Annotated in this window: 56 protein-coding genes (2 of these 56 cut by a window edge); 32 read left to right on the forward strand and 24 right to left on the reverse strand. The window is 55.3% G+C overall.

What is annotated here, in order from left to right; translation table 11 throughout:
- Positions 1-236, forward strand: the 3' end of a protein-coding gene (locus tag HBA55_RS19950; RefSeq protein ID WP_166995071.1) for a flavohemoglobin expression-modulating QEGLA motif protein. It extends 1,840 nt beyond the left edge of the window; 236 of the gene's 2,076 nt are visible here — the last part of the coding sequence; its start codon lies off the left edge, out of view; the stop codon is at positions 234-236.
- Here the strand turns inward: HBA55_RS19950 and HBA55_RS19955 are convergent.
- Genes HBA55_RS19955 through HBA55_RS19965 form a run of 3 tightly spaced genes read right to left on the reverse strand, consistent with a single transcriptional unit; the run spans position 226 to position 4,241 of the window.
- Positions 226-756 carry a response regulator transcription factor gene (locus tag HBA55_RS19955; RefSeq protein WP_166995073.1) on the reverse strand — a complete coding sequence of 177 codons (531 nt, stop codon included), beginning with the start codon at positions 754-756 and terminating at the stop codon, positions 226-228. The genes HBA55_RS19950 and HBA55_RS19955 overlap by 11 nt on opposite strands.
- The gene (locus tag HBA55_RS19960; protein ID WP_166995075.1) at positions 753-2,045 is read right to left on the reverse strand and encodes an ATP-binding protein; all 1,293 of its coding nucleotides are present in this window, start codon (positions 2,043-2,045) and stop codon (positions 753-755) included. The genes HBA55_RS19955 and HBA55_RS19960 overlap by 4 nt, the downstream gene beginning before the upstream one ends.
- Positions 2,046-2,105: 60 nt before the next feature.
- Positions 2,106-4,241 carry a TonB-dependent receptor gene (locus tag HBA55_RS19965; RefSeq protein WP_166995077.1) on the reverse strand — a complete coding sequence of 712 codons (2,136 nt, stop codon included), beginning with the start codon at positions 4,239-4,241 and terminating at the stop codon, positions 2,106-2,108.
- 199 nt (positions 4,242-4,440) lie between these two features.
- On the opposite strand from HBA55_RS19965, the gene HBA55_RS19970 reads away from it, so the two are divergent.
- The 7 genes from HBA55_RS19970 to HBA55_RS20000 all read left to right on the forward strand — a co-directional run bounded on the left by HBA55_RS19970 (position 4,441) and on the right by HBA55_RS20000 (position 10,999).
- Positions 4,441-5,802, forward strand: coding sequence for an MATE family efflux transporter (locus HBA55_RS19970; protein WP_338109429.1), 1,362 nt, complete (start codon positions 4,441-4,443; stop codon positions 5,800-5,802).
- 100 nt (positions 5,803-5,902) lie between these two features.
- Positions 5,903-7,480 (forward strand): peptide chain release factor 3, encoded by a 1,578-nt coding sequence (locus tag HBA55_RS19975; protein ID WP_166995079.1) that lies wholly within the window; start codon positions 5,903-5,905, stop codon positions 7,478-7,480.
- Positions 7,481-7,561: 81 nt separating this feature from the next.
- Positions 7,562-7,978 carry a VOC family protein gene (locus HBA55_RS19980; protein WP_166995080.1) on the forward strand — a complete coding sequence of 139 codons (417 nt, stop codon included), beginning with the start codon at positions 7,562-7,564 and terminating at the stop codon, positions 7,976-7,978.
- 43 nt (positions 7,979-8,021) lie between these two features.
- Positions 8,022-8,783, forward strand: coding sequence for a TSUP family transporter (locus HBA55_RS19985; RefSeq protein ID WP_240946183.1), 762 nt, complete (start codon positions 8,022-8,024; stop codon positions 8,781-8,783).
- Positions 8,780-9,124, forward strand: coding sequence for a hypothetical protein (locus HBA55_RS19990; protein WP_166995081.1), 345 nt, complete (start codon positions 8,780-8,782; stop codon positions 9,122-9,124). Before HBA55_RS19985 ends, HBA55_RS19990 begins: the two co-directional genes overlap by 4 nt.
- 85 nt (positions 9,125-9,209) lie before the next feature.
- The gene (locus HBA55_RS19995) at positions 9,210-10,289 is read left to right on the forward strand and encodes an AI-2E family transporter (protein ID WP_166995082.1); all 1,080 of its coding nucleotides are present in this window, start codon (positions 9,210-9,212) and stop codon (positions 10,287-10,289) included.
- Between the two features lie 38 nt (positions 10,290-10,327).
- Positions 10,328-10,999 carry a class I SAM-dependent methyltransferase gene (locus HBA55_RS20000; protein ID WP_240946184.1) on the forward strand — a complete coding sequence of 224 codons (672 nt, stop codon included), beginning with the start codon at positions 10,328-10,330 and terminating at the stop codon, positions 10,997-10,999.
- On the opposite strand, the gene sthA is transcribed toward HBA55_RS20000, so the two are convergent.
- On the reverse strand, positions 10,996-12,399 hold the full coding sequence (gene sthA / locus HBA55_RS20005) for a Si-specific NAD(P)(+) transhydrogenase (protein WP_166995083.1): 1,404 nt from the start codon (positions 12,397-12,399) through the stop codon (positions 10,996-10,998). The genes HBA55_RS20000 and sthA overlap by 4 nt on opposite strands.
- The gene (locus HBA55_RS20010; RefSeq protein WP_166995085.1) at positions 12,396-13,268 is read right to left on the reverse strand and encodes an HDOD domain-containing protein; all 873 of its coding nucleotides are present in this window, start codon (positions 13,266-13,268) and stop codon (positions 12,396-12,398) included. Before HBA55_RS20010 ends, sthA begins: the two co-directional genes overlap by 4 nt.
- Before the next feature lie 203 nt (positions 13,269-13,471).
- Between HBA55_RS20010 and HBA55_RS20015 the strand changes: the two genes are divergently transcribed.
- Positions 13,472-14,668 (forward strand): response regulator, encoded by a 1,197-nt coding sequence (locus HBA55_RS20015; RefSeq protein ID WP_166995087.1) that lies wholly within the window; start codon positions 13,472-13,474, stop codon positions 14,666-14,668.
- 289 nt (positions 14,669-14,957) lie between these two features.
- Positions 14,958-15,518: a hypothetical protein gene (locus HBA55_RS20020; protein WP_166995089.1), complete on the forward strand. Its 561-nt coding sequence runs from the start codon at positions 14,958-14,960 to the stop codon at positions 15,516-15,518.
- Positions 15,519-15,627: 109 nt separating this feature from the next.
- On the opposite strand, the gene HBA55_RS20025 is transcribed toward HBA55_RS20020, so the two are convergent.
- On the reverse strand, positions 15,628-16,230 hold the full coding sequence (locus tag HBA55_RS20025) for a peroxiredoxin (protein WP_166995091.1): 603 nt from the start codon (positions 16,228-16,230) through the stop codon (positions 15,628-15,630).
- Between the two features lie 442 nt (positions 16,231-16,672).
- Between HBA55_RS20025 and HBA55_RS20030 the strand changes: the two genes are divergently transcribed.
- Entirely contained in the window at positions 16,673-16,882 is a 210-nt protein-coding gene (locus HBA55_RS20030; protein ID WP_166995551.1) for a bacterioferritin-associated ferredoxin, read from the forward strand.
- Between the two features lie 223 nt (positions 16,883-17,105).
- Positions 17,106-18,380, forward strand: coding sequence for an aspartate aminotransferase type Ic (locus HBA55_RS20035; protein WP_166995093.1), 1,275 nt, complete (start codon positions 17,106-17,108; stop codon positions 18,378-18,380).
- Between the two features lie 26 nt (positions 18,381-18,406).
- Here the strand turns inward: HBA55_RS20035 and HBA55_RS20040 are convergent, their stop codons facing one another.
- Complete coding sequence (locus HBA55_RS20040; protein ID WP_166995095.1) at positions 18,407-18,832, reverse strand: hypothetical protein; 426 nt, start codon at positions 18,830-18,832, stop codon at positions 18,407-18,409.
- Between the two features lie 208 nt (positions 18,833-19,040).
- On the opposite strand from HBA55_RS20040, the gene HBA55_RS20045 reads away from it, so the two are divergent.
- Together HBA55_RS20045 and HBA55_RS38050 are read left to right on the forward strand one after the other, a co-directional pair.
- Entirely contained in the window at positions 19,041-19,748 is a 708-nt protein-coding gene (locus HBA55_RS20045; protein ID WP_166995097.1) for a response regulator, read from the forward strand.
- Between the two features lies 1 nt (position 19,749).
- Positions 19,750-21,198, forward strand: coding sequence for an ATP-binding protein (locus HBA55_RS38050; protein WP_166995099.1), 1,449 nt, complete (start codon positions 19,750-19,752; stop codon positions 21,196-21,198).
- 92 nt (positions 21,199-21,290) lie between these two features.
- Here HBA55_RS38050 and HBA55_RS20055 read toward each other — a convergent pair whose 3' ends face one another.
- On the reverse strand, positions 21,291-21,677 hold the full coding sequence (locus HBA55_RS20055; protein ID WP_166995100.1) for a desulfoferrodoxin family protein: 387 nt from the start codon (positions 21,675-21,677) through the stop codon (positions 21,291-21,293).
- Positions 21,678-21,984: 307 nt separating this feature from the next.
- On the opposite strand from HBA55_RS20055, the gene HBA55_RS20060 reads away from it, so the two are divergent.
- Both HBA55_RS20060 and HBA55_RS20065 read left to right on the forward strand, forming a co-directional pair.
- Complete coding sequence (locus HBA55_RS20060) at positions 21,985-22,632, forward strand: urate hydroxylase PuuD (RefSeq protein ID WP_338109430.1); 648 nt, start codon at positions 21,985-21,987, stop codon at positions 22,630-22,632.
- A 149-nt stretch (positions 22,633-22,781) separates the two neighbouring features.
- A complete protein-coding gene (locus tag HBA55_RS20065; RefSeq protein WP_166995102.1) occupies positions 22,782-23,567 on the forward strand; it encodes a coiled-coil domain-containing protein in 786 nt (261 codons plus the stop codon).
- 43 nt (positions 23,568-23,610) lie between these two features.
- On the opposite strand, the gene HBA55_RS20070 is transcribed toward HBA55_RS20065, so the two are convergent.
- Positions 23,611-23,919, reverse strand: a complete 309-nt coding sequence (locus tag HBA55_RS20070; RefSeq protein ID WP_166995104.1) for a Lar family restriction alleviation protein — start codon at positions 23,917-23,919, stop codon at positions 23,611-23,613.
- A 505-nt stretch (positions 23,920-24,424) separates the two neighbouring features.
- Between HBA55_RS20070 and HBA55_RS20075 the strand changes: the two genes are divergently transcribed.
- From HBA55_RS20075 to HBA55_RS20085, 3 genes are all read left to right on the forward strand, one after another.
- Entirely contained in the window at positions 24,425-25,942 is a 1,518-nt protein-coding gene (locus tag HBA55_RS20075; RefSeq protein ID WP_166995106.1) for a fumarate hydratase, read from the forward strand.
- A gap of 94 nt (positions 25,943-26,036) precedes the next feature.
- Positions 26,037-26,771 (forward strand): SDR family oxidoreductase, encoded by a 735-nt coding sequence (locus tag HBA55_RS20080; RefSeq protein ID WP_166995107.1) that lies wholly within the window; start codon positions 26,037-26,039, stop codon positions 26,769-26,771.
- A 40-nt stretch (positions 26,772-26,811) separates the two neighbouring features.
- Positions 26,812-27,153: a 4a-hydroxytetrahydrobiopterin dehydratase gene (locus tag HBA55_RS20085; RefSeq protein ID WP_166995109.1), complete on the forward strand. Its 342-nt coding sequence runs from the start codon at positions 26,812-26,814 to the stop codon at positions 27,151-27,153.
- Positions 27,154-27,174: 21 nt separating this feature from the next.
- Here the strand turns inward: HBA55_RS20085 and HBA55_RS20090 are convergent, their stop codons facing one another.
- The 7 genes from HBA55_RS20090 to metG form a co-directional block, all read right to left on the reverse strand.
- Entirely contained in the window at positions 27,175-27,888 is a 714-nt protein-coding gene (locus HBA55_RS20090; RefSeq protein WP_166995111.1) for an electron transport complex subunit E, read from the reverse strand.
- Positions 27,885-28,520 (reverse strand): electron transport complex subunit RsxG, encoded by a 636-nt coding sequence (rsxG, locus tag HBA55_RS20095; RefSeq protein WP_166995555.1) that lies wholly within the window; start codon positions 28,518-28,520, stop codon positions 27,885-27,887. Before rsxG ends, HBA55_RS20090 begins: the two co-directional genes overlap by 4 nt.
- A 12-nt stretch (positions 28,521-28,532) precedes the next feature.
- Entirely contained in the window at positions 28,533-29,591 is a 1,059-nt protein-coding gene (rsxD, locus tag HBA55_RS20100) for an electron transport complex subunit RsxD (RefSeq protein WP_166995113.1), read from the reverse strand.
- Positions 29,591-32,182, reverse strand: coding sequence for an electron transport complex subunit RsxC (rsxC, locus tag HBA55_RS20105; protein WP_166995115.1), 2,592 nt, complete (start codon positions 32,180-32,182; stop codon positions 29,591-29,593). The genes rsxD and rsxC overlap by 1 nt, the downstream gene beginning before the upstream one ends.
- Positions 32,179-32,847, reverse strand: a complete 669-nt coding sequence (gene rsxB / locus HBA55_RS20110; protein WP_166995117.1) for an electron transport complex subunit RsxB — start codon at positions 32,845-32,847, stop codon at positions 32,179-32,181. Before rsxB ends, rsxC begins: the two co-directional genes overlap by 4 nt.
- A 3-nt stretch (positions 32,848-32,850) precedes the next feature.
- A complete protein-coding gene (rsxA, locus tag HBA55_RS20115; protein WP_166995119.1) occupies positions 32,851-33,426 on the reverse strand; it encodes an electron transport complex subunit RsxA in 576 nt (191 codons plus the stop codon).
- Positions 33,427-33,534: 108 nt separating this feature from the next.
- Positions 33,535-35,580: a methionine--tRNA ligase gene (gene metG / locus HBA55_RS20120; protein WP_166995121.1), complete on the reverse strand. Its 2,046-nt coding sequence runs from the start codon at positions 35,578-35,580 to the stop codon at positions 33,535-33,537.
- A gap of 228 nt (positions 35,581-35,808) precedes the next feature.
- Between metG and apbC the strand changes: the two genes are divergently transcribed.
- On the forward strand, positions 35,809-36,906 hold the full coding sequence (gene apbC, locus HBA55_RS20125) for an iron-sulfur cluster carrier protein ApbC (RefSeq protein WP_166995123.1): 1,098 nt from the start codon (positions 35,809-35,811) through the stop codon (positions 36,904-36,906).
- An 8-nt stretch (positions 36,907-36,914) separates the two neighbouring features.
- Here apbC and HBA55_RS20130 read toward each other — a convergent pair whose 3' ends face one another.
- The gene (locus tag HBA55_RS20130; RefSeq protein ID WP_166995125.1) at positions 36,915-38,615 is read right to left on the reverse strand and encodes a methyl-accepting chemotaxis protein; all 1,701 of its coding nucleotides are present in this window, start codon (positions 38,613-38,615) and stop codon (positions 36,915-36,917) included.
- Positions 38,616-38,806: 191 nt separating this feature from the next.
- Between HBA55_RS20130 and dcd the strand changes: the two genes are divergently transcribed.
- Positions 38,807-39,376 carry a dCTP deaminase gene (gene dcd, locus HBA55_RS20135; protein ID WP_166995127.1) on the forward strand — a complete coding sequence of 190 codons (570 nt, stop codon included), beginning with the start codon at positions 38,807-38,809 and terminating at the stop codon, positions 39,374-39,376.
- 60 nt (positions 39,377-39,436) lie between these two features.
- A complete protein-coding gene (locus HBA55_RS20140; RefSeq protein WP_338109431.1) occupies positions 39,437-40,633 on the forward strand; it encodes a BaiN/RdsA family NAD(P)/FAD-dependent oxidoreductase in 1,197 nt (398 codons plus the stop codon).
- A 480-nt stretch (positions 40,634-41,113) separates the two neighbouring features.
- Here HBA55_RS20140 and HBA55_RS20145 read toward each other — a convergent pair whose 3' ends face one another.
- Positions 41,114-41,572, reverse strand: a complete 459-nt coding sequence (locus HBA55_RS20145; RefSeq protein WP_166995129.1) for a methyltransferase family protein — start codon at positions 41,570-41,572, stop codon at positions 41,114-41,116.
- A 162-nt stretch (positions 41,573-41,734) separates the two neighbouring features.
- On the opposite strand from HBA55_RS20145, the gene HBA55_RS20150 reads away from it, so the two are divergent.
- On the forward strand, positions 41,735-42,817 hold the full coding sequence (locus tag HBA55_RS20150; protein WP_166995131.1) for an SMP-30/gluconolactonase/LRE family protein: 1,083 nt from the start codon (positions 41,735-41,737) through the stop codon (positions 42,815-42,817).
- An 18-nt stretch (positions 42,818-42,835) separates the two neighbouring features.
- Here HBA55_RS20150 and soxR read toward each other — a convergent pair whose 3' ends face one another.
- A complete protein-coding gene (gene soxR, locus HBA55_RS20155; protein WP_166995133.1) occupies positions 42,836-43,282 on the reverse strand; it encodes a redox-sensitive transcriptional activator SoxR in 447 nt (148 codons plus the stop codon).
- A gap of 111 nt (positions 43,283-43,393) precedes the next feature.
- Between soxR and HBA55_RS20160 the strand changes: the two genes are divergently transcribed.
- From HBA55_RS20160 to HBA55_RS20185, 6 genes are all read left to right on the forward strand, one after another.
- Positions 43,394-43,813: a VOC family protein gene (locus HBA55_RS20160; protein ID WP_166995135.1), complete on the forward strand. Its 420-nt coding sequence runs from the start codon at positions 43,394-43,396 to the stop codon at positions 43,811-43,813.
- A 138-nt stretch (positions 43,814-43,951) separates the two neighbouring features.
- Positions 43,952-45,625, forward strand: coding sequence for a DUF342 domain-containing protein (locus HBA55_RS20165; protein ID WP_166995137.1), 1,674 nt, complete (start codon positions 43,952-43,954; stop codon positions 45,623-45,625).
- A 27-nt stretch (positions 45,626-45,652) separates the two neighbouring features.
- Positions 45,653-46,090 (forward strand): CBS domain-containing protein, encoded by a 438-nt coding sequence (locus HBA55_RS20170; protein WP_166995139.1) that lies wholly within the window; start codon positions 45,653-45,655, stop codon positions 46,088-46,090.
- Positions 46,091-46,184: 94 nt separating this feature from the next.
- The gene (gene ppnN / locus HBA55_RS20175; protein WP_338109432.1) at positions 46,185-47,591 is read left to right on the forward strand and encodes a nucleotide 5'-monophosphate nucleosidase PpnN; all 1,407 of its coding nucleotides are present in this window, start codon (positions 46,185-46,187) and stop codon (positions 47,589-47,591) included.
- A 72-nt stretch (positions 47,592-47,663) separates the two neighbouring features.
- Positions 47,664-48,581 carry an SPFH domain-containing protein gene (locus tag HBA55_RS20180; RefSeq protein ID WP_166995143.1) on the forward strand — a complete coding sequence of 306 codons (918 nt, stop codon included), beginning with the start codon at positions 47,664-47,666 and terminating at the stop codon, positions 48,579-48,581.
- A 4-nt stretch (positions 48,582-48,585) separates the two neighbouring features.
- Positions 48,586-49,032 carry an NfeD family protein gene (locus tag HBA55_RS20185; RefSeq protein WP_166995145.1) on the forward strand — a complete coding sequence of 149 codons (447 nt, stop codon included), beginning with the start codon at positions 48,586-48,588 and terminating at the stop codon, positions 49,030-49,032.
- Here HBA55_RS20185 and lhgO read toward each other — a convergent pair.
- The gene (lhgO, locus tag HBA55_RS20190) at positions 49,029-50,243 is read right to left on the reverse strand and encodes an L-2-hydroxyglutarate oxidase (RefSeq protein ID WP_166995147.1); all 1,215 of its coding nucleotides are present in this window, start codon (positions 50,241-50,243) and stop codon (positions 49,029-49,031) included. The genes HBA55_RS20185 and lhgO overlap by 4 nt on opposite strands.
- Before the next feature lie 24 nt (positions 50,244-50,267).
- On the reverse strand, positions 50,268-51,722 hold the full coding sequence (locus HBA55_RS20195; protein ID WP_166995149.1) for an aminotransferase-like domain-containing protein: 1,455 nt from the start codon (positions 51,720-51,722) through the stop codon (positions 50,268-50,270).
- 147 nt (positions 51,723-51,869) lie between these two features.
- Here HBA55_RS20195 and ccoG point away from each other — a divergent pair, with 147 nt between their 5' ends.
- Positions 51,870-53,360, forward strand: a complete 1,491-nt coding sequence (gene ccoG / locus HBA55_RS20200; RefSeq protein WP_166995151.1) for a cytochrome c oxidase accessory protein CcoG — start codon at positions 51,870-51,872, stop codon at positions 53,358-53,360.
- Here ccoG and HBA55_RS20205 read toward each other — a convergent pair.
- Genes HBA55_RS20205 through pyrC form a run of 3 tightly spaced genes read right to left on the reverse strand, consistent with a single transcriptional unit; the run spans position 53,313 to position 55,525 of the window.
- The gene (locus HBA55_RS20205; RefSeq protein WP_166995155.1) at positions 53,313-53,771 is read right to left on the reverse strand and encodes a thioesterase family protein; all 459 of its coding nucleotides are present in this window, start codon (positions 53,769-53,771) and stop codon (positions 53,313-53,315) included. The two genes, ccoG and HBA55_RS20205, sit on opposite strands and share 48 nt — an antisense overlap.
- 29 nt (positions 53,772-53,800) lie before the next feature.
- Complete coding sequence (gene rnt, locus HBA55_RS20210) at positions 53,801-54,457, reverse strand: ribonuclease T (protein WP_206019899.1); 657 nt, start codon at positions 54,455-54,457, stop codon at positions 53,801-53,803.
- A gap of 33 nt (positions 54,458-54,490) precedes the next feature.
- A complete protein-coding gene (gene pyrC / locus HBA55_RS20215; protein ID WP_166995158.1) occupies positions 54,491-55,525 on the reverse strand; it encodes a dihydroorotase in 1,035 nt (344 codons plus the stop codon).
- 238 nt (positions 55,526-55,763) lie between these two features.
- On the opposite strand from pyrC, the gene HBA55_RS20220 reads away from it, so the two are divergent.
- Both HBA55_RS20220 and HBA55_RS20225 read left to right on the forward strand, forming a co-directional pair.
- Positions 55,764-56,603: a flagellar protein MotY gene (locus HBA55_RS20220; protein ID WP_166995160.1), complete on the forward strand. Its 840-nt coding sequence runs from the start codon at positions 55,764-55,766 to the stop codon at positions 56,601-56,603.
- A 286-nt stretch (positions 56,604-56,889) separates the two neighbouring features.
- A protein-coding gene (locus HBA55_RS20225) for an argininosuccinate synthase (protein WP_166995163.1) crosses the window boundary here: on the forward strand, positions 56,890-56,961 show its start. It continues 1,152 nt past the right edge of the window; only the first 72 of its 1,224 coding nucleotides appear in the window; the start codon lies at positions 56,890-56,892; the stop codon falls past the right edge of the window.

A 56,961-nucleotide genomic window follows, 5' to 3' on the forward strand; every position in this document is an offset into this window, starting at 1 on the left:
TGGGTAAAACGGGTTTCGATTATTTGCCGACCATCAGTGAAATGATCGACCGCGGTATTCTCAAGCCACCTGAGTTTCTACCGCAGGGCCTGACTGAACCCAGCCCCGTCAGTGAGATTCTCGAATATCTGATGGGTGGTATTGAATCCGCAGCAAATAAATTCGACGTCAATGCACGCGAGCCCCTTGCTGTCATTCGACAGCAGTCGGAAGGGGTGATCCAGGCTATTGCTTGACGGGCCGCTTTTGCAGTTTTCGCTGCAGTGTCCGACGATGCATGCCCAGCGCTCTGGCCGTTGCGGAAATATTGCCGTCGTTTTCAGCCAACACACGCTGAATGTGTTCCCATTCCAGTCGGTTGACGGAGGGGGGCGTCGACTGGATTTCCGCTTCGACATCGCCCTCCTGGCGGTCAAACGCCTGCAGAATCTCGTCGGCATCCGCCGGTTTACACAGATAGTTGGTGGCGCCCAGTTTTATGGCTTCCACGGCGGTATTGATGCTGGAGTACCCGGTTAACATCACTATGTTCATCAGCGGTTGATGCTGTTTGAGTTTTGGAATCAGGGCAAGGCCGGATTCTTGTGCCAACTTTAAGTCCAATACGCAACGGTCAATAGAATGTGTTTTGCAATGTTGCAACGCGGTGTCGGAATCCTGTGCCTGTAACACCTCATAACCTCTGCGGCTGAACGCTCTTGCCAGCACCTGAGTGAGTGCCGGGTCGTCATCGACAATCAACAAGGTCTGGTTCATGAGGTCTCCTTAGGACTGTTCAAGGGCAGGTGCAGGGTGGTTTGCACACCTCCCTGCGGATGGTTTTGCATGTCCAGTTTTCCACCATGGCGATCCAGTGCAGCGCGGGTGAGGAATAAGCCCAATCCTCGCCCCTGGCCTTTGTTGCTGACAAACGCTTGCCCCAAGTCCTTTAACCTGTCCGGTTCAATCCCCGGGCCATGGTCCCGAATCGAAAACACCAGATTTTCGCTTGAGCAGTGTGCGTGAACAACAATGCCCTTTGGATTGGCGTCGGCGGCATTGTTAAGCAGATTGCTCAGTGACTGCGACAGGGTTGGATGAAAGTGTGATCGGCACTGCTGCGTAGTTTCTTCGAGGGTAATCTTCGCCTCGACTTCAGGGCGAAGCAATAACCATTCATCAATCACCTGCTGACAAAAATCAAATGCCGTTTCGAGCGGTAAAATGCCATCCTTGAGTTGTGCCGCACGACCGGTCAGACGTTTGAGACTATCTGCGCAGTGCGAAACCTGATTTTGCAACAGCTGCAAGTCTTCCGAAAGGGCGGGAACCTCTCGGTAGTCGCTTTCCATTTCTTTGAGCAGGGCTTTGATGGTAGTCAGTGGTGTACCCAGCTCATGTGCTGTTCCCGCTGCCAGTGATGCTACCGCCAGCAGCTGTTCATCCCTCAATCGGTCTTCCCGCAATTGCGCCAGATCGGCGTCCCTTTGCCTCAGGCTGGCAGCCATCTTGATGACAAAGAATGTAATCAACAATGCGCTGAGCAGGAAATTAAACCACATGCCCACTGTGTGGAAACTCAGGGCATCATTGATGGCCTGACCGCCATGGTGATGGCTGGGTGCGATATCCGGCAGCGGAATACGATAGAAAAACAGGCTGGTGTATAGAAGCAGCGAGGCGATCAGCAACGGCCAGGTCAGGCGCCAGCTTAGCGTCGCCGCAGCAATACAGAGCGGAACCAGATAGTAGGATACGAACGGATTGTCGGCGCCACCACCGAAAAACAGCAGCAGGCTGACACCAATAATATCGATCAGCAGTTGCGTGAAGAACGCGTATTCGGAAACCTTGGGGAAAAAACGCAGCTGCACCAAGGTGGCGATGTTGATCAGGGTCAGCCCCGAGATCACCCAGAGCATGGCGTGATAGGCCAGCGGCAAGGCCAGTTGCCAATAGCAAAATGCCAGGGTGGCGCACACCACCAACAGAAACAGCCCCCGCACCATCAACAGACGGTGCAGGTTAGACCGGGGTGGCGAGGTGGCCAGTGAAAAGCTGCTCATAGCCCAATTAGAACAGTATTGTTACGCCAGTGCCAACTCTCGGCAGTGTTCCGGTGCCTATTACCAGTGATAAGTCAGGCCGAGATTGACGCTGCGACCCGTGCCGTACATTCGCTCACCGACAGCCACGTCTTCGTTGCCCATGACGCGATTGTAGCCGGCGAGGTGATCCTGATAGCTTTTGTCTGCAAGGTTGTCGACGCCGGCGCGCAGTTGCAGCGACTCATTGACGTCGTAGCGTAATCGCAGGTGCACCAATCCATAGCCACCGGTTTCGGCTTCGCTGTTATAGGTGGAGACTTTATCCTGCTCTCCATAGAGTTCGTTGATCAATTGCACCCGCCACTGGTCCTGATGGTAGTTGAGAGACAGGCGGTGGTTGAGAGGGGCGATGCGGTAGAGGTCGTCACTGACATCCGCGCGTTTTCCTCGCACATAGCTCAGTTGACCCGATACGGACCACTGATCAGAAATATTCACACCATAGCTAAGTTCACCACCATAGAGTTCTGCATCCACATTGTTGTATTGCAGAGGTGGATTACCGCCCCCCATCATATTGGCAAACATACCGACAGCATTGTCGATCATCATATTGCCGCTGGCGGCGTAGGGGGTTCCCTGAATGTAGTCCTCGACATCGCGATAAAAAACCTGCAGGGAGGCGTAGCCGCTGTCCGTTCGCAGGTCGATACCCAGGTTGATTTCATCGGCGGTTTCGCTGTCGAGATCGAGATTGCCGATGTAGGTGTGGCCGTCAGCCAAGCCACCGGTCGCTTGCATCGGTAACCACAGATAACGCTCTTGATACGAGGGCGCTCTCTGTTTGCTGGAGAGGCTGGCGTTTAAACTGAGCTGGGGGTCAATTCGGTAGCCGAGTTTGAATACGAGGTCGCGGTTATTATAGGTTTCGCTGCGATCGGCACCATTGAATGCCGTTGCCAGCATGCCGGCCATATTGGTCATCATGGTCATGTTCATCATGCCCATCTGGCCCATACCCATAAACGCACTGACTTCAGCGGCGTCCATTTCAACCCGGTTGATACGCGCACCTAGCTCCCAGGACCAATGGCCCGACTGCTGTTGCCACTCGGCAAACAGGCCATCGATATTGCGCTCAGCGTCATTAAAGTTCTCGATTCTGAACATGGCCATCATGGGGTTGTAGACATCCGCATCGTGGCGGCTCTCTGAGCGGTCCAAACCAAACCGCAGTTCACCGTTTTCCAGCGGCAGGCTCAGTTGCAGGCGGTGCGCGGTCTGTTGACCGCTGGCCAGGGTTTCCCTCGGACCCATCATGGGTTGCGGCCTTTGGCCGAAGTTGTCCATGGCGTGAAAGACGTGGGAATAGCTGCTGCTCCAATGCAGCTTCAGATCGCCCAGACGCGTACTCACGTTAAAGCTGGCCAGATCACTGTCGATGGCACTGATGTCCATCGGCAGCGCCGGGGTGCCGGCTTCTGCGGTATTGTTCTTACCGACTCTGAAGTTGGCCTGGGTATCGCCGCGGGCATAACCGTAGAATACATCATGGCGACGACGTTCGTAGGCGGTGGCATTCAGGTCGCCGTCACCAAACTCACTGTTGTCGGCATGATCGAAGCTGGTGCTGATACCCAGCTTATGGTTCTGATTGGCGCCGGTAACCTGCAGACTGGAGTGGGAACCTTCGTTATGGCTGGTGTAGTTGGTGTGCAGGCGGGCGTTCAGCTCAAGATCGCTGCCTTCACCGAATTCGCCCCGACTGCTGCCGGCCTCGATATGCCCGCCGTAGGTCTCCTGACCCTTACTGACGGAAGCTGGGCCGCGATTGACGGCAAGCTTTTGCAGCAGGCTCGCCGGAATATAGGACAGGGGGCTGTCCATGGCGTTGGGGCCACCGGTAACCACGCTGGCGCCGTCGATACTCAGGTTGATGCGGTCTCCGCTGAGGCCGCGATATTGGACCAGTGCTGTGAGGCCGCCATTGCGGTTGGCGGCGGCTCCGGGGAGGGTCTTGAGTGCCTCCGCAGAATCGGCAGCATCCACATCAGTACCCTTTGCAGCGTGGCTGACCGACAACGGCCACTGGGCCTCTTCGACGGATACCTCCGGCAAATCGCCCGCCCATAACGGGGCGGTGGAGACGGCACCGGCCAGGGCAATGGCGACGGGCAGGGGATGAGGCCGGAGGCGGTTACAGCGGCGTGACATAAGGGGCTCCAGGTTATGGCAATATTGGGTATTCAATCGGGGTCTATGATAGGCAGTTGCGTCGCCTGGTGGCATGCGACACGTTGTCGCAGTGATAGATGAGATCGATGAGATTGACCGGGAAATTGCCGGGATCGGCGATTTCGGTGCACCTGATCCTGTGTTCTAATAGCCCTCCTGTTTTCTGCGCGGATTGATTGTGAAGCAAGCGGTTTCCTTTACCGAAGGCCCGGTGGGGCGTCAGTTGTACAAAATGTCGATTCCCATGGTATGGGGGCTATTGGCCACCATGTCGTTTAACGCCGTCGACACCTTTTTTGTGGCTCAGCTCGGAGCCGATCAACTGGCCGCAATGAGTTTCACCTTCCCCGTGGTGATGGTGGTGACCAGCATGGCGATCGGCCTGGGTGCCGGCACTTCATCGGTGATGGCCCGATTGCTGGGGCAGGGGCAGACAGATGAGGCACGGCAGATGGCGGGTGATACTCTGCTGTTGGGAACACTGCTGTCTGTGATCGTCATGCTGATCGGCTGGCTCACGGTGGAGCCCCTGTTCCTGCTGCTGGGGGCGGAACCCGAGCTGCTGCCGCTGATCGCGGACTACATGAATATCTGGTACCTCAATACCCCATTCGTGCTGGTTCCGATGGTGATGTCGGCGATGATGCGGGCAACCGGCAATAGCGGTGTGGCGGGTATTCTGATGATGGCGGCGGCAATATTTAACGCGGTGCTGGACCCGCTGTTGATTTTCGGTTGGGGCCCGATTCCCAGAATGGAAATCGCCGGGGCCGCCTGGGCCACTGTCCTTACCCGCTTTGCCATGGCGGTGGCGTCCCTTTACTTTGTCGCCTGGCGCCTGAATCTGATGAGCGGGCCTCACAAAGCCTGGGAGGGTCTCAAACGCTCCTGGCAGGGAGTTTTGCATATCGGCCTGCCGGCTATGGGCACCAATATGATTATCCCCTTTGCCAGTGGCATCACCGTGGCCCTGGTAGCCAGCCATGGGGTGGACGCGGTGGCCGGCTTTGGCGTGGCCATGCGGATTGAACCCGTGGTTTTGATTGCCTTCTATTCGTTGTCCGGAGTGGTCGGGCCCTTCTTGGGTCAAAACATGGCGGAGCCCTATCGCCATCGCCAGCAAGAGGCACTGAGAGTGATCCTGCGTTTCTGTCTGGCGTTTGGGCTGGCCATGGCGGTGCTGTTGTGGCTGGTCGGAGGCACCGTCAGTCGCTGGTTCAGTGATTCCGCGGAGGTGGTCGCTGTGGCGGTTGCCTACCTGGCAATCGCCCCCATCAGCTATGGGCTCTATGGGCTGGTAATGTCCATCAATGCCAGTTTTAACGGTCTCGGCAAGCCGTTTCCCGCGATGGCTATCTCCGTGTTGCGGGTGCTGATCCTATACCTGCCGCTGGCGTTGGCGGCGCAGGCGCTGTGGGGATTAACCGGGCTGTTTGTGGCTACTGCCTTGGCCAATGCCATTGCCGGTGTCATTGGATATTTCTGGTTGAAGCGCCAGCTGCACCAGAGCGCTTTGCAACCTGCCCAGGCTTCGGGTTAAAGACGCATCCAAAGCTAAAATACCGGGACTGGCCGGGGGATTATCGCTATAATCCGCGCCCTTTGAAGCCCTTATTCGACGCACTGTTTTTTGATGCCCTATGAGTATTCCCGAGTCTGATCTGGCCAAGCGCCGGACGTTTGCGATTATTTCCCACCCCGATGCCGGTAAGACCACCATTACCGAAAAATTACTGCTGTTCGGGAATGCCATTCAACACGCGGGTACCGTTAAGGGCAAAAAGGGCCCTCACGCCAAATCCGACTGGATGACCATGGAGCAGGAGCGGGGCATCTCAGTAACCTCCTCGGTGATGCAGTTTCCCTACCGCGAGCGCGTCGTCAATCTGCTCGATACCCCGGGGCACGAGGACTTCTCCGAAGATACCTACCGCACTCTGACGGCCGTGGATTCGGTACTGATGGTGATTGACGGCGCCAAGGGTGTGGAAGATCGAACCATCAAGCTGATGGAAGTGTGTCGCCTGCGTGATACGCCGATATTGTCGTTCGTTAACAAGATGGACCGGGATATCCGTGATCCGATTGAAGTTATGGACGAGATCGAAGAGGTCCTCAAGATCTCTGCGGCTCCGATTAACTGGCCCCTGGGCATGGGTAAGGAGTTTAAGGGGGTTTACAACCTCTACACGGATACCATTCATGTCTTCCAGCAGGGCATGGGCCACACCATCAACGATGACCTGCGTATCCAGGGCATCGACAGCGATGAGGCCAGTGAATTGATGGGTGCCTACGCCGATGATATTCGCGAGGAAATTGAGCTGGTGCGTGGTGCCACCCATGAATTTGATGTGGAAGAGTACCTGGCAGGCCGTATGACTCCCGTGTTCTTCGGTACCGCCCTGGGCAATTTTGGCGTCCGGGAAATGCTCGATGGCTTTGTGGAATGGGCTCCGGCACCTCTGGGGCGCCAGGCGGCCACCCGCGCTGTTGAGGCCGAAGAGGCGAAATTCAGTGGTTTTGTGTTTAAGATCCAAGCCAATATGGATCCCAAACATCGCGACCGTATTGCCTTTATGCGCGTCTGCTCGGGCAAATACACCAAAGGCATGAAGATGCGCCATGTGCGTATCGGCAAGGATGTGAAAATCGCCGATGCTGTGACCTTCCTGGCGGGGGACCGCAGTCATGTGGAAGAGGCGATGGCCGGCGATATTATCGGTCTGCACAACCACGGCACCATTCAGATTGGCGATACCTTCACCGAAGGCGAGGGCCTGAAGTTCACCGGCATTCCTCACTTCGCGCCAGAGCTGTTCCGCAAAATCCGACTTAAGGACCCCCTAAAGACCAAACAGCTGCAGAAGGGCTTGCAGCAGCTGTCTGAGGAGGGCTCCACCCAGGTGTTTTTCCCGATCCACTCCAACGACATTATTGTCGGCGCGGTTGGGGTGCTGCAGTTCGAGGTGGTGGCCTACCGCCTCAAGGACGAATACAAGGTGGAGGCGATCTACGAGCCGGTCAGTGTCAATACTGCCCGCTGGGTAGAAACCGAGGACGAGAAAAAGCTGGAAGAGCTCAAGCGCAAGGCGGGCGAAAATCTGGCGATTGACGGCGGTGGCCACCTGACTTACCTGGCGCCGACACGCGTCAATTTGTCCCTGGCTGAAGAACGTTATCCGGAAATTGAGTTCCATTCCACCCGCGAACACTAAGCGCTGATCAATCCGCGCAAGCAACCATGCCGGGCGCCTATACTTGCAGTAGAGATTCTGCTTTTGTATGGGAGGTCCGCCATGATTCCACGCCTGACTCACCTTGCTCTGCACGTCGAAGATGTTGAAGCCTGCATCGACTTTTACCGGGATTTCTGCCAAATGCGTGTGTGTCATCGCCGTGAAAGCGGCTCGCAGACGATAGTGTGGATGTCTGAACCCGGGCAAGAACAGAGCTTTGTGTTTGTGATGATGGATAAGGGGCATCGGCTTGAGCTGCCGGAACGGGATTACCGGCACTTCGGCTTTGCGGTGGAAAGCCGCGAGCAGGTAGATCTTCTGGCACAAAAGGCCGAGCGTGAGGGCTGCCTGTTGTGGCCTCCCCGTGAAGAAGCCTTTCCTGTGGGTTACTATTGTGGCGTTATGGACCCGGCGGGTAATCAGGTGGAATTCAGCTATGGCCAGCCTCTGGGGCCAGGCGCGCCGAGTCTGGAATAATGCGGAACAGATGTCCGTGGGGCCGGTTGATTAAGGAGTTGCTTTGCCGCTGTTGGATATTTCTCCCTGGTTGTTTCTCGTTCTCACCCTGGCGGCGTTCGTTGCAGGCTTTATCAGTGCCATCGCCGGCTCTGGTGGGCTGATTATTCTGCCGGTGTTGCTGGGTGCCGGAATACCTCCACTTCATGCGCTTGCCACCAATAAATTTCAGAGTGTTTTCGGAACCTTGTCGTCGGCACTTAACTTCCTGCGCAAAGGGCATATCGATCTTGGAAACATGAAGGCTTCACTGTGTTATGCCTTTATCGGGGCCTGCTTCGGAACTCTGGCGGTGCAACAAATGGATCCCGAATGGTTGCGACGTTTGCTGCCTCCACTGCTGATTGCGCTGGCACTGTACGTGGCGTTTTCACCAAGAATGTCTGATATCGATAGTGAGCCCCGCTGGAGTGAGCGTCACTTTGACCCTGTGATTGGCGGTGGAATCGGGTTCTATGGGGGTTTTCTGGGGCCGGCCATGGGGTCGTTCTACGCCGTAGCCTTTTCGTCCCTGCGGGGGTTTAATCTCAGGAAGGCTACGGCGCACACCAAGCCATTGGTGTTGATCACCAACACTACCTCGATGGTGATTTTTATGCTCGGCGGCTACATTATCTGGCCTCTGGCAATTGCCATGGCGGTGGCGCAGTTTGTCGGTGCAAGGTTTGGTTCCCAAATGGTGATCCACCGCGGTGCGGCTTTGATCCAGCCCGTATTGGTGGTGATGATTGTGTTGTTGGCTATCAAATTGATGGTGTTTCCTTGATTCTGTTGCTATCCATCCTGTTTAGCACCTTGCTCTGTCTGGTGGTGGTGGGTGTATTGATCTGGGTGCGTACGCCCCATTACCGCCTGGACGAAGCCCAGGTCGCGAGACTGCTGGAATGGATGCTGTTGGGACAGGCGACGGAAAATGATTGGCGCGTGTTCTGCGACATTCCCATTCGTCATGACGACTTTCTGGAATCCATTCGCATTCGCTGTGTGGAACTCGATGAAAAACACTTTATCGGTGACAGTCACGGCGGACGCTTGTTGTCCGCGGAGGGCCTGGAGCAGTTGACTGAGCTGTTACAGCAAATCAGAACTCGCCAGAGTAATTCTTGAAGGAGACGTAAATCACTTTACTCCTGCCGTTTGCTTTGGAATTATGGCTCGGGAATTCGACTGTCGTTCCACAAAAGGACGTGTTATGACTATTCAGCAATCACCGATCGCCCGTTTTCTGATATTAACGGCCGCCTTTGTCGTAATTGTGGCGGGTATGCGTACGGCCGAATCCCTGCTGGTGCCATTTCTGTTGTCCCTGTTTATTGCGGTGATCTGCTCGCCCCCCCTGTTGTGGTTGAAGCAAAAAGGCGTTCCCTCGGCGCTGTCGCTGACAATCATTATGCTGTCGATTGTCGGCATAGGTCTGGTGATCGGTATGGTGGCGGGGTCATCCATCAACGACTTTCGTGGCGATCTGCCGGAATATCAAAAGCGACTGGAGGTGATAACCCAGCAGCTGCAACAATTCTTGCACGGTTTGGGCATCGAGTTAAACGAAGAGCAGTGGCGCCAGAGCTTTGATCCCGGTGTGGCACTGGCATTGGCGGGCAACACCCTGGCCTCGTTCGGCAATGTCATGGGCAACGCCTTTATGATTCTGTTAACGGTGATTTTTATTCTTGCCGAAGAGGTTCGCTTTGGCGACAAAATGATGTCTGCGCACCCGAACGCAGCCCGCACGGTTACCGCTATGGGGCGCTTTACCCGCAGCGTCAATCAATATATGGCCATTAAGTCGGGCTTGAGTCTGCTGACTGGCTTTCTTGCCATGACGTGGTTGTGGATACTGGGCGTGGACTATCCTGTTCTGTGGGGGATGTTGGCTTTTCTGCTCAACTTCGTGCCCAATCTGGGTTCTATTCTGGCGGCTATTCCCGCGGTGTTATTGGCCTTGATTCAATTGGGGGTGCCTGATGCGGCACTGACGGCTGCCGGATACGTGGTTATTAATGTGATGGTCGGCAATGTGATTGAACCCAGAATGATGGGGCGCGGATTGGACCTGTCGACTCTGGTGGTGTTCTTGTCCCTGGTGTTCTGGGGCTGGGTGTTGGGGCCTGTGGGTATGTTATTGTCGGTGCCTCTGACGATGACAGTCAAAATTGCGCTGGAGAGCTCAAATGAAACCCGCTGGCTCGGTGTTATGCTTGGATCCGGCCGGGATATCAGCACTGAACAGGTTGGAGAACCCGCCGCCCAAAGCGACCCTGAGACGCTATAATGCCGACACGTTATGAGCTTTACGGATAGCAGCAGATTTTGATCAATACCCGCCTGACCGACATCGTTCTGGAGATTCTGCCCACCGCACGTATCGAAACCCTCGATCTGGGTAACGGCACGGATATTCAGCTGTACCTGATGAATGAGGATTACCCCCAGGGCAAGTTGCCTCAGGAGGCCGCGCTGAAACTCATGGAGCAACCCTACTACTGGGCGTTCTGCTGGGCGTCGGGTCTGGTCCTCTCCCGCTATATTCTCGATCATCCCGAACTGGTGCGAGCAAAGCGTGTGGTGGATTTTGGCTGTGGCTCGGGCGTGGTAGCGATTGCCGCTGCCCGCGCAGGTGCCGCCGAGGTGGTGGCCTGTGACATCGATCCGGTGGCGCAGCTGGCGACGCGAGAGAACGCAGCGCTCAACCAGGTAGAACTGACGATCAGTGATGATTTTGACAACATCCAGGGACATGTGGACATCATCATCGTGGCTGACGTTCTCTATGATCGCGAGAATCTGCCCTGGCTGAGGCGTTTTGTGGAGCGCGCCGACGATGTGCTGATTGCGGATTCCCGGGTCAAGAATTTTGATTTCCCGCCTTACCAGCAAATTGACCGGCGTGAAGGTTGTACAATGCCCGACCTGGATGAATCCGCTGAATTTCGCGATGTTCGTATCTATCGTGCCAATCCCGGTGCCAAGATTCCTGTCTAATAGGCGTTGGGGTTTTCGGAGCGCTGGCCAATAATCGCCAGTGCCGCTACTCGATAGGCTTCTGCAAGAGTGGGAAAGTTAAAGACGCTTTCCACAAAGATGTCGACATCCGCGTTGGACAGCATGCCCATCTGGCCAATGTGAATCAGTTCCGTGGCACCTTCCCCGGCGATCATGACACCCAGAATGCGACGACCTTCGCCATCGCAAATTATCTTCAGCATTCCTTCTTCGACGCCGGAGATATGGCCCCGGGCAATCTCGCGAAAGTCCGCTTTGCCGACCAGCACGCTACCATATTCCTGGCGCGCCTGTTCTTCCGTCAGGCCGACCGCTGAGAGTTCGGGAATACCGTAGATACCAGAGGGGATCATCTGGCTCATCTCACCGATGTTGAGCCCCAGTGCATTACAGCTGGCGCGACGTCCCTGCTCCATGGAGGCTGAGGCCAGTGACGGGGGGCCGATAACATCGCCGGCGGCATAGATATTGTCGACTTCGGTGCGAAGTTCGGCATCGACACTGATCAGGCCGTGGTCATTCAGACTCAGTCCGGCGTTTTCTATCGCCAGGCTTTTAATGTTGGCGATGCGTCCGGCCGCGCAGAGCATTTTTTCGCTCTTGACCACACTGCCGTCTTCGCACTCGGTCACCACTTGAGACAGTCCATCCCAATACACCTTGTTGACCTGGGTGCTGCCCATCCAGGTGCCGCCCATTTCCTCAAAGGCATGGGTAAAGGTATCGGTAAGATCGCTGTCCAGAAATCCCAATGGGCGAGGGTACTTGTCAATCATGGTGACCTTGACCCCCAGTGCCTGGAAGATGGAGGCGTATTCGCTGGCAATGACACCGCCTCCCAGAACCGTCAGGCTCTTGGGCAGGTAGAGCATGGACAGGATCGAATCGCTGTCGAGAATATGCTCGTGATCGATGGGAATATTGTCCGGCGTACGGGGGAACGAGCCGGTGGCAATAATCACGTGCTGACATTCGATCTGCAACGGCTCTCCCCGGACCTGATCCACCTGTAAATGGGTGCGATCAACAAAGCGCGCGCGACCGTGAATCAAATCGATGCCATTGCGCTGCATTTGTTGTTGCATGTAGGTGTCGTGGGCTTTCAGTACCAGATCCAGACGATCAATCAGCGTGGCCAGCTCCGTCTCTTCCGCCAGCTGGAAGTTGGCCAGGGCGGCGTTATGGCGCATATTGCGCACTCTCAAGGCGTTCTCGCGCAGGGTTTTGGAGGGAATGGTGCCACGGTGCACACAGGCGCCGCCCAGGAGCTTGTCGCGTTCGATCAGGGCGACACGCTGCCCAGCCTTGGCCGATTGCACGGCCGCTTTCTGTCCCGCCGGGCCGCTACCGATTACCACCACATCAAATTGGCTGTTCATGATTCTGACATGGTCTCCATCGTGCTATAGACATCGTCCCTTTTGTCCAACAGATCCTGCACTTCATCCTGATAGAGATTCAGGTCGGCCAGAACTTCCAGCGCCAGCAGTGAATCTTTCGGTGTTGTCTCGGGGTCGAGCATATGGTGAGCAAAGCAGGCTGCTGCGTGAACCACCTGTGTCTGTTCCACCGCGTGGGGCGCATTCTGGTAGTCGTGAAAATACTTGAGGGCCTCACAAATGATCAGTGGCATTTCCCAGGCCTTGAGAACGCAAAGGCCAACACTGAGATTCAGCAATTCTTCGAGGGTAATCGCATCGTCTTGTGTCAGTTGAAGCTGTTGTTTTTCTGCCTCGTCACAACTGGCCTGCAAGGTCACCGGGCGGCCAATGGAATGCAGCAGGCCACACAAGAAGGTAGCTTCCACATTAATCCGGCACTGGCGGGCGATTTCTTTCGCCCAGAGCCCGGTGGCGAGTGCGTGCTTCCAGGTGTCGGCTATGCGTTGTTCGTAGCCGGGTGCTTTGAACATTTTGGTGTTGATGGAGGCCGCCACGGCAATGTCGCCAATCAGGTTCATGCCGAGGCGCGTAATCGCCTGCTGCAGAGATACCAGAGTGGCATTGGGGCTATAGGCCGCCGAGTTGGCGATGCGCATGACGTGGGCTGCCAACGAGGGGTCGCTCTGGATCAGCTGTGCCAGATCCACCGCGTCGGACTCAGTGTCCTGGCTTAGGGCAATCACTTTGCTGGCAACTTCAGGTAGTAGAGGGACCTCCAGATTTCCACTCTTTCTCTGATCGATAACGGCTCTGGCGATGGCTTTGCCGTCCTCGGACAGATCGGCGGGGGTGGCGGTGACAGGCATAATATTATTGTCTCTTTAGATGCAGTCTCACTTTGCAGCATACAAAGGAACTCTTCCGCCCGCCACCGTTCGTCGCCTCTAAGTTGCAAATATAACCCTTATGTACTAATGGTTAATCTATGCTCCCCGAATGTTACAAACCCGAGGGGGCGTCGGTGGCCTGGCTGCTGTTACCTGAGAGTTAACCTAGGGAGGGGAAGGGTTTGAACGCACCTAAAATCCTGCTGCTGAGCCTGTGCGACCAGACACCGGCTCTGGATTTAATCACCAAACGCTTTGAAGTCACCTGCGTCGCCAGCCTCGCCGATGCGCTGGTCCTGGCGGGCGAGCTGGAGTATAAGTTGCTGTTGTGCGACCTTACCTCCCGCATCCCACCGGATTTCAGCTGCCTGCAACAGCTCAACGACTTTTCCAGGGAACAGGAAAACTTTCCGCCGGTTGTGGTGCTGTCCTCTTCCCGCGAACTGCGGGATTCTCTGCAAGCCTTCGAATTGGGGGTGGCCGATTATATCGGCCCTGAGATATCCATGGAGGAGGTCTGCGCCCGGCTCAATCGCACCATTTACCATCAGATTGCCAGTGAGCAGCTCAAAGACCGCTTGCAAGAGGCCAATGCCACCGCCTATAGCGTGATGAGCGACAACAGCGATCTGGGCTCCAATATCCAGTTCTTGCTGGGTGTGAACCGCTGTGACAATCTGGACCAGCTGGGCCAGATGTTCTTCACCACAGTTGAGCATTATCGCCTGTCCTGCAGTCTGCAGATGCGCAGCCTCTACCAGACCAAAAATATGGAGGCCAACGGTATGGCCAAGGATCTCGAATCTGAGCTCTTGAGCCAAATGAGGGATGCCGGTCGTTACATAGATTTTGGCCGCCGAACCATTGTGAATTATGGCCAGGCTTCGCTGCTGATCCGCAATATGCCGTCACCCAATGACGCCCGCTATGGAGCGATCAAAGATAACACCTTTGCGTTGATTCAGGGAATCGACGCCCGCATCAAAGCGCTGGATGAGCACGCCAAGTTGTTGGAAGAAAAGCAGGCGCTTGAGAAGTTGTCACAGGACGTAAAACTGGTGATGGCGCAGATAGATGATTCTTACCAGGGGGTGATGCGGCATATCGTAGATACCGTGGAGGAAATGGCGGAAAGCATACAGCGGCGTATTCCCACTTTGGCGCTGAGTGAGGAGCAGGAATATTTCTTCGAAGATGTAGCGGCCAATGCAGTCTCCGAAACCAATAAGATCTTTAACCAGGGTTTACACGTGGATGAATGCTTTCAACGTCTGTCAGAAACCATGGACAGAGCACTGGTGAGCCTTTCACACATCGATGAAATCGGCGCGCCACCGGTTGAAGAGACTGATGAAAGTGGCAGCGTAGACCTGTTTTAGAGACAGGCAATTCAAAATAGATCGAGTCTGAACAGGCTCGGTCATGTCGTCTATTTCCCTGTTTTTTGAACTGTGTCCCACTGCGAGTGCATAGAATCGCGCATATCTAGAAAAAATTTGTATTAAGTCCCTTCTTCTTTCGAGGTTACACTGGCAAAGTATGAACCCTTGACAGCTTGGTATGCACATAATGCTCATAGGCTTAGCGGGTACATCCATTACAGGCTTTTTAGCGAATCCGGGCACGGAATCGGCCCGGTAATTGCGAATTAACGAAGGGGAGTGACCATTGGAGGCGGCCAGCGATAACAAGGACTTAATCTGGGATCTCGATAATTTTCATCAGCGCCAGCGCGCTATCGATTTTGTTATGGGGTTTGAGAATCGGCTATGCGTGTATTCAGATTCTGTAGAGCAGCTCTATACCAATTACAACATTTTCTTTCCCAAAGAGGAGGACCGCCGACTGGTGATCCTGCCTAATCCCTACGCTCATCACGATATATTTCACAACCTGCCTGCAGAAGCGGTGACGGCCACCGGATTAAATATCATTCCCGGAGATATGGTTGGTAAAGAGGGGCTATACCTGTTGATCCCCTTCAAGGGAGGCAAAACCCGCTATCGTGCGGTGCCCCTGCAAACCGGACTCAGAGTGATCAACCAAAAAAGGCCGACTGATCAGCCGCTGCTGCCGGTCTTGAAAAAGGGAGATTTGAGAGAGTTGGAGGCGAAAACGCCGTGTCTGCATCTGCACTGCATCCACCTCAAGCGATTGACGCTGATGTCGACGTTAGAGGCGCGTGGAATTCAAAGCGTCATTGTCGAGCGTTTGAAAGACATCAATTGAGGTCTCTCGCTACATCGAGCTCCCTGCCAATAAAAAAGGCCGCAATCTGCGGCCTTTTTCGTGTACCCCATTAGGGGGCGGCTATCTGCCTGAGCAAGTCGCCTAAACCTTACAGGTTGTCAGCATTCTCGCTCAGGTAAGCGGCAACACCGTCAGGAGAGGCGGTCATGCCCTTGTCACCTTCTTTCCAGCCCGCTGGACAGACTTCACCGTGCTCCTGGTGGAACGCCAGGGCGTCAACCATACGCAGCATTTCGTCAACGTTGCGGCCGAGAGGCAGGTCGTTAACCACCTGGTGGCGAACCAGGCCGTCCTCGTCGATCAGGAAGGAGCCACGGAAGGCAACGCCGCCTTCAGACTCGACATCATAAGCCTGGCAAATGGCGTGAGTCATGTCAGCCACCAGGGTGTACTTGACGGGGCCAATGCCCCCTTCGTTTACGGGGGTGTTACGCCAGGCGTTGTGGGAGAAGTGAGAGTCGATGGAAACACCGATCACTTCAACACCGCGCTTGGTGAACTCTTCGATGCGGTGGTCAAATGCCAGCAGCTCGGAAGGACAAACAAATGTGAAGTCCAGAGGATAGAAGAAAACAACCGCTTTTTTGCCTTTGATGGCTTCAGACAGGGTGAAAGTGTCAACGATTTCGCCGGAACCCAGAACCGCCGGAGCAGTGAAGTCCGGAGCAGCCTTACCTACTAATACGCCCATGAATATTCTCCTTGAAAAGCACAGGTTGGCGCCGACGACATGCCGACGCATTTGCAAATGAAACTGACCAATAATGATAGCAGCCAGAGCGAACGCTGCCGGTCTGCAGAAATCCCCATTGCTGTTAAGCGGCCCATTAGACCGGGCGCCGTCCATAAGATCAGGCACAGTCTATGAGGTCGGGGATAGCCAATAGCAGACGGCTATAATACACAGCTGATTTTGCCTGTCCTATTAATTTTTTATATCGCTTTGATTGCGCCTCGATGCCCGTTCGAACCTGATGCGCCGACATTCATATTGGTGGGATTGTGCACGCCTGACCAAAACCTTGATGTAAGTCAAAACGAAATGCGAAACACTCTCAGTTATTATTGACAATAATTCTCGTTTTCAATAGTATGAGCACCATTGACTGACACTATTGAGCCCATTTGCTGCCATGTACGTTTGTTTGTGTAAAGGTATTACCGACAACCAGATCAAAGACGCCGTTTTTGGCGGGGCCTCTTCGCTGCGCGAGGTGCGCAAGCAGCTGGGTGTGATGAGCCAATGTGGCAAATGCGGCATTATGACCAAGCAGATCGTTGAAGAAACACTGGCCACTCCTACCGTGCAAGAGCAGGAAAACCTGTTTTACGCCGTTAACTGACAGATCTCCCTCACTCTACACAACACTTTCCCTTCTTTATTTACAGATTTTCCGGCTGGTTCCCTCCTGGACACGTGTGTCAGAGACTCACTCGCGGTCCCGTATGGCAGGCATCAGGGTGCGATGTCACATTCTCATCGATGAGGTTTATGAGTATAATCCGCGCCGATTTTTGTCTCTGTGCGTCATCAGTGACGCAGCCCAGCCCCCGAGGATTCGAACAGTGCACCTGGATCAAGCTACTCCGGAACAGCTACGCCAATGGGAAGCCGACCTGGCCTCCGAATATCAAGCCCTTAAAGCTCAGGCTCTTAACCTGGACTTGACCCGCGGTAAACCCTCGTCTGAGCAGCTGAGTCTGTCGGATGCGCTCGATGGCCTCCTCAATGGGAGCTATATCAGTGCCGACGGCACGGACGTACGCAACTATGGCGGCCTTGAGGGAATCCAGGAGGCTCGCCAACTGGGTGCCGATATACTCGGTGTCGATGCAGCCAGGGTCCTGGCCGGGGGCAACAGCAGCCTGACCATGATGTTTCAGGCGGTCCTGGTGGGATACCAATTTGGCTACCAAGGCGCCGAGAGCGCCTGGAAAAACCTTAAGGCTCCCAAATTCCTGTGCCCGGTCCCCGGATATGATCGTCACTTTTCCGTCTGTGAGCAATTGGGTATTGAGATGATTACGGTACCCATGACGGCAACCGGCCCAGACATGGATAAGGTTGAAGCCATGATCAAGGCCGATGAGCAGATCATCGGCATGTGGTGTGTGCCCAAATACTCCAACCCGACCGGCGTTGTGTACAGCGATGAAACGGTCGAGCGTATGGCGGGATTGGGCAAAATAGCCAATCCGGCGTTTCGTGTCTTCTGGGACAACGCCTACGCGGTACACGATCTCAAGCAACCTGCGCCACAGTTGGCGAGCATTATGGCTGCCTGTGTTCGGCAGGGCACTGAAGACTCTGTGCTGCAGTTTGCCTCAACGTCCAAAATTACCCATGCGGGTGCGGGTATCGCGTTTATGGCGGGCAGTGAAACAAACCTGGCGGCATTCAAGCAGGTGTTGGGGATTACCACCATTGGCCCTGACAAGGTCAACCAGCTGCGTCATATGAAACTGCTGCCGAATATGGAAAGCCTCAGCGCTCATATGGCGAAACATGCGGCAATAGTTGCACCACGGTTCGCCTGCGTGCTCGAAAATCTTGAGCAGGCTTTTGCCAATACCGACCTCGGTCGCTGGGAGAAACCCCAGGGTGGGTACTTTATCTCCTTTGATACTCAGCCGGGTTGTGCCAATGCGGTGATCCGGATGGCGGCGGAAGCCGGAGTCAAGCTGACCCCGGCCGGCGCCACCTACCCCTACGGCAATGATCCCGCGGATTGCAATATCCGCCTGGCGCCCACAGTGCCCAGTGTTGCCGATGTGGATCGCGCCATGAAAGTCTTCTGTGTGTGCGTCAAGCTGGCGAGCGTCCGAGCTCGCCTGAGTTAAAGCAAAGGGGTTAAAGGGGTTCGCGGCTATTCGTCGCGAGCCTCATGACGCTCCATACGTCGCTGCATGCGTTCATACATTTTCACAGGCAGGCCGTTTTGGGCCAGATCCATCTCTTTGACCAATGAGTTGTCCTGGGTCACGATGGTCACCCGGTAGCCGTCCTGGGTGGAGCTGATATCCCCTACCTGCAGATTTTCGTTGCCCTTCATAATCAGACGCGCCTCGACCAGAGTCCGGATCTGATCGGCACTCAATTGCCGCTCCATCATCTCCCGAGGGTTGCCTCCCATCCAGCCGCGGTGATGTTTCATCATGCCTCCGCGGTGGTGACGGCGTTCGCAATCACCGCCTTCAGCGCTTTCTTCGGCGAAGCTTAAGGGGGCTGCGCTGACACTCAACAGTGCGGCGAGAGCCAGAGCTATCTTGGAGGATGCAATAAGTGGTTTCATCGTTGAATTCCTTCTATTTCCGTAGATTTGGAATGTTGACCGGCCTGCGTTCAACAGGATTTCATTGGACCACGAACAGGTCGCGTAAATATCCCGGCGGTTTGACAATGTGTATCAAGATGTATCGGATACACTTTGATACAGGACGGACCCCGACGAATTTGTATAATTCCGGGAGGTTTTGAGGTCAGGAAGCTCGGAGGGCAGTTTGCAGAAACACATTCTGGTGGTGGATGACCACCGTGAAATTCGGGACCTGCTGGGCGAATATCTGAGCCAGCACGACTACCGGGTGAGTCTGGCGGAAAATGGCGAGCAGCTTCGAAAGATGCTCGCAGAGCAGGCCTTCGACCTGATAGTACTGGACCTGATGATGCCCGGCGAAGACGGGCTCAGTCTCTGTCGCCACATCAAAGCCAATGACGGCCCTCCGGTCATTATGCTGACGGCCATGAGCGAGGATGCCGACTGCGTGGTTGGTCTGGAAATGGGGGCCGACGATTACGTTACCAAACCTTTTGTCCCACGCGTGTTGCTGGCCCGAATCAAGGCGGTTTTGCGCCGGGCCATCGAACAGCCAGCCGAACGCACTGCAGCGAGCGATGATAGGGTCAGTTTCCCCGGTTGGAGTCTGGATGTGCATCAGCGTCAGCTCATCCGAGCTGATGGCGTCCTGGTACCCCTCAGTAACGCTGAGTTCACCCTGTTGCAGGTGTTCCTTCAGCATCCTCAACGGGTGCTCAGTCGTGATCAATTGTTGGGATTGACCAAAGGGCGGGAGGCCGAGCCCTTTGATCGCAGCATTGATAACCAGGTCAGCCGCCTGCGTAAAAAGCTGGAGAGCGATCCTCATAATCCCGTGTTGATCAAAACAGTGTGGGGCGGAGGCTATATGTTCGCTGCAAAGGTGCAGTAGAGTGCCTGGGGACAAGGCGGGGTGGCTGAAGCGTTTCTGGCCTCAGACCATGTTGGCGCAAATGGTGGTGCTGGTGCTGCTGGCATTGGTGTTGGCACAAGGTATCAGTGTCTGGATTCTGGCCAGTGCACACCGCAATGTGCTGGCGGCGACGAACGAGCGTTTCGCCATTCGCCAGTTTGCCTCCATGGTGCATCTGCTGGAGCAGACACCTCCTGAGCTGCATCGCCGGCTGCTGAAAGTCTGGCGTCATCCTGGGCGCCAGTTCGGGTTTATGCAAGAGCCCCCCCTCGACAGCACCGCCCCCGATTCTGCCGCCGAGCAGCGACTGGAGCAGGTGATGGTGCGTGTTTTGGGAGCTCAGTACCAGGGTCGGATACAGGTGGCCGTGGAGCTGCAACCTCGGCGTAAGGAATCCTACAGCGAGTCCCATGATAAGCATGATGAGGAAGAGCATCGATTTCATCGCCCGCGTCATCCTCACCGGGACCCGCGCTGGTGGAAGGAGCGGGGATTCAAACTTAAACGACTGCTGCTGGCGGTGCATCTCGACGACGGGCGCTGGTTCTATTGCCACTACGCCGCGCCTCAGATTATAGGTCTGGCCGCCCGCCAGCCCCTGATTTCCGTCGCCATAGCCAGTGTCTTGGTATTGATGGTGGTGTTCTGGCAGTTGCGTAAAATCACCCGTCCATTGCGGGCCCTGAGGTCGGCCTCGGATGCCATGGGTAGAGGACAGAGTGTGGAATCTGTGGAAGAAACCGGACCATCGGACTTACGCCAGACGATCGCCGCCTTTAATGAAATGAACGAACGGGTTCAGCGATTTGTCAGCGACCGCACTCGGATGTTGGCGGCCCTGTCTCATGATCTGCGCACGCCCATCACCAGCATGCGCCTGCGCCTGGAAATGATGGAGCCGGGAGAGCAGCGGGATAAATTGCTGGCCAGCCTGGACGAAATGCAGCAAATGTCGGAAGCCACCCTCGCTTTCGTGCGTCACGCGGATGACGGCGAAGAAGCTTGTAAAGTCAATTTGGCGGCGCTGCTGTCCAGCCTGTGTGACGATCTTTCTGATTTGGGAATGGCGGTTTCTCTGGCGGATGTCCAGGAACAGGTGGCTGAGGTGAGACCGGTAAGCCTCAAGCGGGCCCTGCGCAACGTGATTGAAAATGCGGTTCACTACGGGCGGGAAGCTTATGTGCGAATGCAGCGCCATGATAAAGATATCGTGATTGAGGTTGAGGATCGTGGGCCAGGTATTCCGGAGGACAGGTTGCAGGACGTGTTTGAGCCCTTTGTCAGACTGGAGGAGTCAAGAAATCGCGACACCGGGGGGATGGGACTGGGGCTCTCGATTGCCCGGCAGATTCTGATTCGTCACGGTGGGGATATCGAACTGCGTAATACCGGCCAGGGATTATTGGTGCGGATGACGATACCGGCCTAGGAGGGGAAGTTAACAAGCAGCCAGGCCATAAATGAGCAGACAATAAAAAACCGCTCGGTGCAGGCACCGGGCGGTTTTTTTGTGCTCTGCGCTTAGGCTACAGCAACGTCGACAGGGATGCTCTGCCAGATACCGTGCTTGGTGCAGTAGGACTGAGCAACCAGCTTGGCGTTCTTCTCCAGAACTACACCAAAGGTCACACGGGTGTTACCTTTCTTGTCCTGACCGCCCTGGGAGCCGGCGAAGAAAGTTGCTTCGGCGACTTTGGTTTCGCGGTTGAACAGGGAAACAGAAGAAATATAGTGATCCATATCGTCCGGGTGCTCGTAATCGGCACCAACCTGAACGGTGACTTCGAAAGTCTGGCCGGCCTTCGCGGATGGCTCACAGTGAATAAAAGGGGAGTGACGGTCGATAAAGTCCTTGCGGGCTTCCTGTTCGACTTCGCTGATATCGGTGTAGGTATTGATCTTTGGCATGATACTTCTCTCGTTACAACAGGCTACATTGGCCCAGGTTAAAAACTGGCGCGCGTAGTTTACCGTCTATCCCTCTAGGGTCAATAAAATTGGAATAACTGAATCTGTGCTTATTAGAAATTGAGATTAAAATCTTGCTCGGCAATCTCGAAAATTGTGTAAATATAGATTGATTTGCGCATTTTTTGACCGGCCGATTGGGGTCAAATTATGAGAGATTCATAGAAGAGCCTTTCGGAGTAGGATATAGTTCAACTGACATAACCATAACTTGATTGATAGCCTTCTTAACAACGAGGATTGCTCAATGGAAACGATGCAGTTTATTAACTTCCTGGCGCGTTGGGGACACCTGCTGTTTGGTATGACCTGGATGGGCCTCCTTTACTACTTCAACTTTATTCAGGGGGGCTATTTCAAGCAGGCCAGCCCTGAAGCCCTCAAAGACGCCAAAGCCAAATTGGCTCCAGAGGCACTGTGGTGGTTCCGTTGGGGAGCCATGTTCACCTTTATTACCGGTGTAATCCTGTTGGTCGGTCTGATGAAACAGGGCCTGATGAATACTTACATTATTTTGGGTGCCACTATGGGGACTCTGATGTTCCTGAACGTCTGGCTGATCATTTGGCCCAATCAGAAGATTGCACTGGGATTGGTCGAGGGTGGCGACGGCCCCACGGCTGCCGGTAAAGCGCTGCTGGCTTCCCGCACCAATACCATGTTCTCCGGTCCTATGGCCTTCTTTATGCTGGCCGGCCCACACTTTGTCAGTGGTGGCGGCTACGGTGCCAAAGTGGACGGTTCCATGGGCTGGATAATCGCGCTATTGATTGTTGCCGCGCTCCAAGTCAACGCCATCATGGGCAAGCAGGGCCCCATGACCACGGTCAAAGGCGTTATCCACTGCAGCATGGGGCTGACCGCTGTGCTGGTGGCACTGCTGGTGTTTCTGTAAGCGAGATTCTCGCCTAAACCCCTGATTTTGTTAAAACTACTAAAAAAGCCGGATTTATCCGGCTTTTTTGTTTTTCGGGATGTCAAATTGCCAGGGGTTTGATATAACCACTCCTCCAGGTCATACCCCCCATTTGCAACGAGGAGCTCATGAGTACTGATCGCAAGGAACCCACCCTGTCCGCCATTCCCCTGGACCGGGAGGAGGATCGCAAAGCAGCGGCGCGTGCCGCCGGGGCTGCATCCAAGCCTGCGGCTCCAGCAGCCCGCCCTGTGACCACCACGGTGGCTCGTCCGTCACCGTTGCTTCCCTTTGCGTTGATGCTGGCTCTCACCGGATTGGGTCTGGCGGGTTTTATTTATTGGCAACTTCAAAAAGCCCAGTTGCAACTGGGGGCGGCTGAAGGTCGTATCGCCCAGTTGGAAAGTCGTCTGACGCTATCTGACGATGAATCCGCACAATCGGTAACCGCGCTGCAGGCACGACTCAAAGAAACCGCTGCTGAATTGAAACTGGCACATGCCGAAATTCGCAAACTCTGGGATACCCGTAACGTTAACCGTAAAGGCATCGCTGACAATAAGAGCAAATTGGCCAAGCTGGAAAAATCCGCAAAGGCCGCTACTACGGCAGCGGCCAATGCCAACGCTCTGGCTCAGTCTCAAAAAGAAACGCTAAACGCATTAGGGGATGATGTTCAGTCGTATGGTGAGCAGATTACACGGGTCTCAGAGATGAGTGAAGGGCAGCAAAAGCGTGTTCGTGAACTGGTCGATCGCAGTAACCAGATCGACAGCCAGTTAAAACAGCTGCGCAATGATCTGGCGAGACGCGTCAAGACCAATGAAGAGGCGATCGAAGCCATCGACGCGTATCGCGTTAATATCAATCGGGATATTCTCGAACTCAAACGTCAGCTGAACCCGGCGCAATAAACCGCAGGATTCAGCGCCCGATGCTAAACCTGTCAGAGATCGATTAGGAGTGTTCCAGCTCCATTTCGCCGTTGGCAGTGATGCCGTCATACCTTAGCGCACTGGCCAGGTTCCTGACGGCGTCTTCCAGCTCATGCAGCCGCCCGTGAACCGGATGGCTTTCCTCATTCACACGCGCGCGTCGCAACAGGCGTGAGGTATGATTCCATTCCAACAGAGCGTCCTCCAGTTCGCGCCGATGAGGCCCCGTCGATTTGCAGCTCTGGCAACTCACGGAATGGGAGAGCAGGTGATGGTGGATATGCAGGTTGCCGCTGTCACAAAAAGGGCAGGGCTCGATCAGTGTAGCCATAATGATCTCCGCAATGGTCACAAAAAGTGCGCACCCCAATAATGGGTGAGCAAGAAAAAATCTGCTTTATTAACGCAGCGATATTTGGTGATGTGGGGGCTGGTGAATGCCTGCCTTGGAAGCGGGAGGGAATTTTCGAGAGAGTCAGGGACCGCGTGGGCTGGTGTGATAGCCTCAGCTCGTGGTTTGAATTGTCTCTGATCGGGAACTGCATTCCGTACAAATTGCCCCGGTGAACAACGTTATTGCTTTATCAGTCTAGGGCCATTTCATCCGAATGCAAGAGCTAAACGACTTTTTATTCAACTTTTCGTGCAAAAACTGCGCAGCGGCTCAGGTTCACGCCTGAAAAGACCTGAATGCCGTGACGGTGACCTAAGACTTTGGTCGAGCAGCGGCCGGACAAATGGACGCCACTGGTGTAAAATCCGCACCCGACCCGTGAAGGCAGGCGTTTACAAACCCCTGCGAAACCTGTGTGAGCCAGAGCGAGAGAAGTAGCACCATGACTACGTTAATTCGTCAGAACGATCTGATCGAGAGCGTCACCGACGCCCTGCAGTTTATTTCTTACTATCACCCCAAAGATTTTATCGATGCGGTGAACGAAGCCTACGAAAAGGAAGCCAATCCGGCTGCCAAAGACGCCATGGCCCAGATCCTGATTAACTCTCGCATGTGTGCCGAAGGCCATCGTCCCATTTGCCAGGACACCGGTATCGTCAGTGTGTTCCTGAAAGTGGGCATGAATGTCCAGTGGGAAGGTGACATGAGCCTCGAGGACATGGTTAACGAAGGTGTTCGCCGCGCCTACAATCACCCCGACAACAAGCTGCGCGCATCAGTGTTGGCCGACCCCGATGGTGCCCGCAAGAATACCGGCGATAACACGCCGGCGATGATCACTTACAAAATTGTCCCGGGCAACAGCGTCGAGGTGCATGTTGCGGCTAAAGGTGGCGGCTCCGAGGCAAAAACCAAATTCGCGATGCTGAACCCTTCCGATTCCGTTGTGGATTGGGTTCTTAAAATGGTGCCCACTATGGGTGCAGGCTGGTGTCCGCCGGGCATGTTGGGTATCGGCATTGGTGGTACTGCCGATAAGGCCATGCAGATGGCCAAAGAGGCTTTGCTGGATCCGATTGATATCCACGACCTTCAGGAGCGAGGTGCCGAAACCCGTGCTGAAGAGTTGCGCCTCGAGCTGATGGAAAAAGTCAACAAGTTGGGTATTGGCGCCCAGGGTTTGGGTGGATTGACCACCGTCCTGGATGTGAAGGTGAAGGACTGCCCGACCCACGCAGCCAATAAGCCCGTCGCTATTATTCCCAACTGTGCTGCGACCCGTCACTGCCATTTCACGCTGGACGGTTCCGGTCCGTCTCTGCAGACACCACCCAAGCTGGAAGACTGGCCTGAGATTACCTGGGAAGTGGGCGATGCCCGTCGCGTGAACCTGGATGAAATCACCAAAGAAGATGTTGCCGAATGGCAGCCGGGTGAGACCGTTCTGTTGTCCGGTAAATTGCTTACCGGTCGCGATGCGGCCCATAAACGTATGGTGGACATGATCGCCAAAGGTGAAGAGTTGCCAGTGGACTTTACCAACCGCATGATTTACTACGTGGGTCCGGTAGATCCCGTTGGTGAGGAAGTGGTGGGGCCTGCCGGTCCGACCACCGCCACCCGTATGGATAAATTTACCCGCACCATGCTGGAAAAAACCGGTCTGATCGGAATGGTCGGTAAGGCTGAGCGGGGGCCGACCGCGATCGATGCGATCAAGGACAACAAAGCGGTTTATCTGATGGCCGTAGGCGGATCTGCCTACCTGGTATCCAAAGCGATCAAAGCCTCCAAAGTGGTTGGTTTCGCCGACTTGGGTATGGAAGCAATCTACGAGTTCGAGATCGAAGATATGCCGGTCACCGTCGCCGTGGATGTGAACGGTGAATCCGTGCATCAGACTGGCCCTCAGATCTGGCAGGCGAAGATCGAGGAAGGAACCATCGAAGTTCAGTAACACTGAGACCAAAAAAAACCGGGGTTAACCCCGGTTTTTTTTGGTCTGAAAAATGTGAAGGCAATCATAACGCCAATGACAAAGGGAGGTAACCATGGCAAAAACGGTATTCATCACTGGCGCCTCTTCAGGGCTGGGGATGGCCATGGCTCGTGAGTTCGCCGCGCGAGGCTACGATCTGGTTTTAACGGCCCGTCGTGAGGCGTTGCTGGATCAGCTGGCCGATGAACTCAGGGGCAAATCCAAAGTGCTTGCCAAAGCGCTGGATGTGACCGATGCGGTGGCTGTCGCCGACGTTATTGAGTGGGCAGCCAGGGAAATGAAGGGGTTGGATATTGTCGTGGCCAACGCCGGTGTTGGCACCACCATGCGCGTAGGCAGTGGCCGCTTTGAAGATATCAAAACCATGCTCGATACCAATATTGTTGGTCTGATGGCGACCGTCGAGGCGGCCGTCAAGCTGATGCGAAAACAGAATCGAGGGCATATTGTCGGTATCAGCTCTGTGGCAGGCTGTCGTGGTTTGCCTAGTGGCGCCGTTTACGGTGCCACTAAATCCGCAGTGAATACCTATCTGCAGGCGCTACAGGCGGAAACCGCCCGCGAGTCCATTGACGTGACGATTCTGTCTCCAGGCTACATCGATACACCCATCAACCAGGGCTCCGACAATCGCCCTTTCCTGATAGATGCTCAAACCGGAGCGCGCAAAATGGTGGATCGAATAGAGCAGAAGGTGGCTCACGCCTATGTGCCCGGGTGGCCCTGGGCCCTGATCGCCATGCTGCTAAAGCGTCTGCCCAACGGCATACTGGCGCGAGCGCAGTAGGCTACCTACACTGATAATAAACCCACTCGGAGGGACGCCCATGACTGCCTTGGCCGGAGAGAGTTGTACTGCCTGCGATGCAAATGCACCTGCGGTCGAGAGTGATGAGCAGCTGGAGCTGCTGGAGCAGTTGCCCGGATGGGCAGTTATTTCACGCAAGGGCGTGCCACAGTTGGAGAAGATCTACCCATTCCGGGATTTTAACCAGGCTCTGGATTTTGCCAATGCGGTGGGTGAGTTGGCGGAGGGGGCCAATCATCACCCGGCGTTGCTGGTGGAGTGGGGCAAAACCACCGTCACCTGGTGGACCCATGCTATCGGAGGCCTGCACCGCAACGACTTTGTGATGGCGGCTAAAACCGATTATCTGCACGGCAAATAAATCCGTCCTCCGTATTGCGGGTCAGGTGATGGTACCGGTTGTACGAACCCGCTTGCTCCCTTTGGTCACTGGCTCGGTGCGTTTGGCTTTCTCACGCTTTTCCACTTCTGCATCAATGGCATTCTTGATAGCGATCAGGAATCCGGTCACGATAAATGCGCCGGGAGGTAACACCGCAACCAGCAGGCCGCTGTAATCCGAGAACAGGGTCAGCGTCCAGTTCTCCGCCATTGGCCCAAGCAACAGGTGCATATCGGCGAAAAGAGTGCCGTTGCCCAGAATTTCCCTGATTGCTCCAACAGTAATCAGTACCAGGCCGAAGCCCAGCCCCATCATCAGGCCATCGAATGCTGATGCACCTACCCGGTTCTTGCTGGCAAAGGCGTCGGCGCGGCCGAGAATTGCGCAGTTGGTGACGATCAGCGGAATAAAAATGCCCAGCACCTGATACAGTTCGTAGGTAAAGGCTTTCATCAACAGTTCGGTGCAAGTGGTAAACGATGCGATAATCATCACGAACGCGGGCAGGCGCACGGCATCACTGACCGTCTTTCTGATCAGGGATACGGCAACATTGGAGCCTACCAGTACCAGCGTAGTGGCCAGGGCAAGACCCAGGGCATTAACCACGCTACCGCTGACCGCCAGTAGAGGACAGAGGCCCAAGAGCTGCACCAGCGCGGGATTATTCTTCCACAGGCCGTTGTGACTGATTTCGCGGTAATCGGTGCTCATGGTGCCGCTTCCTCTTGTGTCTGGCCCAGGGGGCGGGTTTCGGCGAAGTATTGCAGGGTGCGTTTCACCTGGCCGACGACCGCGCGGGGTGTGATGGTGGCACCGGTAAACTGGTCAAACTCGCCGCCGTCTTTTTTGACACTCCAGCCATCAGGTATCGGGTTGCTCAGAGACTTGCCGTTAAAACCCAGAATCCAATCGCTCTTTTTCAGCTCCACCTTGTCGCCGAGGCCTGGGGTTTCGCTGTGTGTCAAAACGCGAACACCGGCCAGGCTGCCGTCCGCATTAACGCCGACAATTAACTTGATGTCACCGCTGTAACCATCGGGAGCAACGGCGGGGATGATGGCAGCAACGGCTTTGCCGTGATCCCGGGCCAAGTGAATTTTGCCGCCGTTTTTCAGCCCCAGTTGCTCCCAATGTTGCGGGGCCACAGCCAGGGTGTCCACCAATAAGTCATTGTTGTGTCGCTCCAGCGGCACGATTTCCAGCAGCGCTTTTTGTGCCGCCTCCCTCTCAGCCTGGGCGATGCGGTCCGCAGTGCCTGCCTGGGTGCCGGCGAGCACAGCGGCGGTAACCAGGGCAAATAGACCCAGTAACAGGCTATTGGTGCTGATTGAAGTACCCAGCATATTCATATCGTACTATTCCGATTTTTCCGTGGCGCGGCGGGCGCTGCTGTGGCCATAAGTGCGCGGCAGGGTGTAATGGTCGATAAAGGGGGCGGCAAAATTCATTAACAGGACAGCGAATGCCACGGCATCGGGGTAGTTGCCCCAGACGCGGATCAGGTATACCAGTACACCGATGCCGGCACCGTATATCAGTCGACCTTTCGTACTTACCGCGGAAGATACGGGATCGGTGGCAATAAAAAACGCTCCCAGCATGGTGGCACCGGACAACAGGTGCAAATACGGGCTGCCACCGCTGTGAGAGCTGCCACCATCGTAAAAAACAACGGACATGATAAAAATCGCAGCGAGCATACTGACCGGGGTGTGCCAGGTGAAAATGCGTTTATAGAGCAGGTAGCCGCCACCGAGCAGGAAGCCGATGTTGACCCACTCCCAACCGGCACCTGCCCAACGGGCATTGGCAAACAGCGGTTCGGCGGTGTAAAAATGCTCCACCAATTGCGAATCGTTTTGTTTAAACAGATCCAATGGTGTCGCGCCGCTGTATCCATCTATTGGAATACCCAGCCAGATTTGACCGAGGGCGCTTAAGGGGCCAACCAGAGACTGACCTTGTTCCAGTACCGGGCGTGGTGAGGCCCATTGAGTCATTTCTAGCGGGAAGGAAATCAGCAGCACCACATAGCCGACCATGGCAGGGTTAAACGGGTTGTAGCCCATGCCGCCGTATAAGTGTTTGGCCAGTACAATGGCGGAACCCACACCAATGGCAATAATCCACCAGGGGCAATAGGGCGGCAGTGCCAAACCCAGTAATACCCCGGTAACCACTGCGCTGTAGTCATTCAGATAAAAACCGATGGGCCGATTACGCAGTTTCAGTATTGCCGCCTCGAAGGCGACGGCAAAGCCGCTGGCAATGACTACATTGAAGATGCTGCCGGGGCCGAAAAAATAACTCAGGGCAATCAGGCCGGGGGTACAGGCGAGGATCACCTGTTTCATCACGTCGCCGGTGTCTCCCGCGCGGTGAGCGTGGGGGGATGACATTTTCATAAACGCCATTAGCTGTTCTCCAATTGCGCGCGCGTCTGTTCCAGCTTGGCCTGGGTTTTTTCGACTCCGGCCCGGAAGGCGTCGATGTTGTCATCGTCTTCCGCTTCGGCCTTGGCGAGTCGTTGCTGCGCTTTCTGCAAGCGTTTTTCCAATGACTCAATCTGATCGCGCAGCTTTTCCTCCGGCGACATGCTGGCCTGGGCCGCGGCTTTGGCCTTGGCTTTTTCAATTGCTGCTGTAGCCGCGTCCTGAATCTGCGGGGCTTCTTCAGATGTGGGTGTGCTGCCTGTCGCGTTATCGGCGTCGTTCAATTCCGGAGCGGAAGGATTCAGGACCCGCAGCTCTTCGCGCATCTTCTCTTGTTTGGCCTGCAACTTGTCGAGCCCCATCTGCAAGGCGTCGACGGTATCGGCACCGTCCGCTTGTGCCTGCTGGAGTTTGTCCTGGGCTTTGCTGATGCGTGCGCCCATTGCACCGAGTTGATCACGCAACTTCTGCTCGGGTGACATGTTGGCCTGGGCGGCCGCTTTGGCTTTGGCACGTTCGATGGCGGCGCTGGCGGCATCCTGTTCTGCAGGTGCTGCAGTAGCAGAAGCGACGGGTCCAAGCTCGGCCAGTTCTCTTTCGGCAGTGGCAATTTTTTCTTTCAATTTGTCGACGCCGGCCTGCAGTGCGGTAACGGTGTCGGCTCCCTGCGCTTGTGCAGCGGAGAGCTTTTCTTCGGCTTTTTGCAAGCGTTTGTTTAATGACTCAATGTTAGCGCGCAGCTTTTCATCGGGTGCCATAGTCATTTTGGCCTGGGCGCGTGCGATGGCAGCGGCAACAGGATCGTCAGCAGTCGGAGCAGAGTTGTTTGAAGCAGCGTCTGGCTTAAAGTCATCCAGTTTTTTCTGCGCTTCGGTCAGTTTGACCTCCGCCTGTTTGATTTGAGCGGCGAGCTTGTCTTTCATCTCGCCCTCGGCCTCTTCCAACCGCGTTTGCAACTTATCCAGGCGTCCCTGGGCACTGATCACAGCGCGTTCCAGTTTGGCCTTCTGTTCTTCAGGTGAAACCGGCTTGGCTTGGGCGCGAGCCATAGCAGCAGCCACAATATCTGCTTTTGTGTTACCGGCCGGGGCGGTTTCACCACTGGCCTTGGCGGCTTCTTGCTTCTTCTTCGCTTCTTCGGCCGCTTTTTTACGAGCCAGGCGCTTGGCCTCTTTCTCGGCCTCGGCTTTGGCGATACGTTCCTGTCGGAATTCAAAGCGCTGACGTGAACGATCCGACTTTTCTTTGTCGATCGCCATCTGCCGCATGGTGCCCTTGGCGGAACGATAGTACTGCACCAGCGGAATATTCGAAGGGCACACAAATGAGCAGGCGCCGCACTCAATACAGTCACTGATGTTATGGGCTTCGAGCTTGTCGTAGTCCTCCGCCAGGGTGTACCAGTACATCTGCTGGGGCAGCAAGCTGGCTGGGCAGGCTTCAGCACACATGCCGCAGCGAATACAGGCCTGGGCCGGCGGTGCCGGTGGCAGCTCTTGCTTGCTGGGTACGAGAACGCAGTTAGTGGCTTTGACCACAGGTACAAGGGATTCCTGCAGCGCGAATCCCATCATGGGGCCGCCCATAATCAGCCGGGCAACCTTGTTCTGGTGGCAGCCGTGGTGTTCCAGTACATGCTGGATGGGAGTACCTAGGCGTACTTTAATATTGCGCTGGGTATCCAGGGCTTCACCCACCACGGTAGTGATGCGCTCAATCAGCGGTTTGCCGTAACGTACGGCTTCATAGGCCGCTACGGTAGTGCCCACGTTCTGTAACACGATACCGATGCTGGCGGGCAGCGCGCCGGAAGGTACTTCTTTACCGGTCAAAATCTGGATCAGCTGTTTTTCACCACCGGACGGATATTTGGTCGGGAAGCTGACCACTTCAACCCGGCTGTCTTTGGCCGCTACGCCAACCGCTTCAATAGCGGCGGGTTTATTGTCCTCGATGCCAATCACCACACGATCAGGATTGCCCAATAAATGCGCCAACAACTCCGTGCCCTTAATGATTTCATCGGCGCGGGTCTGCATCAGAATGTCGTCGGCGGTGATGTAGGGCTCGCACTCAGTGCCGTTAATGATCAAGGTGTCGATGGGTTGGTCGGCGCGGGGGTTGAGCTTAACCGCTGTTGGGAAACCCGCGCCCCCCATACCGGTAATGCCAGCGTCGCGAATGCGTTCGATCAGTGTTTCGCGATCAAGTTGCAGGTAGTTTTCATCACCCACGTAATCCACATGGTGATCTTCTCCATCGGCCTCGATCACAATGCAGGGGCCGCTCATGCCGGAGGGGTGTGGCAGTACGCGATCTTCAATCGCAACCACCGTGCCCGATGTGGAGGCGTGGATTGGCGCACTGATCATGCCTTTGGCTTCAGCGATTTTTTGTCCGCCCAAAACCTTGTCGCCCACAGTGACCACCGCGTTTGCAGGTGCGCCAATGTGCTGGCTCAGGGGGTACACCAGTTCTCTGGGCAGAGGGATTTCACCCAGGGGCAATTGAAGAGACTGGCTTTTGTTTTCTTCCGGGTGAACACCACCGGGGATCGACCAAATTCTTGTCACGCGGCCTCGTCCTCAGTCTGTGCTTTTTCTTTGGGTGAGGTTTCCTGTTGAGTCGCCGCGACAGGTTGGCGGTCGCTGGCAATCAGGTTCAGAATATTCTCGTGACTGGTTGCCGGTTTGTCCCACTTCCAGGTGCCGAGTGTGGTCTCGATTGGAATCATATCAATACAATCCACGGGGCATGGCTCCACACACAGGTCACAGCCAGTGCACTCGTCGCCAATAACCGTGTGCATCTGCTTGGCGGCTCCCAGGATCGCGTCCATGGGGCAGGCCTGGATGCACTTGGTGCAGCCGATGCATTCGTCCTCGCGAATGTAGGCGACTTTTTTAACGTCGGACTCTTCACCGTGCTCTTCGTCGAGAGTTGGGGCTTCTACGTCCAGCAGGTCGGCGATGGCATTGATCGTTGACTGACCGCCCGGGGGGCATTTATTGATGGCATCACCATTGGCGATGGCTTCCGCATAAGGACGGCAGCCCGGGTAGCTGCATTGCCCGCACTGGGTTTGTGGCAACAGCGTGTCGATCTGGTCGACGATGGGATCGCCTTCTACCTTGAATTGCACGGCGGCGTATCCCAGTACCGCACCGAACAACAGTGCCAGTGACACCAGTGCCACCAGTGCGCCCAGGAAGGGGTTATTGAGTAGATATTCGAACATGGTTTAGACCAGCCCCGCAAAACCCATAAATGCCAATGACATCAGTCCGGCGGTGATCATGCCAATGGCGGCGCCTTTAAAGGGCGCCGGTACGTCGGCGACCGCCAGGCGTTCACGCATGGCGGAAAACAAAATCAGTACCAGTGAGAAACCCAATGCCGCGCCAAACCCATAGAGGGCGGACTGAGTAAAGTTGTGCGCCTTTGCCGTATTTTGCAGGGCGACACCGAGTACGGCGCAGTTGGTGGTAATCAAAGGCAGGAACACGCCCAGTACCCGATACAGCAGCGGGCTGGTTTTTTCGATAAACATCTTGGCAAACTGCACCACCACGGCAATCACCAAAATAAAGGCAATCGTCTTGAGGTATACCAGGTTCAGAGGCTCCAGGACGTAGTTGTGTACCAGGTAACTGCAAACAGACGCCAGTGTCAGCACAAAAGTGGTGGCGCCACCCATGCCGATGGCGGTTTCCAGTTTATTGGAAACCCCCATAAACGGGCACAGGCCCAGAAACTGAACCAGCACAAAGTTGTTGACCAGTATGGTACTGATCAGAATCACCAGGAAATCTGTCATAGGCGGTCGCGGATTACGTGCTTAATATCCTTACAATTTTAATTGATTACCGAGGCTTGCGTTAACGGTTTTACCGATTAGCAATAGCGGTGTCGTGGATGGTTATCTTCACATCACCCGTTGACCTGGTTTGGCACCCGAGTGGGGTTCAAGCAGGTAAATCTCTTTCCCGCCTGGGCCGGCGGCCAGTACCATGCCTTCGGAAACGCCAAACTTCATCTTCCGTGGGGCCAGATTGGCGACCATCACTGTGAGTTTGCCTTCGAGGTCCTCGGGCTGGTAAGCGCTCTTGATGCCCGAAAACACGTTGCGGGTTTCGCCGCCCAGATCCAAAGTCAGGCGCAGCAGCTTGTCAGCACCTTCGACATGCTCCGCTTTGGCGATCAGGGCAACTCGCAGATCCACCTTGGCGAAATCGTCGAAGTTGATCTCATCGGCCAGAGGCTCCTTGCCCAGTTCGCTGTCTGCAGCCGGTGCCGCAGCCGCGTTGGCTTCAGCCAGTGCTTCTTTGCTGGCTTCCACCATGGCGTCGACCTTGTCCTTCTCGATGCGTGTCAGCAGCGGTTTAAACTTATTGATGGCTTCGCCCCCGCGGAATCCGACAGGCTGTTCCCAGCTCAGGGTTTCACCCAGGAAGACTTCGGCGGCTTCGGTGAGCGCTGGCAGTACCGGCTTGAGGTATGTCAGCAGAGCGCGGAACATATTGATACCCAGGCTGCAGATATCGAGTACCTGCTGCTCAGTGCCTTCCTGCTTGGCCAGGCTCCAGGGGGCCTGGGCGGCGATGTATTCGTTGGCAGCGTCGGCCAGGGCCATGATTTCACGCATGGCTTTGCCGAAGTCGCGGGCTTCGTAGTACTCGGCGATGGTCGCATCGGCGTCCACAAATTGCTGCCACAGGGTTTCGTCGGCAATGTTAGCGGACAGGGTGCCGCCACTCTTCTGAATAAACTTGGCGGTACGGCTGGCGATATTGACCACTTTGCCTACCAGATCTGAGTTCACCCGCTGGATAAAGTCGTCCAGGTTCAGATCCAGGTCGTCAACGCTGGAGCTCAGTTTGGCGGCGAAGTAGTAGCGCAGATACTCCGGGTTGAGGTGTTCCAGATAGGTACGGGCATTAATAAAGGTGCCACGGGATTTGGACATCTTTTTACCGTTGACCGTCAGGAAGCCATGCACACACACCTTGGTGGGCGTTCGGAACTGAGCAGAACTGAGCATGGAGGGCCAGAACAGCGCGTGGAAGTTGACGATATCCTTGCCGATAAAGTGGTACAGCTCGGTGCTGGAATCCTTGTTCCAGTACTCGTCGAAAACCGCATCCACATCGGTACCTTGCTGCTGACTGAGCCAGTTCTTAAAGCTGGCCATATAGCCGATAGGTGCATCCAGCCAGACGTAGAAGTACTTGTCTTTTTCGCCGGGGATCTCGAAACCGAAGTAGGGGGCATCGCGGGAAATGTCCCACTCCTGCAGGCCAGCGTCGAGCCATTCGGCCAGTTTATTGGCCACCTCGTCCTGCAGGTGTCCGGCGCGGGTCCAGTCCTTCAGGAAGGCATCAAATTCCGGAAGTTTGAAGAAGAAGTGCTCGGATTCCTTGTCGATGGGCGTGGCACCGGAGATGACGGACTTGGGCTTGATCAGGTCCGAGGGCGAATAGGTGGCGCTGCAGACTTCACAGTTGTCACCGTACTGATCTTCGGCCTTACATTTGGGGCAGGTGCCCTTGATGTAGCGGTCGGCCAGGAATAATTGTTTTTCCGGGTCGTAGGCCTGGGTGATCATGCGGCTGGCGATATGACCGTTGGCCTTAAGGCGGCCGTAGATCAGCTCGGACAATTCCCGGTTTTCCTCCGAGTGGGTGGAGTGAAAATTGTCGAAGTTCACCAGAAAATCGGCAAAGTCCTGCTCGTGCTCGGCTTTGACCTTGGCGATCTGTTGCTCGGGAGTCAGGCCCAGCTGCTCCGCTTTGAGCATAATGGCGGTGCCATGAGCGTCATCGGCGCACACATAGGTGCAGTCGTGCCCCCGCATTTTCTGGAAGCGCACCCAGATATCGGTTTGGATATATTCCACCAGATGACCCAGGTGGATGGAGCCGTTGGCGTAGGGCAGGGCGCTGGTGACCAGAATTTTACGACGCTCAGTCATGGCAGTGAATTCTCATTCATTGGTGTTGAAAACAGGGTTGTCGGACCCATTGGAACCCGGCCTGTAGCCGGGACCGTAAAAAATGGCGCCGAACTATATCATTTTTTGACCTCGAAAGCAGTGCTGGGGGCGAGGATATCGGGGTAAAGTCCTAGTGTTGCACTTGGTTTTTACGGATTTGCCCCCATAATGTCAGGCATTCCACAAGTTGGCCCCATTGAGGTGTTCATGAGTAACGAGCAATCCCCTTCTTCCGCTGATCTTCAATCCAGAGTGTTGAATGTTCCCGTCCCAGGGCTGGACGTCAGCCTGGCACAAATCGCCGAGATCGAAAGTCTGGTGGTGGAGGGCGGTCGCATCGGCATAGCGTTATTACTTGGTATACCGGGCGAAGGGTTGCAGCAATCGCTGAGCGAAGCCATCTGGCAGAGCCTGAAAGGGCTCCCCGGTGTAGAGGAAATCAGTGTGGATGTGGGTTGGCGAATCCTGCCCGGACCGGTTGCCGACCAGGCGAGTGCCATTTCCAACGTCAAGAACATTATCGCAGTTGCCTCTGGCAAGGGCGGTGTGGGCAAATCCACCACCGCGGTGAATCTGGCACTGGCGCTGGCAGCAGAAGGGGCTGATGTCGGCATTTTGGACGCTGATATCTATGGCCCCAGTGTTCCCGCGATGTTGGGTGTGGGCGATAAGCGACCTGAGGTGATCGACCAGAAAGCGATGGTACCCGTCGCCGCTCATGGTCTGCACTCCATATCCATGGGGTATCTGGTGACGGAGCAGACTCCCATGGTCTGGCGCGGCCCGATGGCCAGCGGTGCTTTGCAACAGCTGCTGACTCAAACCGCCTGGCCCGAATTGGATTATCTGATTATCGATATGCCGCCGGGAACAGGGGATATCCAGCTGACGCTGTCTCAAAAGGTACCAGTGACTGCGTCGGTGGTGGTGACTACGCCACAGGACATCGCCTTGCTGGATGCCAAGAAAGGTGTGGAAATGTTCCGCAAGGTGCATGTGCCGGTACTGGGGGTGGTGGAAAACATGGCCATCCATATCTGCAGCAATTGCGGCCACGAGGAGCATATTTTCGGCGAAGGTGGAGGCGAGCGCATCGCGCGGGAGTATCAGACCCGTCTATTGGGCTCACTGCCGCTGAATCTGACCATCCGCCAGCAGGCCGATGAGGGTAGGCCCACGGTGGCTGCGGATCCGGACGCGGAACTCAGCTTGCGTTATCGCCAGATTGCGCGCCAATTGACAGTGGAGCTGTTGCAGCTTAACGCCAGCAGCACAGCGCCCGTCATCGAAATCAGCGACGATTAGCTCCGTCTCTACACCCGAAACCGACTTAACAGAGTGGCGATTTGCTCGCCGCTGCTGGCAAGTCCGTTGGCGGCCTTCTCGCTCTCAACGGCATTGGCTGCGCACTGCTGTGAAATCGCAGAGACCTGATTGATGTTGCGGTTGATTTCCTCTGTGGTGGTGCTCTGTTCACCGGCGGCATTGGAAATCAGGTCGTTCATCTGGTGAATCTCACCCATAGCGGCGGCGATACTCGCCATGGATTCACTGGTTTGGGAAGACTGCTCCAGACTGATGTTGAGCTGTTGACCGCCTTGTTCCATTGCCTTGACGGCGTCTTTGACCCCACCTTGCAGCTTCTCGATCATTTGCTGAATCTCTTCCGTGGAGGACTGAGTGCGGCTGGCCAGGGTGCGCACTTCGTCAGCCACCACGGCAAAACCGCGACCTTGCTCTCCCGCGCGGGCGGCCTCAATGGCAGCGTTCAGAGCCAACAGGTTGGTCTGTTCAGCAATGCCTCGGATAACATCCAACACCGAGCCGATGTCGGTGCTGTCCTGCTCCAAGGTGCTGATAACACTGGTGGTGGTCTGAATATCCCTGGCCAGATGATCGATCGATTGAGAGGATTCGCCCACAATGGTCTGACCTTGCTGAATCAACTCACTGGCTTCCTGAACCTTAGTGGCTGTGGATTTGGCCAGCTTGGCTACTTCTTCAGCCGTGGCCGCCATTTGGTTGACGGCGGCCGCAATCTGTTCCGTTTCACGGTCCTGCTGTTCCGTCCCTTCTCGGGTTTGACGTGCTGCGCTTCTGAGCGCCTCAGAAGATTGACTCAACTCCGCTGCCTGGCTGTTGAGCGAGGTGACCAGCTGCCTCATACCATCCAGAAATTGATTGAAGACCTTCGCGACATCCGAAATCTCATCCCTTTGTCGGTCATCCAGTCGCTGGCGCAGATCACCTCCGCCCTGGGCGATGGCTTGTAGTGCCCCGCCCATATCGTCCAGGCGCCGGGCAATCAGGCGGCGGAAAACATAGGCCAAGGCGCCAAGGGTCGCCAGCAGGGACAGCAACAACAGCCCCAGAATCTGCCAGCCGAGGGAGCGACTGGCAGCAATTTGGCGGCCGATGGGAACCTGAACCTCAAGTACACCGCGAACGTCCCCCAGTTGCCACCCGGTTCGCGGTGTTTGCGGGTGGGAATTGTGGCAAGCGACACAGGCCTCGGCCTGCATGGTGTCCGCCAGTGCCACCCTGACAACGGGCTCGCCGTTGACTTCGGTACGGCGGCTAAAGGTGCTTTGGGGACTGCCGCTCAAATTATCCCAGGCATCGGTTTGAAAATCGTCCAGTTGCCTGGATCCGCGATTGGGAAAGGGGTAAGCACTGTAGAGGTCCAAGGAAGTGCCCTGTTGCTCAAACACGTCACTCAGCTCATGAATCATGGTAGCGGGCAGCGGAATCCGGTCCTCGTAGCCTTTGTGGTCAAAGTGAGGCGTGAGTGCACCGCTGGCCTTGGCACGGCCAATGATATTAGCGGTGTAATAGCCCCTGACCTGCTTAAACTGCGAAACCGTGCGGCGAGCGGACTCAATGGCCTGCTGTTCCGCGGCGTTCTCCAGCTGGATGGGTATATAGAGGCCCAGGGCAATGGCGATGGCCAGAAAGATTGAGCCAATGATTGCGCAGGTTCTTACCAGTAATCCTTTGTGCTGAAGCGTCTTCATAGGATCTCCGGGTAGCTATAAGGCAATATATTGTGTCAGTCCCTCCGCTGAGCAATCCCTCTATTTAGCTATAGCTCAAGCCCTCTGCACTGTCGAACTCCACTCCAGTGTGCAAGTGCCCCTATCACGGAGAGACAAAAGGCAGTATGATCTCGCGTCTTTGCGTATCGAATGACCGAAATGGGGGGGCTATGAGCATCAAATCTGACAAGTGGATTCGCCGGATGGCGGAAAACGAGGGCATGATTGACCCGTTTGAACCTGGTCAGATCCGCTACGGCGAGGATGGCCGCCGCCTGGTCTCCTACGGCACTTCAAGCTACGGTTACGACGTGCGCTGTGCCAACGAGTTCAAGATTTTCACCAATGTGCACTCTACCACGGTGGATCCCAAGCACTTTGATGAAAACAGCTTTGTGGATGTGCAGGAGGATGTGTGCATTATCCCGCCCAACTCTTTCGCTCTGGCCCGCACTGTAGAGTATTTTCGAATTCCCCGCAGTGTGCTGACGATTTGCCTGGGTAAGTCCACTTACGCCCGTTGTGGCATCATTGTCAATGTGACGCCCCTGGAGCCTGAGTGGGAAGGCCATGTGACTTTGGAATTTTCCAACACTACTCCTCTGCCCGCCAAAATTTACGCCAACGAGGGTGTGGCGCAGATGCTGTTCTACGAATCTGACGAGGTCTGCGAGACGTCGTATAAAGATCGCGGTGGCAAGTACCAGGGCCAGACCGGCGTTACCCTGCCTCAGACCTGAGTCTTTAAACTTCAAGCCTGCTCAAGGCTGACAACCAGAGCGTCGCGCTCAGAGTTCGCCGTGTCCCAAATTCCTGAATCTGCCGACGTTTGCATTATCGGTGCCGGTGCCGCCGGCCTGATGTGCGCCATCAGTGCTGGTCAGCGCGGTCGCCGTGTGCTGGTGCTGGATCATGCCAACAAAGTGGGCAAGAAGATCCTGATGTCGGGTGGCGGCCGTTGCAATTTCACCAATATGTATGCTGAGGCGGAGAATTTTCTGTCCGCAAATTCTCATTTTTGTAAGTCGGCGTTGGCTCGTTACACACAGTGGGATTTTATCGAGCTGGTGTGCAAACACGGTGTGCCCTATCACGAGAAAAAGCTAGGCCAGCTTTTCTGTGACAACAAATCCAGTGACATTGTTGATGTGTTGTTGAGTGAGTGCGAAGAGGTCAATGCCGAGATATTTACCCACTGTAACATTGAGCTCGTTGAGGCGAATGAAAGTGGTCCTGGGTATCAGCTTCAAACCAGTCTTGGCGACGTCGTCTGTGAATCACTGGTGGTGGCAACCGGGGGACTGTCTATTCCCACGATGGGAGCGACGGGTTTGGGCTATGAGCTGGCCGAGCAATTTGGACTGAGGCTGTTGCCTCGTTCTGCGGCTCTTGTGCCATTTACTTTTTCCAAAGAGCAGTTGATGCCTTTTGAGACATTGGTTGGCAGTTCCGCCGATGTTCGTATCAGCTGCAATGACCAGAGCTTTCGTGAAAATCTGTTGTTTACCCATCGGGGGTTGAGTGGTCCGGCGGTGTTGCAGATTTCATCCTATTGGCAGCCAGGGCAGGCGATAGAGATCGATTGGGCTCCTGATCAGGAGCTGTTTGAATGGTTGGCCGCAGCGCGAGAGCAACGCCCCAAAGCGGAATTGAAAACTGTGCTGTCATCTTTGCACACAAAAAGCTGGGCTGCCGTTATCTGTGAGCATTGGTTATCGAATATGGCAATGAATCGTTACAGCGATAAACAGCTTCAAGATGTCGCTGATGCTCTGCACAGATGGAGTATTGTGCCTGCAGGAACCGAAGGTTATCGGACGGCTGAGGTTACTTTGGGTGGCGTAAATACTGACGACCTTTCTTCGAAAACCATGGAGGCCAAGCAGCAGCCTGGGCTTTATTTTATCGGCGAAGTGGTGGACGTGACGGGATGGCTTGGCGGCTTTAATTTTCAGTGGGCCTGGGCGTCGGGTTTTGCTGCCGGGCAATACGCCTGAGTCGAGAAAGTTTGGATGCGTTGAGACAAAGTAGAGCATCAAATAGGTTGTTGTATTTGGATAGTCCGTTGTGTGCCATAACCGGTCTTAGAAATTCGCAGGATTGGTACTCTGACGGCGTTGTTTATGCGTAGGGCGGATTAGGCGCTTGCGCCGTAATCCGCCGGTTCTGCCGGAGATGTTCGTTGGCTGCGGCCCGGTTTTTAACACCCTTGAATGTGCCTGCAACAGGTGATTTGTACACGGCCGCCGCCAATTTAAACCTTCGGCGGATCGGTGGATTACGAAGCGCAAAGCGCTTCTAATCCACCCTACGTCGTGCGGCCGTTGCGGACATTATCGAACGCCCATGGTGCCCTGAACTAGGATTATAAACTTCCGGTTATGGCACCAAGTTGACGGTCGGAATTCCCGTCTTCATATTGCCGATAGAGGTTAGTTGTCATTTTATCAATTTTGTTTCTAGATTGATTTCCGGGTTTAAATCCAGCGTCGTACTTCTTTTCGATACTGCGCAAACGTTTTTCCAAATATTTGCTGCAAGGCTTTTTCCTCCGGTCGAATCTGAAAACGCTGAATGTAGCTGGCATAAAGCAATGGCAACAACAAAGTCACCGGAGAGGATAAATAAGTAGCCCAGCTTAACAGCAACAACACAAACCCTACGTACATGGGGTTGCGCGTGACGCGATAAATTCCCGACGTGACAAGTGTACTCGCAGCGTCTGGTTGCAGCGGATTGACGGTTGTCCGCGCTCGGCGAAAGGAGATTGCGCCTGCCAGTGGGAATGCCAGCCCCAATACGAGAAACAGAACCGTCAGCGAGAGCCCCAGACGGGTTGTCGTTTCCACAGGGTCCAGAGTTTTAGATATGCCCCACATGGCAGCGGCAAACAGTAGCGCCACCAGCGGCGGTGGAATTCGGTTTTCAAGGTTCATCGGCAGGTGTCTCCAGGTGTTCTGAGCCTTTCCAATTGGGATAGTGTATTAGCCTAAGGCTTCCACCTGCGGGAAGGTCAAGCCATCAATCCTGGTAATTGCCCGAAGTTTAATAAGGGCTTAACATACGGGTATACCCATAATTAAAAGCAGAGTGAACTCATGGCCTCTATTCCCAGGATGCTTTGTTTAGTGGTCTCTTTCCCCATTCTATTCTTGTTGAGCGGCTGCATTGATCGTTCTGTCATTATCACAGGGTGTGAAGCCGTAGCTGACAAGACGCCTTTATGTGGTTGGCAACGGCCGGAGGATATGGAGTTGTTGCCGGATGGAAAAACGCTGATCGTCAGTGAAATGGCAAAGGGGCATGGCGAGGTGCCCGGAGCGCTGTCGTTGCTCGATACCATCAGCGGCTCGAAGCAAGCGCTCCCAATGGCAGTGGCGAACAAAGAGTTCTGGGGTGAGTCTGGCTGTCGCCGTCCCGTCGATAAGATCGCACCACACGGTATTCATTTGTCCACTCGGGCGGATGGAAGGCTGCAGCTGTTGGTGGTGAATCATGGTGAGCGGGAATCCGTGGAAATGTATGAGGTGCACACCCCGGAACATCGTCTGACCTGGCGCGGTTGTGCGCAGCCGCCACAAGGCAGTTTTCTGAACGATGTGGTGGCTCTGCCTGAGGGAGGGTTTGTGACCACTCATATGTATACCAAGGGTGATGCTGCCGTCGGCACCATGAGTTTTGAAGAAGTGAAAGCCTTGCTCGGATTCAATCCGGGATATTTGTTGATGTGGAACGGACAGTCTTTCCGGCGTCTGGGAGACTTTTCCGGCAATTATCCCAACGGCGTCCAGATTTCCCCGGACGGGCGCTTTCTGTTTGTGAATTTGTGGGCCGAATCTTTGGTGAAAAAGGTGGATCGACAAAGCGGTGAAGTGATCGGCGAAGCTCAGGTAAGCCACCCTGACAACAGTCAGTGGGATGGTGACGGCAAACTGTTAGTGACGGGCCATGATTTTTCCATCAACGACCTGTTGGTGTGTCCCGGTCTGGAAGAGGGAACCTGTCCAGGCGACTTCGAAGTGGTTGAACTGGATGCACACTCTATGCAAACGCGTCCATTGCGCAGAATCGGTGGTGCACCAATGGGGGCCGGAACCGTCACCCAGCGAGTGGGGGACACTTGGTATATCGGTTCGTTCCTCGGCGACCGGGTTCTGATGTTGCCGGCGCCTAATCAATAAGTCAGGTTCAAAACCCGATTAAGCATCGTCATGGTCCAGCAGCACGGGCCCATCGCCCTTTTGCGCCAGCCTGTCGTCTTCGTTGTACATGGGGCAGTTTTTCATCGACAGGCAGCCGCAACCGATGCATCCTGTCAGTCGATCCCGCAGTCGTTCCAGATAGGCGATGCGCTCGTTCAAATTTTCCTGCCACAGGCTGGATAAGTGCTGCCAGTCCTCCAGTGTCGGAGTGCGGTTATCCGGCAGTGTGGCAAATGCCTGCCGGATCTCCTCAAGTGTCACTCCCACTTTCTGGGCGGCTTTGATCACCGCCACCCGCCTAAGCACTTCTTTGCGATAGCGACGTTGATTGCCCGCATTTCGCAGACTGTGGATAAGCCCCTTGTTTTCGTAGTAGTGCAAGGTGGAGACCTTGACGCCGCAGCGTTTGGCCACGGCACCTACGCTCAGTTCGTGATGGTCCATAGCATTTCCTCCGGGATAGCGTTCATGCTAGTAAAAAAAGTGCTTTACCTCAAGCTAGCTTGAGGTTTTATGCTGGCGCAACCTTAAACGCTTAACCGAGGAAAATCCGATATGTTGCAACTCGAACACTTGAATCTGGTGGTTACCGATATTGAGAAAACCCTGCGTTTTTATCAGGCTGCGTTGCCTCACTGGAAGGTGCGTGGCGGTGGCGACGGACTCTGGTACGGCAAGCCGCGGCAATGGGTGCATTTTGGCGATGATTACCAGTACCTTACTTTTAATGATGATGGTGATCAGGAAATTCGTGATTTGAGCGGCCACCAGGTGGGGCTGGCTCACTTTGCCTTTGTCACTACAGATCTGGATGGTGTCATCCAGCGGCTGGCAGAAGCAGGGTTTGAGGTCGACAAAGCAGGCGCAGAAGATCCCTTCAGACGCAATGTTTACTTTATCGACCCTGACGGCTACGAGATTGAATTTGTGCAGTATCTGAGCGATATCCCCACGGAGCGGAACCAGTACGCTTAATCTTTATTCAATGAGGCCGAAAACAGGGATAAATCGCCCGTCAGGCTTTCCTTTGAGTCGGTTTTGACCTAGGTTAGTAGTCGGGCGGCCCCCAAGCACGCTTGGGTGGCCCAAGACAGCCCCTGGAAAATGGACTCTATGAACGAAACATCCGCCCAGCGCAGCGCGGTCACTTTTGAACTCGATGAGAGCACGGGAGAGCTCAGCGCCATCTTGTCGCCGTCACCCAGCGCCGATCCTGTCTCGCTACCCCTGTTGCAGAACCGTTTGAAAACCGAAGGTTTTGACGCGCTCGACATTGATGCCGCGCAGCTCAAGAGTCTGGTATCAAGGGCCGCCAGTGGTGAGTCTGGAGCGGTGGTGATTGGTCAGCGCAGCGATGCCGAGGCCAGCATCGCGATAGCCAACAATAAGCAGGCTGCCTATATCGACATTGTGCCACCCCGCGGGGGCAAGCCTCTTGATCGAGTCACCTTGATGGCGCTGTTTAAGCAATATGGGCTGGCGGAGCCCTGCCTGCAAAATGCGGCGATTGACCAGGCGGTGCGACAGGCGGATGAAGGTCGTCCGATCAAAAACTTGCTGATTGCCAAAGCTGTGGATGCCGTTGCCGGTGTCGATGGCTATATGGAAACCCTGGTGGAGGAAACCGCGATCCGCATTGGCCAGCAGGAGGAAGACGGCACAGTGGATCTGCGCCAGCTGCAGGACTTTATCGTGCTGGAGGCAGGGACTGAATTGATGCGTCGTATTCCTCCCACCCCGGGTAAGACGGGAATGGATGTGCTGGGTAACACTATTGCGCCCAAGGCGGGGCGTGAGGTGAAGTTCGCCGAGAAGCTCGAGGGTGCGGAAATCGACGCGGCCGATGAGAATCTACTAAAAGCATCCGTCAAAGGTCATCCCGTCGTGATGAGCAACTGTGTCCGTATCGACCCCACGCTGGAACTCAAGGGCGTTAACGTTAAAAGTGGTAATATCCAGTTTGATGGCTCTATCAATATTCGTGGTGACATTGACAGCGGCTATGTGGTCGAGGCTACCGGCGATATTTTTGTTACCGGTGTGATCGACAAGTCCCGTGTCATCGCCGGTGGCAGCATTGCCGTGCGCGGCGGTGTGATCGGGGAAGAATACGGCAAGTCTCCCACGCTCAATAAGAACCCGGAAGAACAGGAACTCAAAGCTTATCTCGAAGCGGGCAAGGACATCAGCGCACGGTTTGTCAGTCTCGCTGAGATACACGCGGCGGGCGTTGTCTATGTGCGGGAGTACCTGCTGCACTGTAAGACCGAAGCTAAAGATAAAGTTGCATTGGGGGAAGAAGGTGGCAAAGGTGCAATTATCGGGGGCACCACCCAGGCGACGCGTACGGTCAGTGCAAAAACGCTGGGTAACGAAGCTTATACGACCACCCGCGTAAGTGCGGGCAGTGAAGATAACCTGGCCGCAAAACTCGCCCTGCTGAAGTATCAACGGCTCAAACGCAGGGATGAATTTCGTCAGCTCGCGGAGATTTTCAAGAAACTCAAGGCCCGGGGTTCGCCTGAGACAGTGGGCAAAGTGGTGTTGAACAAAGCCCGTAAACTCAACAACACCCTGGCGGCGCTCAAGTTACAAGTGGCGGAAATGGATACGGAGATAGAGGAATTGAGTCAGCAAGTCAAAGGCGAAGCGATGATCAGCGCGCGACAACGACTCTATTCCAATGTGACCTTGACGATTGATGGCATCAGCGAAACCCGTCAGGGTGACTGCGGTGCAATCAGTTTCGTAAACCGGGATGGTGTACTGACACCGGTGAACCCATAGGGAAGCCAGCAGATTGGAGAGAGTGGAATGAGCTTTAATGTGGAAGCGCTGATGAGCACCGATGTGGTCTCCGTAACACCGACGGACACCTTGGCTACCCTGAGAAAAATCTTTGCTAAAAAGGGGTTTCATCATTTGCCGGTATTGGACGGGGACAAGCTGGTGGGGATTATCTCCGACCGGGACGCCCAGCGTTACACCAGCCCCTTCGTTGGCACCCGTCTGGAGCGGGCGGAAGACCGGGCATTGTTAAAGAAAACGGTGGCGGACATCATGACCCGTGATATGGTCACGGTGGACCGCGCAACCAGCGTGGACACCGCCTCTGTGCTATTGCTGGAAAATGTGATTTCCTGCCTGCCTGTCGTCAACGCCGAAGGCGGTATCGACGGCATTGTGACCTGGAAGGATATTCTCAAATTTCACGTCTACGGTGTTGATCCCAAGAGTAGTGAGCAGCCCTGATCGGTGTGGCTCTTAACCTAAAATACCAGGGTTCGAAATCCTGTCTTGGTTGGCGGGCTATACTGTAAGTAACATTATGCAGGAAGCCAATATTGTGACAGACAAGCCAACGACGCCCGATACCCCCACCTCTGAGACAGCCAATCAGGTGGTTGCCATCAATCCCGTCGGTTCCATGAACCTGCTTTCCCAGTGGGAAGTGGATCTCGTCAAACATTCCGCAGACAGCCCTCTGTATCAGTTGTTCAGAAACTGTGCGCTGGCGGTGCTTAACTGCGGCAGCGAATCCGACAATGTTGCGGATATGCTGGAGGAGCACCGCAGCTTTGATATTAATGTGCTGCGCCGCGGTCGAGGTGTAAAACTTGAACTGATTAATCCCCCTGCCTCCGCTTTTGTGGATGGAGAGCTGATTGTCGGTATCAACGAGCATCTGTTCGCTGTGTTGAGGGATATCCTCTTTGTGGCCGGTAAACACGGTGATTTGTTGGGCGGGGCCATTCCCCCCCGTGTCGCCACCAATCTGTTGTTTGATATTCTGAGGCACGCCAACGTCTTCGAAGCCAATCTGCCACCCAATCTGGTGGTGTGTTGGGGCGGCCACTCGATTTCTGCGCTGGAATACGACTATTCCAAGGAAGTGGGTTACCAGCTGGGGCTGCGTGGGTTGGACGTCTGCACGGGATGTGGCCCCGGCGCGATGAAGGGGCCCATGAAGGGAGCCGCTGTCGGGCATGCCAAGCAGCGCATCAGTCGGGGGCAGTATGTGGGGCTGTCGGAGCCAGGCATCATTGCCGCTGAGGCACCTAATCCGATCGTCAATCAATTGGTGATTCTGCCGGATATCGAAAAGCGATTGGAATCATTTGTGCGTGTGGGGCACGCCATTATCATTTTTCCCGGCGGTGTCGGTACGGCCGAAGAGTTACTCTATATTCTTGGTATCATGTTGCACGCCAATAATCGTGACCATGCCTTGCCGATCATTCTGACCGGGCCGGCCAAAAGCGCCAATTACTTTGAGGTGCTCGACGAATTTATTGGCCGGACTCTGGGGGCGCAGGCACAGGCGTTGTACCAAATCGTTATTGACAATCCCGCAGAAGTGGCGCGTCTGTGTAAGGTCTCTATGGCGGAGGTGCGCGCATTTCGCAAGAGCACCGGTGATGCCTACCACTTTAACTGGGGGTTGCATATCGACCCTCAATTCCAGCAACCGTTTAAACCTTCACATGAGACGATGAGCCAGCTGCCGCTGTTTTTTGATGGTGACAAGGCGGAGTTGGCGGCCAATTTGCGCAGAGTGTTCTCGGGCATCGTCGCGGGTAATGTCAAACCGGAGGGCCTCGCCGCCATTATCGAGCATGGTCCGTTCGAAATTCATGGTGACCCGGAGTTGATGAAGCTGCTGGACCAGCTGCTGAGTCAGTTTGTGGCGCAGGGGCGCATGAAACTTCCTGGCACACAATATTCCCCCTGTTACCGCGTCAAGGTGGGGTGATCCCGCTTTACACGCGGCGGACGAGGGGCTAACGTACGATCAGCGTTAATAACGGCTTTCAAGGAGCGGGCTATGTTCGGGTTTGACGTGTTTTCTGTAGTATTTCTGGTGCTGGGTATTATCCTGGTTCTGAAAGGTGTTAACAGTGTTCCCCAGGGGCAGGAGTGGACGGTGGAGCGCTTTGGCAAATACACCCAGACATTGCGCCCCGGGCTGCACCTGATAGTGCCCTTTATCGATGAGATCGGTAATAAGCAGATTGTGATGGAGCAGGTGCTGGATGTTCCCCCACAGGAAGTCATCAGCTCAGACAACGCCATGGTCACCACCGATGCGGTGTGTTTTTACCAGATTATTGATGCGGTCGCCGCCTCCTATGAGGTGAACAACCTGGAGCGGGCGATGCAGAATCTGGTGATGACCAACATTCGTGCTGTGTTGGGCTCCATGGAACTCGATGCCATGCTGTCGAACCGTGATGCCATCAATACCGAGTTGTTGACCAAAGTCGATGAAGCGACCAACCCCTGGGGTGTTAAGGTTACCCGTATCGAGATTAAAGACATTACACCGCCACGCGATCTGGTAGATGCCATGGCCAACCAGATGAAAGCCGAGCGTGAGAAACGCGCCGCGATTCTCAAGGCAGAAGGTGAACGGGAAGCGGCGATCAAGGTGGCCGAGGGCGAAAAGAAAAGCCAGATACTCAAGGCAGAAGGTGAGCGGGAAGCGGCTTTTCTGGAAGCCGAAGCCCGCGAACGTGAGGCCCAGGCGGAAGCCAAGGCGACACATATGGTGTCTCAGGCGATATCCGCAGGGAACAACCAGGCCATCAATTATTTTGTGGCGCAAAAATATGTGGATGCTCTTGGCCAATTGGCGGCAGCGGACAACAGTAAAGTGGTCTTGATGCCGCTGGAAGCCAGTTCCGTTATCGGCTCGATCGAGGGTATTCGCGAGCTGGTGGACTCCGTTAAACAGGGTGGCTAACGTCATGGAATTTCTTCAAACCATGGAGCCCTGGCACTGGATGGCTCTGGGGATCGCCATTCTGGCGGTGGAAGTCTGGGCATCCACGGAAGTGCTGCTGGGTATCGGCCTGGGTGCTCTCGCCGTTGCTATCGTGCACAAAATCTATCCCGGACTCAGTTGGCAGATGCAAATCGTCTGGTTTGCGGTGTTTTCTGTGGGGACCACGGTGGTCTACTGGAAGAAGTTTCGCGCCAGCCGCCAAAGCAGCGATCAGCCTTTGCTTAATCGTCGCGCCCAGCAGCTGGTGGGCAAAACCGTGCCGCTGCTGGAGCCCATCGTTAATGGTCAGGGTAAGGTGCAAATTGCCGATGCCCTGTGGACCGTACAGGGTCCTGACATGGAAAAGGGCGCGGTGGTTCGTGTCGTCAGCGCTGAGGGCATGACGTTGACGGTGGAAGCTGTCGATTAACCGATCAGCTTCCCGGTTACCCTTTCCACAATATGCCTGCCGATGGGAATGGCTGACGTCGCTGCCGGTGAGGGCGCATTACACACATGCAGACTGCGTGGGCTTTCATGAAACAAAAAATCATGCACCAGGGTGCCATCGCTCAACACGGCCTGTGCGCGAATGCCGGTGGGGTATGGCTGCAAATCGGCGAGCGTTAGCTGAGGGCAGTATTTGCGGGCCAGCTGTAAGTACCCGTAACGGTGCCAGGAGTTTTTCCACTCGTTGATGCCCGAGCGCCAATGCTTGACGCCGACTTTCCAAAATCCCGGGAATGTCAGCATGGCGGCGGTATCTCTGAGATTGAAATTCGCTTGCCCATATCCTTCGCGTTTCCAGCCCAACACAGCGTTGGGACCGATGGTGACGCTGCCATCAATCATGCGCGTCAGATGCACACCCAGAAAGGGTAAGTCCGGGTCCGGAATCGGATAAATCAGATGCCGAACCACATTGTTCAATCGCTCGGGCAAACGGAAATACTCGCCGCGAAAAGGCACGATGCGAAAGTCTGTGTCGATGTTCAGCAGGCGGGTGAGCCGGTCCGCCATCAAACCGCCGCAGCTGATTAAAAAACCGGTGTGATAGCGGCAACCGTTGCGGAGTCTTATTTCAATGTTGCTGGCGCTTTCCCGCAAATGCTGCACTTCACTTTGCAGTTCAATTCGACCGCCGAGGCTGACAAAGTTTGCAGCCATTTGACGGCTTACTGCGCCATAATCCGCGATGCCGGTGGCGGCGACAAACAGCGCGCCCAGACCTTTGATATTCGGTTCCCGCTGCAGAAGTTGTTCTGAGCTCAGTTTTTCAACTTCGATCCCATTGTCTTCGCAGCGTTGCTGCAGTTTGTTCATGCGTTCCAGCTCCAGCGGATGGGTCGCAACCAGCAGCTTGCCACATTGCTCCACCGGCAAATGGTGGTGCCGACAAAAATCCAGCGTGGCCGCCGCGCCTTCCTTGCAGAAGCGCGCCTTGAGGCTGCCGGGTTGATAGTAGACTCCGGCGTGAATCACACCACTGTTGTGGCCGGTCTGGTGTTGGGCATAGCCGGGCTCTTTTTCCAGCAGCAAAATACGCTTTTCGGGAAATGCCTGTTGCAACTGCCAGGCGCTGGATAGGCCGACGATGCCGCCGCCGATAATGATGATGTCAAAGCTGGAGTGAGCTTGCATGGGTAATGGATTGGGTCTGTGGCGTTAAGGTTGAGCTGAGGGTTGCGCATTGCCCAGCAATTTCCCGAGACGTTCCAGGGCGGCTTGTCGTTCCGGAGTGAGTGGGTGTGCAAAGCTCAGTCGCAAAAAGGATTGATAGCGCGGCTGGGAAGTAAACAAACGACCGGGTGTAATGACGACGTCTTCACGTAATGCCGGGTAATACAGTTGCAAGGTGTCTAATCCGGGTTCCAGTTCCAGCCACACGCTCAACCCGCCAGTGGGTTGGCTGCTGCTCTGCAAACCTGGTAACGCAACGGCTAGCTGTTCCAGCCATTGGTGACATTGCCGTTGCAGTTGTATACGGCGTTGGCGCAGGAAACGATCCAATCCACCCTGTTGCAGGTATTCACTTACACCGAGTTGCAGTGTTCGACTGGAGGCGATTGCCGTGGACAGTTTCAGCTGCAAAATGGCATCGCGATAGCGGCCGGCGGCGACCCAGCCCAGGCGCAGATCCCGCGACAGGCACTTGGAAAAAGATGAGCACAAAATAACATTTCCCGCTTGCGCTACTGACTGGCCCGTCTGTTGTAGCTGTTCCTTCTCGTAGGAATACAGAGTGCGGGGGCGCCGCATGCCAAAATGCAATTCTGCGTAGATGTCATCTTCGATAATGGCCATGTTGTGGCCACGGGCCAGTTGCAGCAATTGCTGTTTGTGTTCGTCGGTCATGCAGGCGCCCGTGGGAGTGGCATAGGCGGGCGATACCATCAGAACTTTAACGGGCCAGTGTTGCAGAGCCAGTTCCAGTGCCTCCGGACTCAAGCCCGTCGAAGGTGAGCAGGGCAGCTCCAGGGCTTTTAATCCGAGTGACTGCAGCAGCTGGAAGTTGCCATAAAACCCCGGTGATTCCAGTGCCACCACATCGCCCGGTTGGGTGGTAGCCAGTAATGCCAGCAGCAGACCGTGTTGACAGCCGTGGGTGATCACCAGTTCCTCTGAACCAATAGGCCCCCCACCTTGTGCCAACCGCTGTGCCAACTGTTCTCTCAGTTCCTCCAGGCCCTGGGGGTCGTCATAATAATGCTGTTCCGTACTGCCCTGTCGACGCTGTGCCCTGGCCAGACATCGGCGCAGGGGTTCGTTGCCTTCACCACTGCAATGCGCAGGGGAGGGCAGCAGGTCGAAAGCCGCGCCTTTGCGCATAATATCCAGCAGAACCTGATCAGCGGAAACCTCAAGCGGCGTTGGCACCGGCTGGCTGTGATCCGGTTGTTTCAGCTCTGTGCGTTGACCGCTGACGAAGTAACCGGAGCGGGGCCTGGCGTGAATCAGCCCTTCCGCCTCAAGCCTGGCGTAGGCGGTTAATACAGTCGATTTGGACAGCTGCAGCTGTTGGCATATCCGGCGTACGGAGGGCAATCGCTCACCCACCGCCAGCTGTCCCGAACGGATGTCTTCCCGCAGTTGTTGTTCTAGTTGTTGGTATAGCAGCATGGGTACAGTTTCAGAAAAAGTGATATGAACAGGGGGTGTGTCCCTGATTCTGTGCACAAATATAAACTATTTTCTGAATCTGTACCCGTTTTGGTCTTGTTCTTACACTGTTTCCCGGTTAACGACGTCAATCTCCTGGGGCAGGATATGAGCAATCCTTCGGCATCGCGCATTGCAGCGGTGGAACTTCACGATCAAGAGCCGGCGGGCAGTCTGCGCTACGTCGATGGATATGTGGGTGGTACGGTTTATACCCGCCGAATTCGAGGGTACTTTCAGCGCCTCAGACGAAAGGTGGCCTGGCCGCTGATGGTGCTGTTTTTTGCCATGCCCTGGTTGAGCTGGAACGGGCAACCGCTGATGCTGTTCGATCTCTCTGCTCAGAAATTCCATATTTTTACTACCACCTACTGGCCCCAGGATGGCATTTTGCTGGCCTGGTTGTTGATGATTTCCGCGTTTGCGTTGTTTGCCGTCACGGTGTGGGTTGGTCGGGTCTGGTGCGGGTTTGCCTGTCCGCAAACGGTGTGGACGAATCTGTATATCTGGGTGGAAGACTTCTGTGAAGGGGATCGTCACCAACGTATCCGTCTGGATGCCTCTCCCTGGAATTGGAATAAATTAAAACGCAAAGGAGGCAAGCACGCGCTGTGGGGATTGCTGGCGGTCGCCACCGGAATTACTTTTGTGGCGTATTTTTATGGCATTACGGCATTGCTTGGCGACCTGCTGACACTGCAGGCGTCGCTGGAAGCCTGGTTTTGGGTGGCGCTGGTGGGTGGTTTTACTTACCTCAACGCGGGTTGGTTGCGCGAGCAGGTGTGCCGTTTTATGTGTCCCTATTCCCGCTTTCAGTCGGTGATGTACGACCAGGATACCTTGGTGGTGAACTATGATCTTGCACGGGGCGAGCCACGCAGGGGGCAGACCGGTGCCAAGGGCGACTGTGTCGATTGCGACTGGTGTGTGCAGGTGTGTCCGGCGGATATCGATATCCGCGATGGTTTACAGGCGGAATGTATCAGTTGCGGATTGTGCATTGATGCCTGTGATCAAGTGATGGACAAATTGTCATTGCCCAGAGGGTTGATTCGTTTTTCGCCGGAGCGCGCCAGAACAGATTCAATCCTTGCGCCTCTGCGGCCCAGATTGCTGGGGTATTTTTCTGCGCTGGCGGTTTTGGTCGGGGTGATGGTTTATATGACGCTGGAGCGACGGGATTTGTCCTTGGATGTCATTCGCGATCGCGGTGTGCACTTGTACCGGTTGCAACGTGGGCAGGTGGAGAACGTTTACGTGGTCAAGCTTAACAATATGAGTGAGCGTGAACGCTTGGTGGACTTGTTTGTGTCAGGGGAGGCGGGGTTTCGTATCAACAGTCGTTCGCAGGTGTTATTGGAGCCGGGAGAGGTATTGGCGTTGCCTGTGAGAATTCGCTTGCCCGTCAATCAGGTTGTTGTGAGCGCACAGGATATTGAGCTGCATGCCTGGTCAGACGGAGAGCATTTGGCCAGTCAAAAAACCCGGTTTCTGGGGCCTGGCCCCACTTCGGCGGCCAGCCCTGGCAGGCAGGGTGGCGGCGTGGAAGCTTCAAGTCGGAGTTTGCCCCAGCGGCCACGGCCTCATGTCTTTTGGTAGCAGTTTTAGAAATGCCTCAGGGACGGGGCAGACCTTTTTGTTGCTGTCCAAAAAGACAAATCCCGTTTTGGCGAGAGTGACCAACGTATTGATGTCTTTGGTTACCCGAAAGATTACGTCCGCACCATACTTGTTAAAGTCTGTCAGGCCCAGTTCAAAACGCAGGGTCTCTTCAGCAAAGCTCTCTGCTCTGTAGGAGGTGACCAAGTCAGTCACTACCAGTGTGCAGCCTCCCACATCGTTGGTGTCTTCCAAGCCCAGGTACTGAAAAAAACTGTATCGGGCAGACGACAACAGCGAAATCATTTGGTCGTTACCGACATGGCCACTCGGATTTACGTCGGTAAAACGGACTTGCATGGTGGTGCTGTAGAAAAACTTTTCCGGCAGTTCCAGCTGTACGCGTGCCATAGTAACTCCGTTGATGCGTGTATTGTCGGTTAGTCGAGAGGCAGCGGCCAGCCACCCAGTTGCTGCCAGCGGTTGACAATCAGGCAGAACAGGTCAGCGGTTTTTTCGGCATCGTAGGCCGCGGAGTGGGCCTGGCTGTTGGAAAATTCGATACCGGCGACCTGGCAGGTTTTGGCAAGCACGGTCTGGCCGAACGCCAGGCCACTGAGGGTGGCGGTGTCGAAGCAGCTGAACGGATGAAAGGGATTGCGTTTGATGTCACAGCGATTGGCGGCGGCGTTTACAAATCCAAGGTCAAAGTGGGCGTTATGAGCCACCATTACGGCGCGGGTGCAACCGTGTTCCTTAACGCTGCGGCGAATGGACTTGAACAGCTCCGGCAGTACCATCATTTCCGGCACTGCGGGTCGATCGGGGCTTTCCAGATCAATGCCGGTAAAATCAAGCGCCGACTGCTCTATGTTGGCACCCTCAAACGGATCGATGTGGTAATCGAAGGTTTCATCGCGCTGCAGCAGTCCGTCGTCGTCCATCTTCAGAGTGACGGCAGCGATTTCCAGCAGGGCGTCCGTATGGGCGTTAAAACCGCCGGTCTCGACATCCACGATCACGGGTAAAAATCCGCGAAAGCGTTGCGCCAATGGTGTTTTGGCGTTTTCCATCGTCGGGTCGACAACGGGTTCCATTGAACTCACAGGTGATTCTCCTAACCAATCGCCTTAGGCGTTGTACTTCCAGCGAAGTGTTTCTCCGGCCTGCAGAGGCACCATGTCTTCGCCGCCGAGCTTGATGGTGTCCGGGATCTGCCATTCGGTGCGGCTCAAGGTAATAGTGTCGGTATTACGCGGCAAGCCGTAAAAGTCCGGGCCAAAGCAACTGGCAAAGCCTTCCAGCTTGTCCAGCGCCCCGGCGTCTTCGAAGGCTTCAGCATAGAGTTCTATGGCGTGCATGGCGGTATAGGCGCCGGCGCAACCGCAGGCCGCTTCCTTCTTGTCTTTGGCGTGCGGCGCTGAATCCGTACCCAGGAAAAACTTGTGGCTGCCGCTGGTGGCGGCCCTGATCAGCGCCTGCTGATGAATGTCGCGCTTGAGAATCGGCAGGCAGTAGTAGTGAGGGCGGATACCGCCAGCCAGCATGTGGTTGCGGTTGAACAACAGGTGGTGCGCGGTAATGGTGGCGGCAATGTGATCACCGGCGCCAGCCACAAATTCGGCGGCGTCTTTGGTGGTGATGTGCTCCAGTACCATCTTTAATTCAGGAAATTCTTTCTCCAGACCAATTAATGTGCGATCGATAAACACCTTTTCACGGTCAAAAATATCGATATCACTGTCGGTGACTTCACCGTGCATCAGGAAGCGGATACCGTGTTCCTGCATGGCTTCGAGTGCCGGATAGACCTTGCGCAGGTCGGTAACACCGGAATCCGAATTGGTGGTGGCCCCGGCCGGATAGAGTTTGCAGGCGACAACGCCGGCAGCCTTGGCCGCGGCAATTTGCCCAGGAGTGGTGTTGTCGGTCAGGTAGATCACCATCAGCGGATCAAAGTTTGATCCCTGCGGGCGCGCGGCCAAAATACGGTCTTTATAGGCCATGGCCTGCTCGGCATTGAGTACCGGCGGCACCAGATTTGGCATAATGATGGCGCGCTGAAAAGTGCGGGCTGCGTCCACGACAGTAGTGCTCAGGGCCTGGCCATCACGCAGGTGGATGTGCCAATCGTCCGGGCGAATAAGAGTCAGCGTCTCGGTCATGGGGGCTCCTGTGATACCGCAGCGAAGGGAAATGACCGCGCATCCTACCGAAATTCGGCGTTAAAGCACAGGCCTGTATGGTCGATAACCTAACCATAGCACTGTGACCTGGCGGTGGGGTAGCTGGTATATGTTTGTTTGTAAGCGATTACTATCTTTCAAAGGCATGATTTTTATTGGTCTGAGCCTGTGCTTAAGCTCGTTTGCCGGGGCGGAGGGTGGCAGCTATGGAGCAGCCATGGATCGTTCCCTGTGGAGTGTTGATGCCTCCGTGTTTGAATGCCGCATGAGTCACGATATCCCTTTTTATGGGGACGCCCTGTTTAAACGCAAAGCCGGTGAATCAGCCAGTTTCCAGCTGTCGCCCATGCAGTCGCGCTTCCAGACCGGTAAGGCCTCTCTGGTGTCCCGCGCCCCTCTGTGGAAGCCCGGAGGCGATGAGGTCAACCTGGGCTGGGTCAATGTCAATCGGGGCAAGATGCCGGTAAAAATGTCCCAGCAACGTTCGGAGCGCCTGTTGGCAGAACTGCACGCCGGGCGTGAGCTGGTATTGACCCGCGCGCCCTGGTACGGGGCGGAAAACTCGTCGAAAGTGGTGCTCAGTCCGGTGAATTTCCAGGGGGCCTACCGAGAGTACCTGGCCTGCCTGGGGCAGCTGCTGCCGGTGAATTACGACCAGATTCGCCGCTCCTCTATCTATTTCCCTTCTGGCAACGATATCCTGCCGGTCAGTGAAATTCGCAAGCTGGACCATATCGGTATTTACGTGGACGCGGATAAGACCGTGAAACGTTTTTATGTGGATGGCCATACAGACAGCGTGGGGCCGCGCGGGGATAATCTGGAGTTATCCCAGCGCCGTGCGGAGATGGTAGTGGGGCTGCTGGTGGAGCGGGGTATCCCCCGTGAGCAAATCACCACCCGCTGGCATGGCGAACGCTACCCGGTAGCCTCCAATCGCACCCTTAAAGGCCGCGCTCTCAATCGCCGTGTGACCGTGCGGCTGGAAAAGGAGGGGCCCAAGGTGCCATCCCTGGCCAGCTCTGGCAACGGCCCTCTGGAAGGGCAGAAGCTTTAGCCCCAAAAATGCAGCTTTAGCCCGCAACAGCCAGCCCTCGGTGTCCGGCTTCCAGGCCAGGAGGCCGAATTCTCCGACTTTTTCCTCCACTTGGTCGAGATTTGTTCTAATCTTTTCCGAGTGGAGTTTTCCTGTGCAAGTTTCTTCTACGCTTTGGCCACAAAGCCCTTCATTTTACTGGGATTTGGTCGGCAGAAACGCTACAATTCGCGCCCGAAATTTTACTGCGCCTGTGGCTGTTGGCCGCAGCGGACGCAAAATACACGTATTTTAGTGGGAGATGCCTATGTCATCCGTCAACAAAGTCGTACTGGCGTACTCCGGTGGCCTGGACACCTCGGTTATCGTCAAGTGGTTA

The sequence above is a fragment of the Pseudomaricurvus alkylphenolicus genome (genome assembly GCF_011683955.1).
GTDB classification, from domain to species: domain Bacteria; phylum Pseudomonadota; class Gammaproteobacteria; order Pseudomonadales; family Cellvibrionaceae; genus Pseudomaricurvus; species Pseudomaricurvus alkylphenolicus.

Coding starts and splice junctions, on each gene's coding strand:
- HBA55_RS19955 (WP_166995073.1), bottom strand. CDS start 756: ATGAACCAGACCTTGTTGATTGTCGATGACGACCCGGCACTCACTCAG.
- HBA55_RS19960 (WP_166995075.1), bottom strand. CDS start 2,045: ATGAGCAGCTTTTCACTGGCCACCTCGCCACCCCGGTCTAACCTGCAC.
- HBA55_RS19965 (WP_166995077.1), bottom strand. CDS start 4,241: ATGTCACGCCGCTGTAACCGCCTCCGGCCTCATCCCCTGCCCGTCGCC.
- HBA55_RS19975 (WP_166995079.1), top strand. CDS start 5,903: ATGAGTATTCCCGAGTCTGATCTGGCCAAGCGCCGGACGTTTGCGATT.
- HBA55_RS19980 (WP_166995080.1), top strand. CDS start 7,562: ATGATTCCACGCCTGACTCACCTTGCTCTGCACGTCGAAGATGTTGAA.
- HBA55_RS19995 (WP_166995082.1), top strand. CDS start 9,210: ATGACTATTCAGCAATCACCGATCGCCCGTTTTCTGATATTAACGGCC.
- sthA (WP_166995083.1), bottom strand. CDS start 12,399: ATGAACAGCCAATTTGATGTGGTGGTAATCGGTAGCGGCCCGGCGGGA.
- HBA55_RS20010 (WP_166995085.1), bottom strand. CDS start 13,268: ATGCCTGTCACCGCCACCCCCGCCGATCTGTCCGAGGACGGCAAAGCC.
- HBA55_RS20025 (WP_166995091.1), bottom strand. CDS start 16,230: ATGGGCGTATTAGTAGGTAAGGCTGCTCCGGACTTCACTGCTCCGGCG.
- HBA55_RS20030 (WP_166995551.1), top strand. CDS start 16,673: ATGTACGTTTGTTTGTGTAAAGGTATTACCGACAACCAGATCAAAGAC.
- HBA55_RS20040 (WP_166995095.1), bottom strand. CDS start 18,832: ATGAAACCACTTATTGCATCCTCCAAGATAGCTCTGGCTCTCGCCGCA.
- HBA55_RS20055 (WP_166995100.1), bottom strand. CDS start 21,677: ATGCCAAAGATCAATACCTACACCGATATCAGCGAAGTCGAACAGGAA.
- HBA55_RS20060 (WP_338109430.1), top strand. CDS start 21,985: ATGGAAACGATGCAGTTTATTAACTTCCTGGCGCGTTGGGGACACCTG.
- HBA55_RS20065 (WP_166995102.1), top strand. CDS start 22,782: ATGAGTACTGATCGCAAGGAACCCACCCTGTCCGCCATTCCCCTGGAC.
- HBA55_RS20070 (WP_166995104.1), bottom strand. CDS start 23,919: ATGGCTACACTGATCGAGCCCTGCCCTTTTTGTGACAGCGGCAACCTG.
- HBA55_RS20075 (WP_166995106.1), top strand. CDS start 24,425: ATGACTACGTTAATTCGTCAGAACGATCTGATCGAGAGCGTCACCGAC.
- HBA55_RS20080 (WP_166995107.1), top strand. CDS start 26,037: ATGGCAAAAACGGTATTCATCACTGGCGCCTCTTCAGGGCTGGGGATG.
- HBA55_RS20085 (WP_166995109.1), top strand. CDS start 26,812: ATGACTGCCTTGGCCGGAGAGAGTTGTACTGCCTGCGATGCAAATGCA.
- HBA55_RS20090 (WP_166995111.1), bottom strand. CDS start 27,888: ATGAGCACCGATTACCGCGAAATCAGTCACAACGGCCTGTGGAAGAAT.
- rsxG (WP_166995555.1), bottom strand. CDS start 28,520: ATGCTGGGTACTTCAATCAGCACCAATAGCCTGTTACTGGGTCTATTT.
- rsxD (WP_166995113.1), bottom strand. CDS start 29,591: ATGGCGTTTATGAAAATGTCATCCCCCCACGCTCACCGCGCGGGAGAC.
- rsxB (WP_166995117.1), bottom strand. CDS start 32,847: ATGTTCGAATATCTACTCAATAACCCCTTCCTGGGCGCACTGGTGGCA.
- rsxA (WP_166995119.1), bottom strand. CDS start 33,426: ATGACAGATTTCCTGGTGATTCTGATCAGTACCATACTGGTCAACAAC.
- metG (WP_166995121.1), bottom strand. CDS start 35,580: ATGACTGAGCGTCGTAAAATTCTGGTCACCAGCGCCCTGCCCTACGCC.
- apbC (WP_166995123.1), top strand. CDS start 35,809: ATGAGTAACGAGCAATCCCCTTCTTCCGCTGATCTTCAATCCAGAGTG.
- HBA55_RS20130 (WP_166995125.1), bottom strand. CDS start 38,615: ATGAAGACGCTTCAGCACAAAGGATTACTGGTAAGAACCTGCGCAATC.
- dcd (WP_166995127.1), top strand. CDS start 38,807: ATGAGCATCAAATCTGACAAGTGGATTCGCCGGATGGCGGAAAACGAG.
- HBA55_RS20145 (WP_166995129.1), bottom strand. CDS start 41,572: ATGAACCTTGAAAACCGAATTCCACCGCCGCTGGTGGCGCTACTGTTT.
- HBA55_RS20150 (WP_166995131.1), top strand. CDS start 41,735: ATGGCCTCTATTCCCAGGATGCTTTGTTTAGTGGTCTCTTTCCCCATT.
- soxR (WP_166995133.1), bottom strand. CDS start 43,282: ATGGACCATCACGAACTGAGCGTAGGTGCCGTGGCCAAACGCTGCGGC.
- HBA55_RS20160 (WP_166995135.1), top strand. CDS start 43,394: ATGTTGCAACTCGAACACTTGAATCTGGTGGTTACCGATATTGAGAAA.
- HBA55_RS20165 (WP_166995137.1), top strand. CDS start 43,952: ATGAACGAAACATCCGCCCAGCGCAGCGCGGTCACTTTTGAACTCGAT.
- HBA55_RS20170 (WP_166995139.1), top strand. CDS start 45,653: ATGAGCTTTAATGTGGAAGCGCTGATGAGCACCGATGTGGTCTCCGTA.
- HBA55_RS20180 (WP_166995143.1), top strand. CDS start 47,664: ATGTTCGGGTTTGACGTGTTTTCTGTAGTATTTCTGGTGCTGGGTATT.
- HBA55_RS20185 (WP_166995145.1), top strand. CDS start 48,586: ATGGAATTTCTTCAAACCATGGAGCCCTGGCACTGGATGGCTCTGGGG.
- lhgO (WP_166995147.1), bottom strand. CDS start 50,243: ATGCAAGCTCACTCCAGCTTTGACATCATCATTATCGGCGGCGGCATC.
- HBA55_RS20195 (WP_166995149.1), bottom strand. CDS start 51,722: ATGCTGCTATACCAACAACTAGAACAACAACTGCGGGAAGACATCCGT.
- ccoG (WP_166995151.1), top strand. CDS start 51,870: ATGAGCAATCCTTCGGCATCGCGCATTGCAGCGGTGGAACTTCACGAT.
- HBA55_RS20205 (WP_166995155.1), bottom strand. CDS start 53,771: ATGGCACGCGTACAGCTGGAACTGCCGGAAAAGTTTTTCTACAGCACC.
- rnt (WP_206019899.1), bottom strand. CDS start 54,457: ATGGAACCCGTTGTCGACCCGACGATGGAAAACGCCAAAACACCATTG.
- pyrC (WP_166995158.1), bottom strand. CDS start 55,525: ATGACCGAGACGCTGACTCTTATTCGCCCGGACGATTGGCACATCCAC.
- HBA55_RS20220 (WP_166995160.1), top strand. CDS start 55,764: ATGGATCGTTCCCTGTGGAGTGTTGATGCCTCCGTGTTTGAATGCCGC.